Below are 56,399 nucleotides of genomic sequence, written 5' to 3'. Positions count from 1 at the left end.
CGCGCCGCTGCCCGGGTCGCCGGGCGGGTAGGCCCACAGGGGATCGCCGGCGGGGCGGGCGTAGAGGGCGTCGAAGGACTTCTGGGCGCTGTCCCCGCCGTGCTGCTCGGCGTAGAGCCACTCGGCGTAGGTGGCGAAGCCCTCGTTGAGCCAGATGTCCTTCCAGGCGGTGAGCGAGACGGAGTCGCCGAACCACTGGTGGGCGCTCTCGTGGACGAGGGTGCCGAGGCCGGGAGCGGAGTCGTACAGCGGCCGGGTCTGGGTCTCCAGCGCGTAGCCGACGCCGGGGGCGTGGTCGACGACGGCGCCGGCCGCCGGGAACGGGTACGGCCCGAACAGCTTGCTCTCCCAGGCGAGCACGGAGGGCAGCTTCTTCAGCACGGGCGCGGCGGCGCTCGCCTCCCGGGGGTCGACGGCGTTGTACACCTGGACGCCGTCAGGGGTGGTATAGCGCTCGACCCTGAACTTCCCGACGGTGGCGGTGGCCAGGTAGGCGGCCATCGGCCGGGTCTCGCGCCACCGGAAGGTGGTACGGCCGTGGGCTGTGTGCTGTCCGAGCAGCACGCCGCCTGCGACGGCGGTGCGTCCCTCGGGGACGGTGATCGTGAAGTCGTAGGACGACTTGTCCTTGGGGTGGCTGTTCGCCGGGAACCAGGTCATGGCGCCCTGCGGCTCGCCCGCGACGAACGCGCCGTCGTCGGTGGGGATCCAGCCGTCCGGGGAGCCGTCGGGGTCGGTGACCGGCTTCGGGGTGCCGTGGTAGGCGACGGTGACGCGGAACTGCCGGCCCGCCCGCAGGGCGCGGCGCGGGGTGACGACGAGTTCCTGGCCGTCGCGCCGGAAGGCCGCCGCGGCGCGGTCGACGGTGACGCCGGTGACCTTCAGTCCGGAGAGGTCGAGGTCGAAGCGGGTGAGGCGCTGCGTGGCGCGGGCCGTGAGGACGGCCGTGCCGTCGAGACGCCGGGACGCGGTGTCGTAACGCAGCGTCAGGCCGTAGTGGCGGACGTGGTAGCCGCCGTTGCCGCTGAGCGGGAAGTAGGGGTCGCCGGCGCCGGCGGTGCCGGTGGTGCCCGCCGCCGCGGGGCCGGCGGCGCCGATGAGGGCGGCCAGGGCGACGGGGACGGCGGCGAGGACCGCCTCGCGGGGGAGGACGGCGGTTCGGCGGCGTACGGGCTGTCTGCGGGGTGGCGTCACATGCGCTCCTCGGGGGTGGCTGATGATCGGCTGGCCGACAGACTAGGCGCGGTACGGGCCGGGCTCACCCCTCCTTCAGGTCAAGTGTCGCGCCCGGGCGGCCGGCGCCCGCCGCAGTAGGCTCGCGGGAGAGTCCGCGACCCGAAAGGCCCGACCGTGAGCGTGCGCGTACGCCGGATCTACGAACCGCCCGAGCCCGACGACGGTCTGCGGGTGCTGGTCGACCGGCTGTGGCCGCGGGGACTCGCGAAGGACGCGGCGCACGTGGACGAGTGGCCCAAGGGGCTGACCCCGTCGAACGAGCTGCGCACGTGGTACCACGCCGGGGGCTCGTACGAGGAGTTCCGCAGCCGCTACGAGGCGGAGCTCGACGCCCCCGGGGCCGCCGAGCTCCTCGACGGCCTGCGCACGGCCGCCCGCGAAGGGAGCGTGACCCTGCTGACGGCGTCGAAGGCACCGGTACAGAGCCACGCCACCGTGCTGGCGGAGCTGATCAAGGGCTGAGGTCAGCCGGTCTGCCGGGCCGCGTGCCGGCCGGCGGCGCGCCCCGAGAAGAGGCAGCCGCCGAGGAAGGTGCCCTCCAGCGCGTTGTAGCCGTGCACGCCGCCGCCGCCGAAGCCGGCCACCTCGCCCGCCGCGTACAGCCCCTCGATCGGCGTGCCGTCGGCGGCGAGGGCCCGCGAGTCGAGGTCGGTCTGGATGCCGCCGAGGGTCTTGCGGGTCAGCACGTGCAGCCGGACGCCGATGAGCGGGCCCGCCGCAGGGTCGAGGATGCGGTGCGGGCCGGCGACCCGGCCGAGCCGGTCCCCGATGTAGCGGCGGGCGTTGCGGATGCCCTGGACCTGGGAGTCCTTGCTGTAGGGGTTGGCCATCTGCAGGTCGCGGGCCTCGATCTGGCGGCGCACCTCGGCCGCGTCCAGCAGCGGCTTGTCGGTCAGGCCGTTCATCTTCCCGACCAGCTGCTCCAGGCTGCCGGCGGTCACGAAGTCCGCGCCCTTGTCGAGGAAGGCCTGCACCGGCGCGGGCGCGCCCTTGCCGAGCACCCGGTCGCGCAGCACGGCCCTGCGGTCCTTGGCGGTGATGTCCGGGTTCTGCTCGGAGCCGGAGAGGGCGAACTCCTTCTCGACGATCTTCCGGGTGAGGATGAACCACGAGTGGTCGTAGCCGGCGATGTCCTCGGTGGTGCGCAGGTACTTGAGCGTGCTGAGGGTGTCGTAGCCGGGCAGGCAGGGGTCGGGCAGCCGGCGGCCGAGGGCGTCCAGCCAGATGGAGGACGGGCCGGGCAGGACGCGGATGCCGTGGCCGGGCCAGATGGGGTCCCAGTTCTGCAGGCCCTCGGTGTAGTGCCACATCCGGTCCCGGTTGACCAGGCGCACTCCCGCCCCGGCGCTGATGTCGAGCATCCGGCCGTCGACGTAGGCGGGGACGCCGGTGACCATCTCGGCGGGGGGCGTGCCGAGCCGCTCGGGCCAGTAGCGGCGCACGATGTCGTGGTCGGCGCCGATGCCGCCGGTGGTGACGACCACGGCCTGGGCGGTGAGTGCGAAGTCGCCGGTGCGGTCGCGGTTGGAGGCGACACCGCGCGGCGAGGGGTCGTCGGCGAGGACCGTGCCGCGCACCCCGCGCGCCGTGCCGTCCTCGATGACCAGCTCGTCCACCCGGTGGCGGTGGTGGAAGGTGAGCAGCCCGTCCCGGGCGGCCTGGCGGGCGTACCGTACGAAGGGCTCGACCACGCCGGTGCCGGTGCCCCAGGCGACGTGGAAGCGCGGCACGGAGTTGCCGTGCCCGTCCGCCCTCAGGTCGCCGCGCTCGGCCCAGCCGACGGTCGGCAGCAGCTCGATGCCGTGTCCCTGCAGCCAGGAGCGCTTCTCGCCGGCCGCGAACCCGACGTAGGCGCGCGCCCAGCGCACCGCCCAGGAGTCCTCGTCGTCCAGCCGGTCGAACTGCGCGCTGCCCCGCCAGTCGTTCCAGGCCAGGTCGAAGGAGTCCTTGATGCCGAGCCGGCGCTGCTCGGGCGAGTCGACGAGGAAGAGTCCGCCGAAGGACCAGAACGCCTGGCCGCCGAGGTTGGCGGCGTTCTCCTGGTCGACCAGGGCCACCCTGCGGCCCCGGCTGGTGAGTTCGTGCGCCGCGACCAGGCCGGCGAGACCGGCTCCGACGACGATGACGTCCGCGTCCATGGCGTCCGTGTCCTTCCTCAGATCCTCGATGAAGAGCCGCTGCCGTCCGTGAGCAGCGCGGTGAGCAGCTGTTTCAGCCAGACCCGGGCGGCTTCGACGTCCTTGTCCAGCAGCAGTTGGGTGGTGACCCCGTCGTACGCGGCGACCACGGCGTGCGCGGCGCCGTCGGCGTCGCCGAGGACGGCGGGGAGAGCGGTGTCGCCGCGGGCCCGGGAGAGCCGGTCGGCGATGGCCGCGCGGAGCCGGGCGCGGTGGTCGAGGAGCGCGTGGGCGACGGCGGCGTCGCGGGCGGCGTGCACCAGGAAGTCCGTCTTGACCAGCAGCCAGTCCACGTCGAGCAGCAGCACCTCGGTGACCCGGTCCACGGAGGCGCGGACGTCGAGGTCGGGGCCCTCCTGGGCGAAGGCGTCAGCCACCTGGGCGGCGATGAGGTCGGCGCGCTCCTGGTACAGGGCGAAGAACAGCTCGTCCAGGGCGGCGAAGTTGGAGTAGAAGGCGCCCCGGCTGAACCCGGCGGCGTCGCAGACCTCCTCGATGGAGACCCGCCCGAAGCCCTTGGCGGCGAACACCTGGAACGCGGCGTCGAGCAGCCTGGCGCGGGTGCGGACCCGGCGCCGGGTGACGCGTTTCGGCGTGTCTTCCATCGGTGGTGCGCTCCTTCGGAAATTCGATACGCGAATGTATCCGATACACCGGTGTATCGAAAGAGGGTGCGCACACCCGATGCGCACACCCGGCCGCACCCGTGGACCACATCGATCAATAGGAACGTATTTTCGATTCAGGAGTACGCTGGGCCCATGTCCACTCACCTCCAGGGCTCCCTGTTCGACCAGACCGACGAGCTGCGGCTCGGCCCGCTGGACGGCCTGCGCCGGACCGTGCTGGGCGCCGGCGCCTGGATCGACGTCCTGCCCGGCTGGCTGAGCGGGGCCGACGCCCTGTTCGAAAAGCTCGCGGCGGACGTCCCGTGGCGGGCGGAGCGGAGGAAGATGTACGACAACGTGGTGGCCGTACCGCGCCTGCTGGCCTTCTACAGCGCGCACGACCCGCTGCCCGACCCGGTACTGGACGAGGCCCGTGACGCCCTCTCCCGGCACTACGCGGGCGAGCTGGGCGAGCCGTTCACCACCGCCGGGCTGTGCTTCTACCGCGACGGCCGGGACAGCGTGGCCTGGCACGGGGACCGGATCGGGCGGGGGGCCCGCGAGGACACCATGGTCGCGATCCTCTCCGTCGGCGCGCCCCGGGACCTGCTGCTGCGCCCGGCGGGCGGGGGCACGGCGCTGCGGCGCCCGCTGGGACACGGAGACCTCATCGTGATGGGCGGCTCGTGCCAGCGCACCTGGGAGCACTGCGTACCGAAGACCGGCCGGGCGGCCGGGCCCCGCATCAGCATCCAGTTCCGGCCGCACGGTGTGCACTGACGGCCGCGGGCTCCCCCCTGCGCACGACGGTGCCGGATCTGGTTGGCTGTCCCGCGACGATCAGCCGCTCAGGGGCCCGGAGAGATCATGACCGCAGACGTAACCCAAGTCGCCGACGACACCTACCTGGTGCACGGTCACCACACCAACTGGGTCATCCTCAAGGACGGTGACGCCGTCACGCTGATCGACACCGGGTACCCCGGCGACCGGCAGGGACTTCTCGAATCCCTCGCGGCGGTGGGCAGTTCCCCGGACGCGGTGGCCGCCGTACTGATCACGCACGCGCACAACGACCACCTGGGCTCGGCCGAGTACCTGCGCTCGGCCCACGGCATCCCGGTCCATCTGCACCCGGCCGAAGTCCCCCACGCGCGACGGGACTTCCTCCAGCAGGCCACGATCGGTGACGTGGTGCGCAACGCCTGGCGGCCCGGAGTCGTGTCGTGGGCGCGGCACGTCATCCAGGTGGGCGGCACGCAGCACAACCCGGTCGTCGCGCCCGAGCCCTTCCCCGGCGAGGGCCCGCTCGACCTGCCGGGCCGCCCGGTTCCGGTGCACACGCCCGGCCACACGGACGGCCACTGCGTCTACCACCTGCCCGGGGCGGGCGTCGTGATCTCGGGCGACGCCCTGGTCAGCGGGCACGCGACCTCACGGATCAAGGGCCCGCAGATCCTCCTCGACTTCTTCCACCACGAGCGCGCCCGGGTCGTGGCCTCCCTGGACGTGATCGGCGCGCTCGACGGCGACACCCTGCTGCCCGGGCACGGGCCGCTCCACCGGGGTTCGGTGCGGGCGGCGGCCGAGCAGGCACGGGACCGGGCCTCCTAGAACACGCGCGCGGGGCCTTAGGGTTCGTGCCATGGCCTTGCAGATCAGCGCCACGAACCCGGAGCACCCCGCGCTCCTGCTCGCCCTGCCCTGGGACGTGCCCCTGGAGGAGTGGCCCGAGGAGTACCTCGTGCCCCTCCCCCGCGGCATCTCCCGCCATGTCGTGCGGTACGCGCACGCCGGCGACGAGGTGATCGCCGTCAAGGAGCTGGCCGAACGGCCCGCGCTGCGCGAGTACGGGCTGCTGCGCGACCTGGACCGGCTCGGCATCCCCGCCGTCGACCCGCTCGCGGTGATCACCGGCCGCACCGATCCCTCCGGCGCGCCGCTGGAGCCGGTGCTGGTCACCCGGCACCTGCGCGGCTCGATGCCGTACCGGTCGATGTTCGAGACGACCATGCGCCCGGCGACCATGCACCGGCTCATGGACGCCCTCGCCGTGCTGCTGGTCCGGCTGCACCTGGCCGGGTTCGCCTGGGGCGACTGCTCGCTGTCCAACACCCTGTTCCGGCGGGACGCGGGTGCCTACGCCGCCTATCTGGTGGACGCCGAGACCGGCGACCTGCATCCCCGGCTGAGCCCGGGGCAGCGGGAGTACGACCTCGAGCTGGCCCGGGTGAACATCGGCGGGGAGCTGCTGGACCTGGAGGCGTCCGGCGCGCTGCACCCCTCCGTCGATCCCGTGGAGTTCGGGCACGAGATCTGCACCCGCTACGAGGGGCTGTGGCAGGAGCTGACCCGCACCTCGGTGTATCCGGCGGGCAAGTACCACTACATCGAACGCCGGATCCGCCGCCTGAACGAGCTGGGCTTCGACGTCGCCGAGATGCAGATCGAGCACTCCTCGGGCGGCGACACGGTCACCTTCGTGCCCAAGGTCGTCGACGCCGGGCACCACCAGCGCCAGCTGCTGCGGCTGACCGGGCTGGACGCCGAGGAGAACCAGGCGCGGCGGCTGCTGAACGACCTGGAGAGCTGGATGGCCACCCAGGACGACTACGCCCCGGGCGACCCCCTGGCCGCCCGGCCCGAGGTGCTGGCCCACCGCTGGGTGCGGGACGTCTTCCGGCCCACCGTGCGCGCCGTCCCCCTCCGGCTGCGCGGCACCATGGACCCGGCCGAGATCTACCACGAACTCCTCGAACACCGCTGGTACCTGTCCGAGCGCGCACAGCACGACATAGGCCTCGGCACCGCCGTCACGGACTACATCGACAACGTCCTGCCGAAGGCCCGGGCCACCCTGGAGCCCACCACCCCCGACTGACTCACTCGTGCGGGACCACGGCCACCGGGCACTCGGCGTGGTGCAGCACCCCGTGCGCGACCGAGCCGATCCGGGCGCCGACCGCCGTACGGTGCGCCCGGCGTCCGACGACCATCAGCTGGGCGTGCCCCGCCACCGAGAGCAGCACCTGCGCCGCGCTGCCCATCTCGACGTGCTCGGCCACGGACACGTCCGGGAACCGCTCCCGCCACGGCCGCAGGGCCTCGGCCAGCGCCTGCCGCTCGTACGGCTCCAGGCCGCCCGCGTCGTCCAGCAGCTTCAGCGAACCCGGGCTGTAGGCGAAGACCGGCGGCAGGGTCCAGGCGCGCACCGCCCGGACGGTCGCGCCGCGGGCCGCCGCCGTCTCGAACGCGAACCGCAGCGCCTCCGCGCTGTCCTCCGGTTCGCCGTGCTGGCCCACGACCACGTCCCGCCCGGCCGCCTCGGCCGCCGGCCGGTCCTCGGCGCGCACCAGGACCACGGGCCGGGTCGTCTCGGCGATCACCTGCTGGCCGACCGAGCCCAGCAGGAAGCCCATGACGCGCCCGTGGCCGCGCGAGCCGAGCACCAGCATCTCGGCCCGCGCCGCCGCACCGGCCAGCGCCTGCGCGGCCTGGCCCTCGGCGACGTCCACGCTCACCTCCAGCTCCGGATGGAGCGCCGAGACCTTGCGCACGGCCTCCGCCACGCCCTCGGACACCCACCCGTACTGGGTGTCCCGGTCGGCCGTGGCCGGCGACTCGGCGTAGCGCCAGGCGTGCACGACACACAGGGGCAGCCCCCGGCGCACGGCCTCCCGCGCCGCCCAGTCCAGCGCGGCCAGGCTCTCCTCCGTACCGTCCACTCCTGCCGTGATCGGGCGCGTCATGCGTGGGCCTCCTCAGTCGTCGTTCACTCGTGGTGCTGATGCCCACTATCGGGCACCTCGCGCACGGGCACGACGATCTTCCGGGCGGAGAGCGAAGCCCGGCGATCGAACATACGATGGCCTCGAACCGGTGCGGTGCCGGCGGCGCCGCACCGTGGATCCAACCGCTCGGGGTGGGAGAGGTATGGCACAGGCCGCCGACGCAGCGCGGACCGTCATTCTGACCGTGGACGACGACCCGGGGGTCTCCCGCGCCGTGGCCCGCGATCTCAGGCGGCGCTACGGCGAGTCGTACCGGATCGTGCGCGCGGAGTCCGGGGAGTCCGCGCTCGATGCGCTGCGCGAGCTGAAGCTGCGCGGCGACCTGGTGGCGGTGGTCCTGGCCGACTACCGCATGCCGCAGATGAACGGCATCGAGTTCCTGGAGCAGGCGCTCGACGTGTACCCGGGGGCGCGGCGGGTGCTGCTGACCGCCTACGCGGACACCAACGCGGCGATCGACGCGATCAACGTGGTCGACCTCGACCACTATCTGCTCAAGCCCTGGGACCCGCCGGAGGAGAAGCTCTACCCGGTCCTGGACGACCTGCTGCAGGCGTGGCGCAACAGCGCCTACAAGCCCGTGCCCAGCACCAAGGTCGTGGGGCACCGGTGGTCGGCGCGGTCCTCGGACGTACGGGAGTTCCTGGCCCGCAACCAGGTGCCGTACCGCTGGTACTCGGTGGACGAGCCCGAGGGACGGCGGCTGCTGACCGCCGCCGGGCAGGACGGACAGCGGCTGCCGGTGGTGGTCACCCCGGACGGTACGGCGCTGGTCGAGCCCGAGGCGCCGGAGCTGGCCGCGCGGGTGGGCCTGGCGACGACACCGACGGCCGACTTCTACGACCTCGTCGTGATCGGCGGCGGCCCGGCCGGACTCGGCGCCGCCGTGTACGGCGCATCGGAGGGCCTCAGGACCGTGCTGGTGGAGCGGTCGGCGACCGGCGGGCAGGCCGGGCAGAGCTCCCGGATCGAGAACTACCTCGGCTTTCCCGACGGGGTCTCCGGCGCCCAGCTCGCCGACCGGGCACGGCGGCAGGCGGCGAAGTTCGGCGCCGAGATGCTGACGGCGCGCGAGGTGACCGGCCTGGAGGCCAACGGCGCCGCCCGGATCGTACGGTTCGCGGACGGCTCGGCGATCGCCGCGCACAGCGTCATCCTGGCGACCGGGGTGCAGTACCGGCAGCTGGAGGCGCAGGGCTGCGCGGACCTCACCGGCTGCGGGGTGTTCTACGGGTCGGCGCTGACCGAGGCGGCCTCCTGCCAGGGGCAGGACGTGTACATCGTCGGCGGCGCCAACTCGGCGGGCCAGGCGGCGATGTACCTGTCCCGGGGCGCCAAGTCGGTGACGCTGCTGGTGCGCGGGGCGGACCTGTCGGCGTCCATGTCCTACTACCTGATCCAGCAGATCGCCGAGGCGCCGAACATCTCGGTGCGCAGCCACACGGTCGTGGACGCGGCCCACGGGGCGGACCGCCTGGAGCGGCTGACGCTGCGCCACACGGTGAGCGGGGAGACCGAACAGGTCGACGCCCAGTGGGTGTTCGTGTTCATCGGCGCCGCCCCGCTGACCGACTGGCTCGGCGACACGGTGCTGCGCGACGAACGCGGGTTCATCCTGGCCGGCCCCGATCTGACCGCGGACGGGCGGCCGCCGGCCGGCTGGGAGCTGGACCGGCCGCCGTACCACCTGGAGACCAGCGTCCCCGGCGTGTTCGTGGCGGGCGACGCCCGCGCCGATTCCGCCAAGCGTGTCGCGTCCGCCGTCGGAGAGGGAGCCATGGCCGTGATGCTCGTCCACCGGTACCTGGAGCAGTCATGAGCGGGCAGGTCGTGCCGTGCAGCCCGAAGGAGATCGGCTCGCTGTTCCTCTTCGAGAAGCTGAGCCCCGAGCAGCTCGGGCGGCTGTGCTGCGAGGGGCGGGTGGAGCTGTTCCAGCCCGGCCCGGTGTACACCGAGGGTGACCCCGCCACCTGCTTCTTCGTGATGATCGAGGGCTCGGTCGTGCTCTCCCGCCGGGTCGGCGGCGACGACGTGGAGGTCTCCCGGACCTCGCAGCGCGGGGCGTACGCGGGCGCGATGCAGGCGTACCTCGGCGACCGGGTGCGGCAGGTGTACACCAACTCGATGCGGGTGACGGAGCCGACGCGGTTCTTCGTGCTGCCGGCGGACATCTTCGCGGACGTGATGAGCGAGTGGTTCCCGATGGCCGTGCACCTGCTGGAGGGCCTGTTCTTCGGCGTGAAGAGCACCCAGGCCGCCGTCGGGCAGCGGGAACGGCTGCTGGCGCTCGGCTCGTTGTCGGCCGGGCTCACGCACGAGCTGAACAACCCCGCGGCGGCGGCCGTCCGGGCCACCGCGACGCTGCGCGAGCGGGTGGCGAAGATGCGGCACAAGCTCGCCGTGATCGCCGAGGGGCCGTTCACCCGTGACGCGCTGGCGAGCCTGATCGAGATCCAGGAGCGCACCGCCGAGCGGGTCGCCAAGGCGCCGGTGCTCAGTCCGCTGGAGGCCGCCGACCGGGAGGACCTGCTCACCGACTGGCTGGAGGACCACGGCATCGACTACGGCTGGCAGATCTCCCCCACGTTCGTGCAGGCAGGACTCGACGTCGACTGGCTGGAGCAGGTCGCCGCGGCCGTGGGCGAGGAGATCCTGCCGGGCGCGGTCGGGTGGCTCAACTACACCGTCGAGACCGAGCTGCTGATGACCGAGATCGAGGACTCGGCCACCCGTATCTCGCACCTCGTCGACGCGGCCAAGCAGTACTCGCAACTGGACCGGGCGCCCTACCAGGTGGTGGACGTGCACGAACTCCTGGACAGCACCCTGCTGATGCTGTCCGGGAAGATCGGCCCCGGCATCACGATCGTGAAGGAGTACGACCGCGCGCTGCCGCCGGTGCCCGGCTACCCGGCGGAGCTGAACCAGGTGTGGACCAACCTCATCGACAACGCGGTCTCCGCCATCAACGGCGCGGGCGGGCAGGGCACGGTGACGGTGCGGACCGCGATCGACCACGAGCGGGCGCTGGTGGAGTTCCGGGACACCGGTCCCGGCGTGCCCCCGGAGATCAGGGACCGGATCTTCGACCCGTTCTTCACCACCAAGCCGGTCGGCGAGGGCACCGGGCTCGGCCTGGACATCTCCTGGCGGATCGTCGTCAACAAGCACCACGGCACCCTGCGGCTGGAGTCGGCGCCCGGCGACACCCGCTTCCAGGTGCTGCTGCCGCTGACCGCCGAGACGCCCGAGACACCCGAGACGGCCGAGGCACTCGAGTCGGCCCAGGCGCCCGGCTCACCCGAGAAGCAAGCGGAGGACACCGTATGAGCACCGCCGAGGGAATCGACCCGAGCGTCCCGCCCAGTGGCACCGGCTGCGTCGAGTGCGACGAGGCGGGCGGCTGGTGGTTCCATCTGCGCCGCTGCGCCCAGTGCGGGCACATCGGCTGCTGCGACGACTCCCCCGCCAAGCACGCCACCGCCCACTACCGGGCGACCGGGCACCCGGTGATCCGCAGCTTCGAGCCGGGCGAGGGCTGGTTCTGGAACTACGCCACCGACGAGATGTACACCTCCGGCCCCGAACTCGCCGCCCCGGCCGCCCACCCCGCCGACCAGCCCGTCCCGGGCCCGGCGGGACGGGTGCCGGCGAACTGGGCCGAGACCCTGCGCTGAACCGTCCGCGCACGCGGGGGCCGGTGGTGTCGGTGGGGCATGCCAGGATGGGGGCGTGTCGCAGACCGCCTTCACCACACCGCCCTTGATCGGACGTGACGAGGAACTGGCCCGGCTGACGGGCGTGCTGGAGCGTGCCCGCGGCGGTGAGGCGCGGGCGATGCTGCTCGCCGGGGACGCGGGGGTGGGCAAGACGCGGCTGCTGGACGAGGTCGCCGTGCGGGCGGCACGGGCCGGGGCGACGGTGGTCACCGGGCACTGTGTGGACCTCGGCGACGTCGGCCTGCCGTATCTGCCGTTCACCGAGATCCTCGGCGTGCTCGCGGCCGACGAGCGCTTCACGGCCGTCCTGGCCGCGCATCCCGCGGTGGACCGGCTGCTCGGCTCCGGCGCGGACGCCGTGGGCGGCCCCGACGCGCGGCTCAGACTCTTCGAGGACGTCGCCGGGCTGCTCGCCGACCTCGCCGCCGTGGCGCCGCTGCTGGTCGTCCTGGAGGACCTGCACTGGGCCGACCAGTCCTCCCGGGACCTGCTGCGGTTCCTGCTCGGCCGGGGCGTGCCGCACCGGCCGGGACCCGGCGTACCGCACCGGCGGCCGGCGGTCCTCGCCTCCTACCGCGCCGACGACCTGCACCGCCGCCACCCCCTGCGCCCCCTCCTGGCCGAGCTCATACGGCTGCCGGCGGTGGAGCGGCTGGAGCTGCGCCCGCTGCCGGATCCACAGGTCGCCCGGCTGGTGCGGGCGCTGGAGGTGCAGCCGCTGCCGGAGGCCGTCGTGCGCGGCATCGTGGCCCGCGCGGAGGGCAACGCGTTCTACGCGCAGGAGCTGTTCGCCGCGGCCCACGGGGACGCCTCGGGCACGAGCGGAGCCGAGGGCGTCGCCGAGTACGCCGGCGGGGTGCCCAGCGGGCTCGCCGAACTGCTGCTCATCCGGGTCGAGCAGCTGCCGGAGACCGCCCAGCAGGTGCTGCGGACCGCCGCCGTGGCCGGACGCCGGGTGGAGCACGATCTGCTGCGCGACGCGGCCGGACTGCCCGAGGACGGGCTGGAGGCGGCGCTCCGGGAGGCCGTGGGACGGCAGCTGCTCGTCCCCGGGGACGGCGGCACGTACGCCTTCCGGCACGCCCTGACGCGCGAGGCGGTCTACGCCGACCTGCTGCCCGGCGAGCGGTCCCGGCTGCACGGCGCGTACGCCCGGCTGCTCACCGCCCGCGGGCGTGCGCCCGAGACCGCGGCGGAGCGCGCCCATCACGCCCGCGAGAGCCATGACCTGCCCGAGGCGCTCGCGGCCTGTCTGGAGGCCGCCGACCACGCCCGGCGGCTCGGCGCCCCCGCGGAGGAGCTGCGCCATCTGGAGACCGCCCTGGACCTGTGGCCGTCGGTGCCTTCACCGGTGCGGCCCGACTCCGAGGAACTGGACCGGATCACGCTGACCCTGCGCGCCTCGGCGGCGGCCGCGCACGCCGGGGACGGCCACCGCGCGGTGTCGCTGACCCGCGCTGCGCTCGCCGGGATCGGGCCGGACTCCGACTCCGAGCTGGCGGCCCGGGTGCGGTACACGCTCGCCGGGAACCTGCTGACCGTGGACAGCCTGACGGCGGCGTTCCGGCACAGCAGCGAGGCGCTGGCGATGATCCCCGCCGAGCCGCCGTCGCGGACCTGGGTGTGGGCGGCGGCCACGCATGTGATGGCGGCCCGTCAGGTCGGCGAGGACGACACGGCGTTGCGCGTGGCCCGGCAGGCCCTGGCCGTCGCCGAGGAGCTGGGCCTGCGCGCGGCCCGGGCCGATCTGCTGATCTCGCTGGCCGGCCTGGAGGGCGGCGGCCGGCGCAGCCCGGAGGGCCTGGAGCTGCTGCGGCGGGCCAGGGAACTGGCCCGCGCCGCCGAGGACGCGCCGCTGGAGATGCGGGCGGTGTTCAACCTGGCCATGGGCGCCTTCGAGTCGGGCGACCGGCAGGGCTGCCTGCCGGTGCTGGCCGAGGGCCTGGAGCGGGCCCGCCGGGCCGGGCTGCTGTCCTCGGCGTATCCGCTGGGGATGCGCTATCTGCAGCTGCTGGTGCTGTACTCGGTGGGCCGCTGGGAGGAATGCCTCCAGGCGGCGGCGGAGGCTGCCGCCACGCTCCCTCCGGCGGGCACGGGCTGCGCGACCGGTCCCGTGCTGTACGTGGCGCTGGGCCGCGGTGACGACAGTGCGGTGCCGCGCGCCCGGGCCCTGCTGCAGGGCCCCTTCGACTGGATGGGCACGCTCGTCGCCGGGATCGTCCTCACCGACGCCGCCGCGCTGCGGGGGGACCCGGAGCAGGCCCTCGGGCACCTGCGGGCGACGACCGAGGCGCTGTCCGCCGGTACGGCACTGCGGCCGGGCGTGACGGTCCGGCTCGCCGCGCTCTGCCTGGCGGCGATCGCCGACCGGGCGGCCGGCCCGCATCCCGGCGGCGACGGTGACCTCGCGGGCTGGAGGGACACCGCGGCGGAGCTGGTGGAGCTGGCACGGGCCACGGCCCGGCAGAACCACGACGGGCGGGAGCAGGGCCCGGAAGGGCAGGCGTGGCTGGCCCGCGCGGAGGCGGAGTGGGCGACGGTCGTCTCCGGGCCGGATCCGGCGGCGTGGGAGAAGACGGTCGCGGCGTTCTCGGACGACGACGTGTACGAACTGGCGCGGTGCCGGGTGCGGTACGCGCAGGCGCTGCTGGCCGCGGAGCGGCGCCCGGAGGCGGCGGAGCAGGCGGGGCTGGCCCGGGAGACGGCGGCCCGGCTGGGTGCGGCCCCGCTGCTGGAGCGGATCGAGGCACTGACCCGTCGGGGCCGCCTCACGGCCTCCCCCGTCGCCGTGTCGCTCACCGCGCGGGAGCGGGACGTGCTGCGGCTCCTGGCCCGCGGCCGCAGCAACCGGCAGATCGGCGAGGAGCTGTTCATCACCGGCAAGACGGCCAGCGTGCACGTGTCCCACATCCTCGCCAAGCTCGGCGCCGCGAGCCGCACGGAGGCGGTGGCGATCGCCCACCGCACGGGCCTGATCACACCGGAGCCGACCGGCTCGGGGTGAGCGGGACACGGCGAGCGGGACGGGGCGAGCCGGGTCGGGTGGGACGCTGCAGTCGTGGCGGGGCGGGCCCGGGGAGCCGGAGGGGGTGGGACGGGTCAGCGGGGGCAGTTCAGGGTGTTCGGGGCGACGGTGTCCGCAAGGGCACGCATGCCCCGGTCGTTCGGGTGGATGTGGTCGCCGCCGTCGTAGGCCGGTGACAGGCGCTCGGGGTCGTACGGGCTGCGCAGGGTCCGGTCGAAGTCGGTGACGGCGTCGGCGTCCCGGCTGGTGCGCAGGAAGTGGTTGACCTCCTGTCGTACGGATTCCGCGGCCTGGTCCCATTCCGGCCACCCCTTGAACGGCCCGACGGTGGCGGCGACCACGCAGACGCCGGCCGCGTGCGCCCGCCGGATGATCTCCCGGTATCCGGCGATCAGGTCGGCCGCGGTGACGCCGGTGTGGGCCTTGAGGTCGTTCACGCCCTCGAAGAGCAGGATCGTCCGCACACCGGGCTGGGAGAGGACGTCCCGGTCCAGACGGCGCAGGGCGCTCTGTCCGGCGCCGTCCGCGAGGACCTTGTTGCCCGCGATGCCCTCGTCGGCGACGCCCTGGACGGCCGATCCGGAGCCGTTCAGGCGCCGCGCGAGGTAGTCGGGCCAGCGGTGGTCGAGGTCGGGGGTGGACTGCCGGCCGTCGGTGAGGGAGTCGCCGAGCGCGGCCACGGCTCCGGTCCCCGCGCGGGACGGTCGTACGGCGACGGCGTCGAGGTACCACCAGGAGCCGGTCCTCCGCGTCCAGGCCGCGCCGCTGACCTCGGCGGTGTGGTCGCCCTGCGCGGTGTACGACGTCTGCAGCGCCATCCGGTGACCGCTCGCCGGTCCCGCCGCGTCAGGGGTGTGGAGGCTGACGACGAGGTCGGCGCCGGCCGGGATCCCGCCGGGCAGCGGGTCGCTCCAGGCGACGGCGCCCGCCGGGACGGTGACCGTGCGGGCGCCCCCGAAGGTCAGCGGCCGGTCGCTGCCCGGCCGGAGCGCGGGGCCATGGCTGCGCAGCCCGGCACGGACGCTGTCCAGGGTCAGCGGGCGGTCGCCGAAGGCGTTGGTCAGGCGCACCCGCAGGCCGCTGCCGCCGACGCTGGTGTGGACGATCATCCGGTAGCCCCGGCCCGCGGTGCCCTCGCCCATGCGGTCCGCGCTCGCCGCCCAGGTGACGACGTCGGAGGTCCGGGAGACGGAGGGGGCCGGGTGGGCGGCGGCCCGGGCGGGCGCGGAGTGGCAGGCGACGGCCGTCACCAGGGCGGCGGCGACGCGGCAGCCGCGTCCGAGCCGGCTGGTCACGGAGCGGGATCCCGGCGTGTCACGGGCCTCCGGGGCCGTCCGCCGGCCGTCCGGGACGTGCCTGCGTACCCCACTCAGGTCATGGTCCCGCCGATGCCGGGCATCCGCACCCGCGGCGGTCTTCCGCCCTGCCGGCTCGGGCCGCCGCGGACGGCGGCCGGGGTCGTCGGGGGGCATCCACTCTCCTCCAGCCGGCCGGTCGTCGGGCTCGGCGCGGTCGGGTACGGCCGCTCGCGCGGGGTCACCGGCGGCCGGCGCGGTCCTCGGTGTTCCTGTCCCACTGTGCCGCAGGGGTACGGCAGTTGCCGAAGCGGGGCCGGGCCCCGGACATGCGGATGCGCACATGCGGATGCGCACATGCGGATGCGGACGTGCGGATGCGGACGTGCGGATGCCCCGCGCGGGGCGGGGCATCCGGTGGTGCGGGTGTGCTGCCGTCCGTCAGTGGTGGGCGGCGGGCGTGTTGGCGGCGGTGACGTTGACCGCGGCCCACGCCTTGTCGACCGTCTTGTACTCGGTGCTGTTCGCGCCGTACAGGTCCTTGGCCGCCTTCAGCGTCGCGACGCGCGCGTCGTGGAAGGAGGTGGTGGAGACCATGTAACGGGTGAGCGCACGGTAGAAGATGGCGGTGGCCTTGGTGCGGCCGATGCCCTTGACCGTGACGTTGTGATAGGTCGGCGAGTTGTAGGTGACGCTGCCGATCGTCTTCTTGCCACTGCCCTCGGCGAGGAGGTAGTAGGCGTGCGAGGAGACACCGGAACCGGCGTGGACCTCGGTGATCTCGGTCTCCGGCGACCAGTAGTCGATCGTGCCCTCGAGCTTGTCGAGCGACGGGTGGTCCAGGCGGCGCAGGAACTTCTGGGCGAGGCCCAGCTTCTCGCCGATCAGGTAGTCCGGCGTGTCCTTGGTGTTCTTGGCGTAGAACTCGACGTTGGAGCCGAAGATGTCGGCGAGCGACTCGTTGAGCGCGCCGGCCTCGCCGTACTGGTTGCCGTCCGGGTCGACGTAGCTCGGCTGCAGGTTGGCGGTCGCCTCGACCACGCCGTGGGTCAGCTCGTGACCGGTGACGTCGAGGACGACGAGCGGCTTCTTGAACATCTGGCCGTCGCCGTCGCCGTACAGCATGCAGTTGCAGGTCGGGTCCCAGAAGGCGTTGGCGACCTTCTTGCCCCAGTGGACCATGCCCTGGGCGGCCTTGCTGTTGCCCGCGATGCCCTTGCGCCCGAAGGTGCCCTTGTAGAAGTCCAGCGTCTTGGTGATGCCGTACTGGGCGTCCGCGGCGGCGCTGGCACGGCTCGTGGTCGTGCCGTTGCCCCACACGTTGGTCGTGTTGGTGAACTTCGTGCCGGAGCTGAACTTCTCCGTGTACGAGCCCTTGGCGTCACGCGTCTCGGTGCCGTACCGGCTCAGGTCCTTGAGCTGGTAGTGGCCCTTCGAGGTGGCCGTGGTGCTCAGGCCGACGCTGCCCACGAAGAGGGTCTTGCCGGTGCCCTTGGCGGACGTCGGGTAGTGCGTGACGCCCGACAGGCCCGAGCCGAGCAGACCGGAGGACTCGGCGGCGGCGGTGCCGGTGGCCGGGTCGATGGTCTCGCCGCGCCGGCGCAGGGTGTCGATCAGCTTCGGCGACAGGAACTCGTCCGCGTCGGGCGTGTTGCTGCGCACCTTGCCGGTCACGGCGTCGATGACGACGGTGCTGGAGCTGCCCTGGTCGGTCACCGTCACCTGGTAGGCGAGAGCGGCGGAGCCGCCGCGGGCGTCGAGGACGAGCCGGGCGGTGCCCGCGTCGCCCTTGGCCGCCTCGGCGGCCTTGGCGGCGGCCTGACCGGCGGTCAGCTTGGCCTGCGCGGCGTCCGGCTTGACGGCGTGGGCGGCCGCGCTGGTCGCGCCGGTGTAGGCGAGCTTGTGGTCGAGGTGGACGACGAGGTCACCGCCGAGAACCGGCATACCGTCGTGCGTCCGAACGAAGCGGACGTGACGGGCGCCCTCGGGGTCGATCATGACGTCCTGGGCGTGGAGTTCGTCGCCCTTGGAGACGCCGGTCGCCGAGGCGTGGGCGAAGGCCGCGGTGCGCGCCGCCTTCACCACCGCCGTGGCGTCCGTGGCGGAGGCGGCGGACCGCTCCACCCCCGTGGAGGGACCCGCGAAGGCCGTACCGGCCAGGCCCGTGGCAGCGGTCGTCACCGCGATGGCGACGGCCACGCTGCGTATGTGCGGTCTACGCACTGATCAGGGTTCCTTCGTTCGGAGGCGGCCGGGATCACCAACCGCCTCACGGCATGGCGCTGTTGGGCGCCACGGGGGCTGGTCGGGCCCCGAGGGGTAACCCTTACGGATCAGTCATGTGCACGTAAAGACGGAATGATCCATTTCGCGACCTTCTATGGCAATCCTTTACGAATGTGCGCCGAAGAGTGATCGCGAAGTGACCAACTGTGTGTCGACTGTGGAGACGTTGCCCCCATCGCCTAGGTTCCAGGGCCGGAATGTGACCGAAATCGCATCGCACGTCGAACAGATGGGAGTGGATGCCGGATGGTCTCAGCAACGGTGGGGCGGGGTGCGGTCCTCGGGGCGGTCGCGCTGTCGCTCCTCGCGGTCCCGGCCCGGGCCGCGACCACGACGACGACCGCGACCGCGGCGGCTCACACCCCCGCCACGGCGGCGCTCCCGGCGCCCGACACCGCCGGCCTGGCCGCGGTGCTGCGGGCGACGGTGGCTCAGGGGGCACCCGGCGCACTGGCCCGCATCGACGACCGGAACGCGAGCTACCGGGCCACCGACGGCTTCGCCGACCGCACCACCCAGCGGCCCCTCGCCACGGAGGACCGCTTCCGCATCGGCAGTGTCACCAAGACCTTCTCGGCCGTGGTGCTGCTCCAGCTGGCCGACGAGCACCGGCTCTCGCTGGACGCGCCGGTCGATCTCTATCTGCCCGGCCTGCTGCCCGACGACCGGATCACGGTGCGCCAGGTGCTCAGCCACCGCAGCGGCCTGTACGACTACACCAACGACCTGTTCGCCGACAGCGTCTCGGGCTTCGAGGCGGTGCGGAACAAGGTCTTCACCTACCGCGAGCTGGTCGCCCTCTCCCTGCGCAGGCCCCGCACCAACGCGCCCGGCGCCGCGTACGCGTACTCCAACACCAACTTCGTGGTCGCCGGCCTCCTCATCGAGAAGCTCACCGGGCAGTCGGTGCGGACCGCGTACGAGGACCGCATCTTCAAGCCGCTGAACCTGCGCGACACCTTCTACGTCCACCCGGACACCGCCATCCCCGGCCCGCACGCGCACGGCTACCTCACCCCCGACCGGGCCGGCGACCCGCTGGTCGACGCCACCGACCAGACCGTGTCGTGGGCGCAGAGCGCGGGCGCGATCATCTCCAGCGCACGGGACCTGAACACCTTCTACTCCGCCCTGCTGGAGGGCCGGCTGCTGTCCCGGGCGCAACTCGCGGAGATGGAGCGCTTCACCCCGGTCAACGGCACCACGGCGTACGGGCTGGGACTGCGGCGCCGCGACCTGTCCTGCGGGATGTCGGTGTACGGGCACACGGGGGCGGTGCAGGGGTTCTACACCTACGCCTTCGCCACGAAGGACGGGGCGCGCAGCGTCACGGCCGTCGCCAACACGTCCAACAACGGTGCGGTGCTCGACAGGCTGGGGGGTGTGCTGGAGTCCGCCTTCTGCGGGAAGACGGCGAAGAAGTAGCGGGCCGGGCGCCGGGAACCTCCTCGCACCCGTCCGGCGTCGTCCATGGCGTGACGAGCGAGCTGGTTCCCGGCGGCAATGTCGCCCTGCCGGGCGGCGCGGTGCGGCTGCGCGTGTCCGGGCCGTTCGATGTGTCCGCCCTGGTCGCCGGTGCCCACGGCAAGGTCGCGTCCGACGCGGACTTCGTGTTCTACAACCAGCCGGACGCGCCCGGCGTCCGGCTGCGCGGGGACACCCTGACCGTCGATCCCGCCCGGCTGCGCCCCGACGCCTGCCGGGTCACGGTCGCGGTCAGCGCGGCCGCGCCCGGCACCCCGCTCGGCCGGCTGCCCGCTCCCCGGCTCAACGTCGCCGACCACGCCGGGCGCGCGGTGGCCCGGTTCGCGCCCCCGCGTCCCGGCCCGGAGACGGTGCTGCTCCTGGCCGAGCTGTACCTGCGTCCGGGCACCGGCTGGAAGCTGCGGGCGATCGGCCAGGGGTACGCCGACGGGCTGGCCGGACTGGCCCGGGACTTCGGCGTACAGGTCGCCGATGACGGCGGCCGGACGGCACCGACGCCCCACGGCCGCACCACCCACCGCCCCTCGGCCCCCGGCCACACGACCACCCCGCCCACAGCCCCCGACCGCACCACCCACCGGCCCTCATCCCTCGGTCACACGACCACCCCGCCCTCGGCTGCCGGCCACGCGACCACTCCCGCCCCGCCCGCGCGCCGTACGCCCCCGCCGCCCCGGACCTCCGGCCTCACCGGCGCCCCTGCTCCATCCCCCACCCGCACACCCGCCGCCCCCACCGCATCCGGGCCCACCGCCCCCGACAGCTTCCTCACGCTGGTCAACTCCGCTCGTGCGCGCGCGGGCTGTCCTCCCGTCGCCCTCGACCCGCGGCTGCTGTCCGCCGCGCGGGGCCATGCCCGGGCGATGGCCGAGCTGGGCCGGCTGACCGGCGAGGGGCGGGACGGGACGTCCGTGCACCAGCGGATCACGGCCGCCGGATACGCGTACGTCCGCGTCGGCGAGCACCTCGTCTCCGGCCCGCGCGGCCCCGCCGAGTTCGTGGACCACTGCCTGCGGTCCGACCGCGCCCGGGGCACCCTGCTCGACCCCGCGTTCCGCCATGCCGCGCTGGGGCACGCCGACGCGGGCGACCGCTACTGGACCGCGCTGTGGGCCAGTCCGCTCACCGCGGCGGAGTCGTCGCGCACGGCCGCCGAGGTCATCGCGCTCACCAACGCCGAGCGCGGCCGGGCCGGCCTGCGCCCGCTGGCGCCCGACCCGCTGCTCACGGCGGCCGCACAGGCGCACTGCGCGGACATGGTGGCCCGCGACTTCTACGACCACACCTCCCCCGACGGCTCCCGGCCCTGGGACCGGGCCGCCGCGGCGGGCTCCCACAGGCGCACGATCGGCGAGAACATCGCCTGCGGTCAGCGCTCCCCCGCCGAGGTCGTGGACGGCTGGATGCGCAGTCCCGGTCACCGCGCCAACATCCTCAAACGGGAGTTCAGCCACATAGGCATCGGCTTCACGGGCGGCGGCCGGGCGGGCACGTACTGGGCGCAGCTGTTCGGTGGCTGACCGGGCACATTCCGTGATCTTGGCGGAACGACATCTTCCGGGCCACCATGCCCCGCATGAAGGGTGATCTCTTTTCCAGTCAGCACATGGTGCAGCCGGCCGTGGAGCCGGGCATGTCCGTCGAGAACGCCAAGTGCATCAAGTACACGGTGAACAGCGAGATGTACGCCCGCCAGGGCGCGATGGTCGCCTATCGCGGGAACCTGGCGTTCGAGCGCAAGGGGCAGGGCGTCGGCGGGATGCTCAAGCGTGCGGTCACCGGTGAGGGGCTGCCCCTCATGGTGGTGCGCGGGCAGGGCGAGGCCTGGTTCGCGCACGAGGCGCAGAACTGCTTCGTCGTGGACGTCGAGGCCGGCGACCGGTTCACCGTCAACGGCCGCAACGTGCTGTGCTTCGACGCCTCGCTGTCGTACGAGATCAAGACCGTGAAGGGGTCCGGGATCGCCGGCGGCGGCCTGTTCAACAGTGTGTTCAGCGGGCACGGCCGGCTCGGCCTGGTCTGCGAGGGCAACCCGCTGGTCATACCGGTGTCGCCGCAGGCCCCGGTGTACGTCGACACGGACGCGGTGGTCGGCTGGACCGCGCATCTGCAGACCTCGCTGCACCGCTCCCAGTCCATCGGCTCGATGCTGCGCGGCGGTTCCGGCGAGGCCGTCCAGCTGATGCTGCAGGGCGAGGGGTACGTCGTGGTGCGGCCGAGCGAGCTGACCCCGCAGAAGAACCAGCAGCACTGAATCTTCACACGGTGATCCGCGTCGCGCGGGCAACCCGGGTCGCCGTACCCGCGTCTTGATCCACAACAGACCGAGCCCTGGCCCCTCGGGCCAGGGCGTGTTTCCAAGACGCTATACACGTCATGTATACGCCGCATGTATACGCTCCGTGTATAGAAGGGTACGCATGTACGGCAAGGCTTTCGCCCCGGAATACCAGGGCGCCCTGACCACTCTGTCCGTGAACTCCTCGCTGGTCGATGTGCTGGCCGAGGGCACGGAGCGGCTGCGCGAGGCCGAGCGCTCCGGAAGTCCCGCGGAGGCGGCCCGCTGCGGGCTCGCCGTCGCCGAGGCGCACCGCAGGCTCGGCCACGTCCAGGAGGCCGACCGGGCCTGGAAGGCGAGTTACCGCGCCGCCCGGGAGGCCGGCGACACCGCCGCCATGGCCTGGGCGCTGTGGAGCGGCGGCACCCTGGCCCGGCAGCGGGGCGCGTTCCCGCTGGCCTGGCGCCTGCTGGGGCTCGCGGCCGAGTTCGGCGAGCGCGGCGGGGACGTCGTCGTCCGCGGGTACTCGCTGGCGGGCCTCGCGGAGACCGGCCGGATCCAGGGCGACTACGCGGCGGTGGGCCGGCTGCACGAACAGCTGCTCGCCGAGGCCCGCCGGCGCGGGGAGGCCCGGCACACGGTGTGGGCGCTGGAGGGCATCGCGCAGATGCACCGCAACACCGGGGACTACGACAGGGCGTACGCACTGTTCGAGGAGGCCGCGGAGATAGCCGAGCGGGCGGAGGACCGGCGCGGGCACGCCTGGGCGCTGCGCGGGCTCGCCGACATCCTCTCGGTGCGCGACCAGGACACCGACCGGGCCCTGGAGCTGCTGTCCCGGGCGGAGGCCGGCTGCCGCGCGATGGATCTGTCCAGCGCACTCGCCTACAACCACAAGATGCGCGGCAACGTCCTGTACCGCGCGGGCCGTTACGCCGAGGCGCGGGGCCTGTACGAGCTGGCGCTGCGGGAGTTCCGCACGATGAGCGAGCCGCGCGGCGAGGCGCTGTCCCGGCTCGGCCTGGCCAAGTCGCTGGCCCGGCTCGGCCGGGACCGGGCCGAGACGGCGGCCGAACTGGCGGATCTGGCACGGACGTTGGAGCGCAGCGGACTGAAGCACGCGCGGGAGATGGTGGCCCGGGCCCAGGAGGAGTTCGGGCTGCACCCGGAGGCCGTACGATGACCGCGCTCCCGGCGCCGGTGCGGGCGCCACTCTCCGCTCCCGAAGTCCTGGCCCGCTGCCGGGAGTCGGTACGGCCCGCGCTGGAGGAGGCGGTGGGGCGGCTGCACCCGTGGGTGGCCGAGATGGCCGCCTACTCCTTCGGCTGGTGCGAGGTCGGCGGGGCGCCGGCCGCCGCGCCGGGCGGCAAGGGCGTACGGCAGGCACTGGCCGTGCTCGGCGCCGAGGCGGCGGGCGCGGACGGGCGGGCCGGGATCCCGGCCGCCGTCGCGGTGGAGCTGGTGCACGCCTTCTCCCTGCTGCACGACGACATCATGGACGGCGACGCGACCCGGCGCCGCCGCCCGGCCGTGTGGAAGGCGTACGGCACCGGCCCGGCGGTGCTCGCCGGGGACGCCCTGTTCGCGCTGGCGGTGGAGACCCTCGCCGCCGTGCCGCAGGGCCCCGGCGCGGTCCGGCTGCTGTCGGCGGCCCTCGCCGACCTGGTGCGCGGGCAGGCCGACGACCTGCTGTTCGCGACCCGGCCGCGCGGTGGGCCCGGCCGGGTGACGCCGCAGGAGTACCGGGCGATGGCGGAGGGCAAGACCGGGGCGCTGCTCGGCTGCGCCGCCGCGCTGGGTGCCGCGCTCGGCGGGGCGCCCGCGCGTACGGTCGACGCGCTGGACCGGGCCGGGCGCCACCTGGGCGTCGCCTTCCAGCTGGTCGACGACGTGCTGGGCATCTGGGGCGATCCGGCGGTCACCGGCAAGCCGGTGGGCGGCGATCTCCGGGAGGGCAAGAAGACGTTCCCGGTGCTGGTCGCGCTCGGCGACCCGGCGGCCCGAGGGCTGCCCGCGCTGCTCGACTCGCCGGGGCGGTGCGCGGAGGCGGCGGCGCTGATCGAGGCGGCGGGGGGCCGTACGGCGGCGCTCGCCGAGGCCCGGACGCACACGGCCGCCGCACGGGCGCTGCTCGTGGGCGCGCCGCTGGCCGAAGGGGCCGGCGAGGAGCTGCTGCGGGTGCTGGACTTCCTGGTGGACCGCGAGCTGTAGCCTTGATCCGGAACGGCGTTGACCGCCGGAGTCCCGGCGGGTGAAGGTGCGGACGGCGCGGCCTTCGCCCCCCCCCCCCCCCCCCCCGCGCCGGAAGGGTGAGGCACCTTGATCGGCATCACGGACATCGAAGCCGCCGCGGAACGGATCGCCGGACACGTCGTGCGGACGCCGACCGTCCCGAGCCCCGGCCTGAGCACCCTGCTCGGCGTCCCGGTCACCGCGAAGCTCGAACTGCTGCAGCGCACCGGCTCGTTCAAGGCCCGCGGAGCGACGGCGAAGCTGCTGTCGCTGAGCGCGGCCGAGCGGGCGGCGGGCGTGGTCGCGGTCAGCGGCGGCAACCACGGCATCGCCCTCGCGGTGATGGCGGCGGCCCTCGATGTGAAGGCGACGGTGGTGATGCCCCGCACCGCGCCCGCGCGTTCTCGGGCGCTCGCCGAGGAGGCCGGGGCGTCGGTGCGGCTGACCGACGGCATGGACAGCGCGTTCCAGCTGGTGACGCGGCTGAGGGACGAGGGACTGACCCTCGTCCACCCGTTCGACGACCCGGTCGTGATCGCCGGACAGGGCACCGTGGGGCTGGAGCTGGCCGAGGACGCCGGTGACGTCACGGACGTGTTCGTCAGCATCGGAGGCGGCGGGCTGATCGCCGGCATCGCGACGGCCCTGCGCGCCCTGCGTCCCGGGGTGCGGGTGTGGGGCGTGGAGACCGCGGGCGCGGAGGCCATGTCGGGTGCGCTGAAGGCGGGCGGCCCGGTGCCGGTGCCGCTGTCGTCGCTGGTCACCACGCTGAGCGCGCCCTCCGTGTCCCGGCTGACGTACGAGCATGCCGCCGCGCTGGTCGAGGAGGTCCTGGTGGTCCCCGACCGGGACGCCGTACAGGGCTGTCTGGAGCTGGCCGAGCACGCCAAGGTGTGGGCCGAGCCGGCGGCGGGCTGTCTGCTCCCGGCGGCCCGGCGGGTGCTGGCCCGGGTCGGCGACGGCGCCCGCCTCGGACTCGTGGTGTGCGGGGGCAACACGACACCTCGGGAACTGACCGGCTGGGCCGTGGACTTCGGGCTGCTGTGAGGCAGGGCCACACCCGTTCCATTACCGTCGGTTACCCACAGGTCGAACCCCCTCTCCGGGCGGCCATCCCCAACCCGCGGGCCCCTTCGAATAGTTGAACGAAAGGCAGGAACGGCACCCTGGTCACTGTTTCGTTGAACGCTCCCCCGCGCGCCCCGCGTACCTCTGGGAAACACCGGGCAGGGGTCTCAGCGAGGGATGACCATGGTCAAGGCGCACGTCTCCGCACACGAACTGGTCGCCGGGCGGTACCGGCTGCTGGAGGTCTTCGCCCGGGAGACGAACCGTCTGTGGTGGTACGCCGAGGACGTCACGGCGGAGCAGCCCCGGCTGGTCGCGCAGACCGCCCTGCCTGAGCCCTCCTCCGAGGACACCGCGCGCCGGGTCACGGCCCGTGTCGTGCGGACCTCCGAGACCCTGCGGCCGCTGCGCCCCGGGCAGATCGCCACGGTCGTCGACGCCGTGGTCGAGGCCGGCACCCTGTGGACGGTCACCGAGTGGATCGACGGCACGCCCCTGTGCCGGCTCCTCGACCAGGAAGGCGCGTTCAACCCGGTGCGGGCGGCCCGGCTCGGGCTGGAACTGCTCGACGTGCTCGGGGCCGCGCACGACGAGGGCATCACCCATGGCGAGCTGAGTCCCGGCCAGGTCTTCGTACGCGACGGCGGACCGGTCGTCGTCACCGGGTTCGGGCTGGCGGGCGCGACGCTCGTGCCCCGGCTCACGGCACCGTCGTACGCCTCCCCTGAGCAGGCCCGCGACGAGCGCATCGGCCCCGCCGCCGATCTGTGGGCGCTGGGCGCACTGCTGTACACGACGGTCGAGGGCCGGCCGCCGTTCCGGGACCGCGGGCGGCCCGACGCCACCCTGAAGGCCGTGGACCGGCTGCCGCTGCGCACCCCGTTGCGCACGGGCCCGCTCACCCAGGCCGTCCAGGGCCTGCTGCGCAAGAACTCCCGGGAGCGGCTGAGCCGGCCGGTGGTCCGCGAGGCACTGACCCGGGCCCTGCGCGAGGACACCGACGCGGACCGGCAGCCGGCCCCCATGCCCCGGCTGCGCGGGGCGTACGCCGGTGTCCGGCGCGCCGGGCGCGGGCGCGGCCACCGCGTCCTGGCCGCGGGGACCGCGCTGACCGTGGTCACCGTCGCCGCGGCCGTCCTGCTCGCGACCCACGGGCTGAGCACCGGCTCCGCGCGCACACCGGCCCGCCCGGCCGCCTCGGCCACCCCCACCGGCCGGCACACCGGCGGCACCGCCGCCCCCGCCCCCACCGCGAGCGCCACGGCCGCCCTGCCGGCCGGATACCACCGCTACACCGCCCCCGAGGGCTTCTCGGTGGCCCTGCCCGACGGCTGGAAACGGCTCACCACGTCGCGGGTGAGCGGCACCTACCGCATCACCTTCGGCACGGACGGCTCCTCCCCCGCCCTCGCCGTCACCCACAGCGAACACGTCGGCCCGGACCCGGTCGCCGTCTGGCGGGAGGACGTCGAGCCGGCCCTGCAGCGACTGCCCGGCTACCACCGCGTCGGCACCGCCCGGGCCACCACCTACCAGGGGCACCCGGCCGCCGACCTGGAGTGGCTCGCCGGAACCGGTGACGCCCGGGTGCACACCTTCGGTCGCGGGTTCCTGCTGGGCGGCGGGAGCGGCTTCTCCCTGCGCTTCACCACCCCCGCCGGGGACTGGGACGGCCCCGCCGCCCGGCTGGCGCTGCAGACCTTCCTGCGGACCTTCCGGGAGCCGCGGGACTGACCGGGACGGCGTCGGCCGTTTTCGCTCCGCCGGCTCGGGGACTCGCCCCGTATGGTGCAAATCGGATACACGATGATGACCGAGCAGACAGGCCCCCGGGACCTGGTGGACCACCTGGTGCAGGCCGAGGAGACCGGGTTCGACTTCTCGGTGATCTCGGACCACTACTTTCCGTGGCTGCGCGCGCAGGGCCACTCCTCGTACGCGTGGAGCGTGCTGGGCGCCGCCGCCCAGGCCACCTCGCGGATTCCGCTGATGACCTACGTGACCTGCCCGATCGTCCGCTACCACCCGGCGATCGTGGCGCAGAAGGCGGCCACCGTGCAGCTGCTCTCCGAGGGCAGGTTCCGGCTCGGCCTCGGCGCGGGCGAGAACCTCAACGAGCACGTCGTGGGCGGTGGCTGGCCGCCGGTCGACGTGCGCCACGAGATGCTCGAGGAGGCCGTGCAGATCATCCGCGCGCTGTTCGCGGGCGGCCATGTCACCCACCACGGCCCGCACTACGACGTGGAGTCGGCCCGGCTGTGGGACCTGCCGGACCAGCCGCCCCCGATCGGCATCGCCGTCTCCGGCGACCAGTCCTGCAGGCTCGCCGGGCACCACGCCGACCTGGTGATCGCGACCGAGCCGAAGTCCGGCCTGCTGGAGGCCTTCGACCGGCACGGCGGCAGCGGCAAGCCCCGCGTCGGCCAGCTCCCGGTCTGCTACGACCCCGACCGGGACACGGCGATCAAGCGCGCCCACTCCCAGTTCCGCTGGTTCGGGCTCGGCTGGAAGGTGAACGCCGAACTGCCGCACCCGGACTCCTTCGAGGCCGCCACCCAGTTCGTCACCCCGGACGACGTCGCCTCCGCGATCCCGTGCGGCGACGACCCCGACTCCTTCGTGGAGGCCGTGCGGCCCTATGCCGAGGCCGGGTTCGGGGAGGTCGCCCTGGTGCAGATCGGCGGGGACTCGCAGCCGGAGTTCCTGGACTGGTCGGCCAAGACCCTGCTGCCCGCGCTGCGGGAGGCGTTCGGCTGACCCGCGCCGGGGCCCCGCAGCAAGGCCCGGCGATGAGGGCCGATGAACCCATATAGGCTGTCCTGTCCGCACCCGGCCCGGGCGCGGTCCCCCCAGAGCCGTCCTCGCAGGAGAGCCGTCCGTGACCCTGGTCATCGAGCCGTCCGAACCGTCCGCCCCGGCGGTGCAGCCGCTGTCCGACCTCGTGGCGCGCGACGCCCGGGAGTTCGGCGTGTACGCGCGCACCGGCGGCTGGGCCTTCGCGCTGATGGTGGCCCGCAGCGTGCGGCCGGGCGGGCAGTCCGCGGGTGAGACGCCGAAGGTGTCGGCGAAGGAGTTCGCGCAGCTGGCCGAATGCTCCCCGGAGCGGGTCATGCGCTACTACAAGGCCTGGGACCGGGCCGCCGACGACGGACTCGTGCCGCACTTCGAGACCCTGGAGCCGGGGCAGCGGGTGGACCTCCCGGACGCGGACGTGTGGCTGAGCTACTACGTCTCCCGCTCCAGCGCGACCTCCGAGCGCGGCACCGCGATCGCCGAGGCCGCCGAGGCCGAGGGCATCCGCCCCACCAAGGCCCTGGAGGTCGCCGAGAACCCGACCGCGCTGCGCGCCGCGATCCTCGCCGACCCCTCCACGGCCCGGGCGGCCCGCGCCGCCCTGCTGGACCGGCTCGGCCAGGACCCGGACCTGCAGGCGGACCTGGCCCGGGACGTCGTGCGCACCGACGAGCTGAAGAAGGCCGTGGCGAGCGAGAGCCGGGCCGCCGACCGGATCGGCTACGTCCGCCAGATCGCCGAGTCCGGACAGATCAGGACCCCCGCGGGGCAGACGGTCGAAGCCCCCTCCGAGCTGCGCGAGGAGGCCGAGCGGCATCTGTCGCTCATCGACGAGCTGGACGACGGCGAGGACACCGGCGAGTGGGCCACCGAGGCCTACGACACCATGAAGTCGCTCGTCGTCGAGGCGGTCGAGGCCGACCCCTCCTTGCGCGTGCAGGAGCGGCGGACCAAGTTCTACAACAGCCTGCAGAAGGCGACCCGGGCGTTCGAGGAGCTGACCTTCGACGACGCGCAGGACTTCTACGAGGACGACATGGTCCAGCGGCTCGAGGAACTCCAGCAGGCGATCGGCACCTGCCTGGCCGCGCTGCGCGGAGCGGGGAATCAGCCGCACGGGTGAGCATCCCGGGCGATCCCGGGGTACTAGAGGGCCCTACGCCGTTTGCTCCGGGAGGCCCTCGCGTGAACTCGATCGTGCACACGACGCTGGTGGTCCAGCTCCGGGCGGGAGACACCGACCGGTGTCCCGTGCTCGCGCATCTGAGCTACGACGCGGACGACCCGTTCGCCGTCACCGCCGTCTTCGGTCACGACGGCCGGGTGCTGGCCACCTGGCGGCTGGACCGCGAGATGCTGGCCGACGGCCTGGCCGCGCCGGTCGGCATCGGGGACGTGCGGCTGCGTCCGGCGGCCACCGGCATGTGGCACGAGCTGCGCATGGAGTTCCTCGGGGACTTCCGGCCGGACGGCGGCCGGCACCACGCGGTGGTGCTGGCGTGGGCGCCCGCGATCGCGTCGTTCCTGCGCGAGACGCACCGGATCGTCCCGCCGGGCCAAGAGCACGTCCCCGTCGACGAGTTGCTCGCGGAGATCCTCTCCGGGGCTGAGTAGCCGTACTCATGCCCGCTCCCCCGGGCGGGCAGCACGATGGGCCTCCACGACACCCCGAGGCAAGGAGCCCCGCCGTGACCGCAGTGCACCCCGCCCCGCGCCCCGCGCCGCGCCGTCTGCCGCCCGCCGTGTTCGCCGGTGTGACGGCCGTCGGGCTGGCCGCGTCGGCATGGGGTGCCCGCGACCGCACCACCTGGTTCCTGGAGACGGTGTGGGCGCTGGCCGGGCTGCCCCTGGCCGTGCTGACGCGGCGGCGCTTCCCGCTCACGGGACTGCTGTACGGGCTGCTCACCGCACACGCGCTGGTGCTCGCGGTCGGCGGCCACTACACGTACGCGCAGGTCCCCGTGGGCGACTGGGTGCGGGACACGTTCGGCCTGTCCCGCAATCCCTACGACCGCTTCGGGCACCTGATGCAGGGCTTCGTCCCCGCCGTGCTGGTCCGTGAACTGCTCAGCCGGACCTCGCCGCTGCGCGGCAGCCGCTGGCTGGCCCCGCTCACCGTGTGCGCGTGCCTGGCCTTCAGCGCCTGCTTCGAGCTGCTGGAGTGGCTGGCGGCGGAGATCGGCGGCCACGGCGCGGACGCGTTCCTCGCCACCCAGGGCGATGTGTGGGACACCCAGTGGGACATGTTCTGCGCCCTGATCGGCGCCGTGCTCTCCGTGCTGCTGCTCAGCCGGGTCCACGACCGTCGGCTCGCCGCACTGGAGAGGTCACCGGAGAGGTCCTAGTCGTCCGGCGGGGCGGTGTGCCTGCGGCGGGCCCACAGGGGCAGGCCGTACCAGCAGACCAGGTACCAGGCGACGACGGGCGCCGCCAGCCAGGCCGTCGCGCTGCCGTGGGTGGCCACCCGGAGGATCAGCACCAGGGAGGACGTCATCGTCGCGAGCAGCAGCACCAGCCCGACGAACGTCATCCGGGACGCCAGCGCCACCGCCTGCGGCTTGACCCGGCGGCCGGAGACCAGGCGGTGCAGGGACACCGGCCCGATGAGGGCTCCGGTGGCGCAGGCGCCCAGGACGACGGTGACGATGTAGATGACGTGGTCGGCGCGGGGCAGCGTGGCGTACTTCGGCTGGAAGACGACGGTCAGCAGGAAACCGAACAGGATCTGCACGCCCGTCTGGGCCACCCTCACCTCCTGGATGAGTTCGACCCACATCCGGTCGGCCCGCTCCTCCTCGGTCTCGTTCCGCCCCCGGCGCCGTCCGTCCTGCGTCATGCGGTGCGTGTAACCGCCCGCCCGTTCCTTCAAACGGTGTGCGCCCCGACGGCTACCAGCGGTGTTCGACCTGCTCCTTGATCCGGCGGTCGTACAGGTCCCGGATCGCGGTGACCGTCTGCGCGGGCAGCGGCGGCAGCTTGGCGGCCGCCGCGTTGGCCCGGGCCTGTTCCGGGTTGCGCGCCCCGGGGATCACCGTGGTGACGCCGTCCTGTTCGGTGATCCAGCGCAGCGCCAGCTGGGCCGGGGTGTACCCCTCGGGAGCGAGCGCGGCGAACTCGGCGGCCGCCGCCACGCCCGTCTCGTAGTCGACGCCGGAGAAGGTCTCGCCCTGGTCGAAGGCCTCGCCGTGCCGGTTGAAGGTGCGGTGGTCGTTGGCGGCGAACACCGTGTCCTTGGTGTACTTGCCTGACAGCAGCCCGGAGGCGAGCGGCACGCGCGCGATGACGCCGACGCCGGCCTCGCGGGCGGCGGGCAGCACCTCGCGCAGTGGCTTCATGCGGAACGGGTTGAGGATGATCTGCACGCTCGCCACGTGCGGCCGGGCGATCGCGGTCAGCGCCTGCGCGCAGGTCTCCACGCTCACCCCGTACGCCGCGATCCGCTCCTCCTCGACCAGGGTGTCCAGGGCGTCGAACACCGCGTCGGAGGAGTAGACGGGGGTGGGCGGGCAGTGCAGCTGCACCAGGTCGACGCGGTCGACCCCGAGGTTGCGGCGGGAGCGGTCGTTCCAGGCGCGGAAGTTGTCCAGGACGTAGTTCTCCGGGATCTGTTCGACCCGGCGGCCCATCTTCGTGGCCACCAGCACATGCAGATCGGGCCGGCCGCGCAGGAAGGAGGCGATGGTCTCCTCGCTGCGCCCGTCGCCGTACACGTCCGCCGTGTCGAAGAAGGTGACCCCCGCCTCGGCCGCCGCCTCCAGGACGGACAGGGCCTCCTTGTCGTCCACGTCACCCCAGTCGGCGCCCAGCTGCCACGTGCCGAGGCCGACCACCGACGCCCACTGACCCGACCTTCCGATTACGCGTTCGTCCATGGCGCCAGTCTGTCACCGGCACCGCGTCCCGCGGAACGGGCCGCTCCGGTGGGCGGTCCGCGGGTCTCTCACCCACACGGGTGAGAGGGACCGGCGGCGGGGCCACGGGCGCGGAGCGGACCCCTAGCGTGCTCATGTGATCGATCGTTCGATGGACAACTTCCCTTTCCCTGCCGGTCCTTCGGGGCCGGACCGTCGTGCCGTCCTGCGGGCGGCCGCCGCGCTGGCCGCCGTACCGGTGTCGCTCGCCGCCGACCCCGCGGTGGCCGCGGCCGAACTCCCGGGGTTTCCGGAGCAGGTGGCGCTCTACCGTTCGGCGTACCGCAACTGGGTGGGTGAGATCACCGCCGACGGGTTGTGGGCCTGCGCCCCGGCCGGGCCGGAAGAGGTGCTCGCCGTCGTCGACTGGGCCTGGCGCAGCGGCCGGCGGGTGCGGGCGCGGGGCTGCTCGCACGGCTGGTCGCCGCTGACGATCACCGAGGGGACCACGGCGGCCGCCCCGGTCCTGCTGCTCGACACGGCACCTCACCTGACCGGGCTGCGCCTGGAGTCCGCCACGGCGGTCCGGGCCGGCGCCGGGGTCACCCTGGAAGCCCTGCTCACCTTCCTGGAGGGGCACGGCCTGGGTCTCACCACGGCCCCCGCGCCCGGCGATCTGACGCTGGGCGGCGCCCTGGCGATCGACGCTCACGGCACCGCCGTACCGGCGGACGGCGAACGCCCGCCGCCGGGAGCCCTGTACGGCTCGCTGAGCAACCGGGTGCTGGAGCTGACGGCGGTGGTGTGGGACGCCGGCAGCGGGGCGTACGTGTTGCGGACGTTCCGCCGCGAGGACCCGGAGGCCGCGCTGCTGCTGACGCATCTCGGGCGGGCCCTGGTCACCGAGGTGGTGCTGCGGGTGGGGCGGGACACCGGTCTGCGCTGTGTCAGCCGCACCGACATCCCGGCCCGCGAGCTGTTCGCGCGGCCCGGCGCGGGCGGGCGCACGCTGGAGAGCTTCCTGCGCCGCTCGGGCCGTGTCGAGGCGATCTGGTTCGCCTTCACCGAGTACCCGTGGCTGAAGGAGTGGAGCGTCGCCCCGGACCGGCCGCCCGGTGCACGGCACGTCACCTCGCCGTACAACTACCCCTTCTCCGACAGCGTGCCGACGCCGGTGGCCGACCTCGTGGGGCGGATCGTGGCGGGCGCGGCCTGGTATCTGGCGCCGGTGCTCGGCGCGGCGCAGCTCGAGGTGGCCTCCGCCGGGCTCGCGGCCACGGGGTCGGCCGATCTGTGGGGGCCGTCGAAGAACACGCTGCTGTACCTCCGGCCGACCACGCTGCGGGTGACCGCGAACGGGTACGCGGTGCTCACCTCGCGGGCCGGGGTGCAGCGCGTCGTGCACGAGTTCACCGGCCGCTACCGCACCCTGCTGACCGCGTACGCGGCACGGGGCCGCTTCCCGGTCAACGGCTCGGTGGAGATCCGGGTCACCGGGCTGGACGACCCCGCGGCCACCGGCGTCCCCGGCGCGCGGGCCCCCCTGCTGTCGGCGCTGCGGCCGAGCGCGGCCCGCCCCGAGTGGGACACCGCGGTGTGGCTGGACGTGCTGACCCTGCCCGGCACCCCGTACGCGGAGGCGTTCCTGCGCGAGCTGGAGCGGTTCCTGTTCTCCGCCTACGACGGCGCGGACGCCCTGGCCCGCGTGGAGTGGTCCAAGGGCTGGGCGTACACGGACGACGCCGTCTGGAGCGACCCGGAGGTGCTGGGCACGACCGTACCCGGCTCCTTCGGCGCGCAGGCGTGGGCGCAGGCGGTCGCCGGCCTGGACCGCCTTGACCCGCACCGGGTGTTCGGCAACGCCTTTCTGGACCGTCTGCTGCGCTGACCACGCCCGGCGGCGGGCTGCCGCCGGGTCAGACCAGGTTCTTCTCCAGGAGTGCGAGATAGCTCCGCAAACTGTGGTCGCGGATGCCGTCCGAGGCGGACGCCAGGGCGTCCCGGGGCACCCCCTTGGCCCGGTCGGCGAGGGCCGACAGCGTGGGCATGCTCTCGTGCAGCCTGCCGCGGGAGTCGAAGTAGCGTAGCGCCCGGACGTGGGTGAAGGCGGGCTCGGGCGGGAGCTGGGCGACGATGTCGCCGTTGTTGACGAAACGGTACATGCGCCCGCCGAGCCCTTGGTGGAACGCGTCGGCGAGCTGCCGGTCGCAGGTGCGCGGCTGGCCGAAGGTGTAGACGCCGTCGGCCGCCAGGTGCGGGGCCTCCAGGTACAGCCGGGCGCCGGCCAGCATGGCGAGGGCGCCGCCGAGACCGTGGCCGGTGACGTACACGCCCTGCCCGTCGGTGCGCAGCTCGGCGAGGGTCCGTGCGACGGCCGGGTACAGCGGGTCCAGGGCGGCGGCGAAGCCGTGGTGGACGTACCCGTTGCCACCGGGCCCGGGCCGGGGCGGGGTCGTGGCGTCGGACAGCCAGTCCTTGATCCGGCCGGGCTCGCTGCCGCGGAACGCGATGACGATCGTCCGGTCGCCGCTCAGGGTGCAGGCCCGGACGTCCCGCAGCGGGGAGGGCGGGGCGAGGCGGGCCTCGTGGTGCCGTACCCGGTCGAATCCCCACCGGGCGGCCTGCTCCTCGATGACGGCGGGTTCCTGGAGCGCCAGTTCGGCCGTGCGGGCCAGCCAGTACGCGCGCTGGAGGCTGTAACCGGACGAGGTGTGGTCGAAGGCGAGGGGGACAGCCATGGAGGGACTCCTTCGCGGGAGGGCGGGCGGTTCAGTCCCGGCCGGCCGAGGAGCGGGCGTGCAGGGCCCGCGCCGCCCTGGGACCGAGCCACCGCTTGAACCGGCGCAGCACCTCCAGTTGCCCGGCCGCCTTGTCCAGGCCGTAGTACAGCTGCGGCGGGACGTGGGGCAGCAGCGGCGAGTGGCGCTGGCCGAGCAGGGCGAACATGCGGTGCGGGGGCAGGTGGATGTAGCGGGGCAGGTTCTCGTACCACTGGGCGCTGTAGCGGGCCGCGCTCTGCGCACTCAGCAGCTCGGCCCGGCGCCGGCTCTCGTAGGCGGCCAGCGCCGGGGGCAGGGTGGTGTGCTCGTGCAGGGCGTCGGCCAGGCACATGGCGTCCTGAAGGGCGAGGGTGGTGCCGGCGCCGATGGAGTAGTGGGTGGTGTGGGCGGCGTCGCCGAGCAGGACGAGGGAGCCGTGGTGCCAGCTGCGGTTGGTCAGGGTGCGGAAGTTCTGCCAGCCGGCACCGGGGCGGCCGATCAGGCGGTGGCCGTCGAGGGCGGGGGCGAGGAGCTTCTCCAGGAGGGCGAGCCCCTCGCCCTCGTCCGCCCGGTCCAGGCCGAGGCCGCTGAAGGTCTCGGGGGAGCACTCCACGACGCAGGTGCTGTGCTCGCCGCTGTAGCCGTAGCCGTAGGCCCAGATCCAGCCGTGGCCGGTCTCGGCGAAGGCGAAGGTGAAGGCGTCGAACACCTTGGTGGTGCCGAGCCAGATGTAGTGGTTGCGGCCCGCGGTGATCCGGGTGCCGAAGTGTCCGGCGTGGCGGGTGCGCAGGGCGCTGTGCACACCGTCGGCGGCGACGACGAGGTCGGCACCGGCGGGCGGCTCGGTCAGCTCGCTCTCGTGCTCCAGGCGTACGCCGAGGGTGCGGGCCCGGTCGGTGAGCAGGTCGAGCAGCCGGTGGCGGCCGATGCCGAAGCCCTCGTCGCCGTGGTGCCGGGTCGTCAGATCCCCTACGTGGGCCACCCCGTCGGTCCAGCGGACGGAGTGCGCCTCGATCGCGCGCGCCGAGGCGAGGTCGTACGCCCGGAGCCCGTCGAGGAGGCCGCGCCAGTACGTGACGCCCCAACCGTAGGTCGACCCTTCGGGGTTGCGCTCGTGGACGGTGATGTCATGGGACGGGTTCTGCCGCTTGAGCAGGATGGCGAGGTACAGGCCCGCGGGCCCGCCCCCGACGCAGACGACCTTCACACGCACACCCCTGACAGTCACCCGTAGTGGTCGGTCGGCACCGCAGGGTAGCAGTCGCAGGGAGCGTCCGATCGCGTCAGTCTCGCGCGGTGAGCGGCGCCACCCGGACGGGCGGCGGGCGAGAAGGTCCACCGGAAACCGGGGCCGCACGGCAAGGAATTCCCCGTTCCGGAGCGGATCGGCCGCCCGTCGAAGCAAGATCATCTTTGTTCAACCCTGTACGGCATGTGGCCAATTGTCCGGATCGCAGCCAACCGGCTCCGGTCGATTTCCCGCGCTCCCGGACCTCCCGATAGGCATGCCTCGTCACCCCCGATTCCCCCTCAAGGAGGACACGCATGTCCGGCATCACCCGTCGCCGCGCGCTCACCGCGACGGCAGCCCTCGCCGCGACCGCCTCGGCCGTCACCCTCGCCGCGACCGGCGCCCGCGCCGCCGGCGGCCATGACCACTCCATGCCGGAGTCCTTCGACGAGGTCTACAAGGGCCGCCGGATACAGGGCCGTGCGGCGATGAGCGGCGGCGGCCACCATCACGAACACGGCGGCGGCTACGAGGTGTTCGTCGACGGGGTGCAGCTGCACCTGATGCGCAACGCCGACGGCAGCTGGATCAGCGTCGTCAGCCACTACGACCCGGTGCCCACCCCGCGCGCCGCCGCCCGCGCCGCGGTGGACGAGCTGCAGGGCGCCCCGCTGCTGCCGTTCCCCGCCAACTGACCGCCCCCGCAAGGACTTCCGGAGCACCGCACCATGACCGTACGCAAGAACCAGGCCGCCCTGACCGCCGACGAGAAGCGCCGCTTCGTCGCCGCCGTCCTCGAACTCAAGCGCAACGGGCGCTACGACGAGTTCGTCCGCACGCACAACGGCTTCATCATGTCGGACACCGACAGCGGCGAGCGCACCGGCCACCGCTCCCCGTCCTTCCTGCCCTGGCACCGCAGATTCCTGCTCGACTTCGAGCAGGCGCTGCAGTCGGTGGACTCCTCGGTCGCACTGCCGTACTGGGACTGGAGCACCGACCGCACGGTGCGTGCCGCGCTGTGGGCACCGGACTTCCTCGGCGGCACCGGGCGCAGCAGCGACGGCCGGGTGATGGACGGCCCGTTCGCCGCCACCGCCGGCAACTGGCCGATGAACATACGCGTCGACGGCCGCACCTTCCTGCGCCGCTCGCTCGGCACGGCCGTGCGTGAGCTGCCCACGCGCGCGGAGGTCGAGTCGGTGCTGTCCATCCCGACGTACGACGCGGCGCCGTACAACAGCGCCTCGGACGGCTTCCGCAACAACCTGGAGGGGTGGCGCGGGGTCAACCTGCACAACCGGGTCCACGTCTGGGTCGGCGGACAGATGGCCACCGGGGTCTCCCCCAACGACCCGGTGTTCTGGCTGCACCACGCCTTCATCGACAAGCTCTGGGCGGAGTGGCAGCGCCGGCACCCGGAGGCGGGCTATGTGCCGGCCGGCGGCACGCCGGACGTCGTGGACCTCGACGAGACGATGAAGCCGTGGAACGACGTGCGCCCGGCGGACCTGCTGGACCACACGAAGTTCTACACCTTCGACAGCTGAGCGCGCCGGGCGCCGGTCAGGCCTCGGCGGTGCGGCACTCCGGGTGGCCCCAGCCCTGCGCGTTCTTGGCGATGGACTCGCCGGCCGCGTAGGAACGGCCGCACGGGCAGCGGCCGGGGAACTTGGCCTTGATGGTGCGGGCGGAGGCCGCGCCGCCGGTGCGGCGGGGCGTCGCCTTGCGGCGCGGGGCGGCCGCCTTCGGGGTGTCCGGCGAGGGCGGCGGCGCCGGGGAGCCGAGCGCGCTGCCCGCCGCCTCCTGGACGGAGGCGGCCTGGCTGGCCGCGCGGTCGGCGAAGTCGTTGAGCGGGTCGCCGTCGACCTGGTGGGCCGGGACGTAGCGGAAGTCGACGGTGCGGCCGTCGAGGAGGGCGTCGATGCGGACGACCAGCTCCTGATTGGCGACCGGCTTGCCGGCGGCGGTCCGCCAGCCGTTGCGCTTCCAGCCGGGCAGCCAGGTGGTGACGGCCTTCATCGCGTACTGGGAGTCCATCCGGATCTCCAGCGGCACGTCCGCGTCGACGGCGGCCAGCAGCCGCTCCAGCGCGGTCAGCTCCGCGACGTTGTTGGTGGCCCGGCCGAGCGGGCCCGCCTCCCAGCGGGCCGGGGTCCGCTCGTCGCCGTCCGAGACCACCCACGCCCATCCGGCCGGTCCGGGGTTTCCCTTCGAAGCCCCGTCGCACGCGGCCACCACACGTTCACGCATGCGCTCGATCATGCCATGGGTGCGGCGGCCTCCGGTCCGGGGCCGGTCAGACGTCCCTGACCTTGGGCATCTCACCCTCGGTGGTCGTGATGTCGATCACCGAGAAGTTGGCGCCCTGCGGGTCGCTCAGTGCCGCGAACCGGCCGAAGGGGCTGCTCATCGGCCCGAACCGGAGGACGCCGCCGAGCTTGACGGCCCGGGACACGGCCTCGTCGCAGTCGTCCACGGTGAAGTAGACGTTGATGTACGACGGCACCTCGGGCGGGAAGTCGTCGGTCATCCGCATCCGGCCGAGGACGGTGTCCTCGCCGATGTCGAACATCCGGAAGTCGACGGCGTCGTCCTCGATCTCCTTCATGCGGTACGGGAAGACGGCGGAGAGGAAGGTGTCGGCCTTCTCCGGCTCACGTGTGAAGACCTCGGCCCAGCAGTAGGCGCCGGGGGTCGCCGTCGCCTCGAAGCCCTCGTGGACGCCCGCCTGCCAGATCCCGAACACGGCCCCGCTGGGTTCGCGGGCCAGGCACATGGTGCCGAATTCACCGACCTGCATCGGCTCCATCAGCACCTCGCCGCCGTTCTCCCGGATCCGCTCGGCGGTGGCGGCGGCGTCCGGCGAGGCGAAGTACAGGCACCACTGCGACTGGCCCTCCTGGCCGGGCATGGGCGGGACGACGGCGGCCACCGACCTGCCGTCCGCGTAGGCCTGCGTGTAGTTGCCGTACTCCGACGACGACTCGCCGAAGGTCCAGCCGAGCACGTCGCCGTAGAAGCGCTTGGCCCCCTCGACGTCGCCGAACATCGCATCGGCCCAACAGGGCGTCCCCTCGGGTTGCACGGCCATGATCACAGCCCTCCTGGTCTCTGCGGTCTCTGCCGGGCGCGCTGTGCCGCACAGGCGTTCTGTCCCGGACCTCACGCTAGCGATCCCGCCCCCGGGCCGCGCGCCGAGCGGACGAATCCCCCCGAAAGCGTGCCACAGAGGCACGCGACCGGCGCATTCATGATCCGCACGCCGCCTCGCTGCCGCCATCGACGGGTTTGCACCACCTGGGATGAAAGCGCCCCGCTTCACGCCTTTCCCGGTGATCATGCGGCCTGTTTGGCTGTTGTGCGCACCACCACCTGGCACACCACCGATCGTTCCCGTCACCCCTGTTCCTCTCTGCTGGAGGCAAGGTGTCCACACCGGACAGCGCCACTGGTTCCGTCGTCGACGAACCCGTCCCCGACCCCTCGGCCGACGGGCAGCTCACCAGCCTGAGCACCCGGGCGGCACGCCAGCTCGCCACCACCACCAAGTCCGAACCGCAGATGCAGGCCATCACCTCGCGATGGCTGCTGAAGACCCTGCCGTGGGTGGACGTCAAGGGCGGCGCCTACCGGGTGAACCGGCGCCTGACGCTGCGCACCGGACGCGGCCGGGTGCACTTCGAGCACAACGGCGCCGACGACATCCGGGTCGTCCCCGAGACGCTGACGGAGCTGCCGATCCTGCGCGGCTACCCCGACACCGACGTGCTGCGGGAGATCGCCGGCCGGTTCCAGCCGCGGGAGGTGCGCGCCGGGCAGGTGCTGTACGAGGCCGGCCAGCCCGTGACGGAGGCGTACCTGGTCGTCCACGGCCGGTTCACCCGCTACGCGGCCGGCAAGTACGGCGAGGAGGAGATCATCGGGGTCGTCACCGCGGGTGACCAGATGGGCGACGAGGCGGTCGGCCAGTCCGACCCGCTGTGGCTGACCTCGGTGCGCGCCGAGACCGCCGGGGTGGTGCTCGCGCTGCCCTGGGGCGTGGTGGAGGAGCTCACCGGGCGGGTGCCGTCCCTCGCCGCGCATCTCCGGGCGTACGTCGAGCGGCAGCGCCGGCCGATGAACCGCAAGGGCGAGGCCGAGGTGCCGGTGCAGGCCGGTCACGTGGGCGAGCCGACGCTGGCCGGCGGCTTCGTGGACTACGAACTCGCCCCGCGCGAGTACGAGCTGTCCCTCACCCAGACCGTGCTGCGTGTGCACACCCGGGTCGCCGATCTCTACAACGACCCGATGGACCAGACCCAGCAGCAGCTCAGGCTCACGGTCGAGGAGATCCGCGAGCGCCAGGAGTGGGAGCTGGTCAACAACCGGGAGTTCGGGCTCCTGCACAACATCGACTACGGCCAGCGCATCAGCACCTTCACCGGGCCCCCGACCCCGGACGACATGGACGAGCTGCTGTCGATGCGGCGCAGGACGAAGGTGTTCCTGGCCCATCCGAAGGCGATCGCCGCGTTCTTCCGGCAGTGCAACCGGCGGGGACTGGTGCCCGGCACCGCGAGCGTCGACGGCCACGAGGTGCCGGCGTGGCGGAACGTGCCGATCTTCCCGTGCAGCAAGATCCCGATCAGCGACGACCACACCACCAGCATCATCGCGCTGCGCACCGGTGAGGCAGACCAGGGCGTCATCGGCCTCTACCAGACCGGGATCCCCGAGGAGTACCAGCCGGGCCTGAACGTCCGGTTCATGGGCATCGACACGGCCGCGATCATCAACTACCTGGTCACCGCCTACTACTCGCTGGCCATCCTGGTCCCCGACGCGGCGGGGGTCCTGGAGAACGTCCAGCTCGGCCGGACCGCCGACTGACGGCCGGGAGCGCGCCATGAGCACATCGACCCCCTCGTACACGCTGCCCGGACCACCCGACATCGCGGGGAGCCTGCGCAGGCCCCGGCGCACCGGGGCGATCCCCGGACTGCACTACCGGCCCGCCGTGCCCGCCGACCCGGAGAAGGCGGCCGAGATCGACCGCAGGCTGGAGGAGTGGGCCCGTGAGCTGGACCTGTTCCCCGCGGCCTGGAAAGGCGACTTCTCCGGCTTCCAGTTCGGCCGGGCCGTCGTGCTCCAGCACCCCGGCGGCCTCGACCTGGACCGGCTCACCGCCGCCGGCAAGCTGCTGCTCGCCGAGAACATCGTCGACTCCTGCTACTGCGAGGAGGACGAGGGCAGGGGCGGGTCGCGGCGCGGTCTGGGCGGTCCGCTGATCATCGCCCAGTCGGCGCTCGACCCCTACCACGGCGTCCCGGAGCTGGAGGCGGAGTGGCGGCAGGGCATCCAGGCCGACGGCCCCCTGCGCTCGTACCACTTCGCCCTCGCGGACTACGCGACCTTCGCCACGCCCAGCCAGACCACCCGGTTCGTCCACGACGTCGCCCGGCTGCACCTGGGCTACCTCGGCGAGGCCGCCTGGATGGAGACCAGATACGTGCCGCGGGTGTGGGAGTACCTGGTGATGCGGCAGTTCAACAACTTCCGTCCCTGCCTGGCGCTCGTCGACGCCGTGGACGGCTACGAACTGCCCGAGCAGATCTACGCCCGCCCCGAGATCCAGCGGATCACCGCCCTCGCCTGCAACGCCACGACGATCGTCAACGACCTGTACTCCTTCACCAAGGAGCTGGCCAGCGACCCCGACCACCTCAACCTGCCGCAGGTCGTCGCCGCCAATGAGCGGTGCGGGCTGAAGGCCGCCTATCTGAAGTCCGTCGAGATCCACAACCGGGTCATGCAGGCCTTCGAGGAGGAGTCGGCCCTGCTGTCCGCCACCTCGCCGCTCGTGGAGCGCTACGCCCGGGGGCTCGCCGCCTGGGTGTCCGGCAACCACGAGTGGCACTCCACCAACACCCACCGCTACCACCTGCCCGACTACTGGTAACCGCCCCCTTTCGGAACGCCGTCACATGCACCACGAGGAGCAACCGTTGACCACCGCCCCCGTCGCCCGGACCACGCCTGTGCCGGTCCCGGCCCAGTCGACCTACCAGAGCCGGATCGCGGACTACTGGAACGCCGAGGAGAACCCGGTCAACCTCGAACTCGGCAGGATCGACAACCTGTACCACCACCACTACGGCATCGGAGCGGCCGACCGTTCGGTGCTCGACGAGCCCGATCCGGAACTGCGCCGGGAGCGCGTCACCGCCGAACTGCACCGACTGGAGCACGCCCAGGCCGAGCTGCTCGCCTCGCACCTCGGTCCGCTCTCCCCCACCGACCGCGTCTTCGACGCCGGCTGCGGCCGGGGCGGCGGCAGCGTCGTGGCACACCTGCGCCACGGCTGCCACGCCGACGGCGTCACCCTCTCCACCAAGCAGGCCGACTTCGCCAATGAGCAGGCCCGCGCGCGGGGCATCGACGACAAGGTGCGCTACCACCACCGCAACATGCTCGACACCGGCTTCGAGACCGGCGCGTACGCGGCGTCCTGGAACAACGAGTCGACCATGTACGTCGAGCTGGATCTGCTCTTCGCCGAGCACGCCCGGCTGCTGCGCCGCGGCGGCCGCTACGTGGTGATCACCGGCTGCTACAACGACACCTACGGGCAGGCCTCGCGCGAGGTGTCCCTGATCAACGCGCACTACATCTGCGACATCCACCCGCGCTCGGAGTACTTCAAGGCGATGGCGCGCAACCGTCTGGTGCCGGTGCACGTCGAGGACCTGACCGAGGCCACGATCCCGTACTGGGACCTGCGCAGGGAGGCCGACCACCTGGTCACGGGCATCGAGGACACGTTCCTGACCGCCTACCGCAACGGCAGCTTCCAGTACCTGCTGATCGCGGCCGACCGGGTCTGAAGGGAGCCGGGCGAGGGCTGTCCGTGGCCCTCGCCCGTCCACCGCCGGCCGGCCCGGAACCTGCTCAGTCTCCCGCGTACGCCCTCTCCAGCGCGGCGACCTCCAGCTTGCCCATCGCCATCATGGCCTTCATGACCCGGTCCATCCTCGCCGGGTCGTCGTCGTGGATCATCTCGGGCAGCCGGTCGTAGACGACCTGCCAGGAGACGCCGAACCGGTCCTTGAGCCAGCCGCACGGCCCGTGCTCGCCGCCGTTCTCGGTGAGCTTGGCCCAGTAGTGGTCGATCTCCGCCTGGTCGGCGCACAGGATCTGGAAGGAGACGGCCTCGTTGAACGTGAACTGGGGGCCGCCGTTGAGCGCGACGAACTTCTGGCCGTTGGCCGTGAACTCGACGGTCAGCACGGAACCGGTCCGGCCGGGCCCTGCGTCGGTGTAGCGGCTGACGCGGCCGAGGCTGGAGTTCTTGAAGACCGACACGTAGAACTCCGCGGCCTCCTCGGCCCGGCCGTCGAACCACAGGCACGTGGTGAATCCGTCGGTGGTCATGGGTACCTCCTGGGGCGGGGGAAACGCGGTCACCACTGTCGACCGGTCCTCGCCGCGGAACTCATCGGCCGGGCCGCCGAATAATCCCCACGGGTGAACGGCGGCCCCGCCTAGCATCCCGATCATGGCTTCCACATCTGCCGAACGCATCGAGCCCTTCCGGCTGTCGGTCCCGCAGAGCGACCTGGACGACCTCCACGACCGCCTCGACCGCACCCGCTGGCCCGCCGAACTGCCCGGGGCCGGCTGGGAGTACGGCGTCCCGGCCGGCTACCTGCGGGAACTGGCGCGCTACTGGCGGCACACGTACGACTGGCGAGCCGCCGAGGCGCGACTGAACGCGTGGCCGCAGTTCACCACCACCGTCGACGGAGCGAGCGTCCACTTCGCGCATGTGCGCTCCCCCGAGCCGGACGCCACCCCGCTGGTCCTGACCCACGGCTGGCCGGGCTCGATCGTGGAGTTCCTGGACGTGGTCGGACCGCTCACCGACCCGGTGGCGCACGGCGGGGACGCGGCGGACGCCTTCCACGTCGTCGTGCCGGGCATCCCCGGCTTCGGGCTGTCCGGGCCCACCACGGAGCCGGGCTGGGAGGCGGGCCGGGTCGCCGACGCCTGGGCCGAGCTGATGCGGCGGCTCGGTTACGAGCGGTTCGGTGCGCAGGGCGGCGACTGGGGTGCGGCGATCTCCCGCGAGCTGGGCCGGGCCCACCCGGACCGGGTGATCGGCGTCCATCTCAATCTGCTGCCCGGCGCGCACGCGGCCACCGAGCCGACCGCACAGGAGCTGGCCGCGCTGGACCCCGAGGAGCGGGAGCGGACGCTGCGGTCCTGGCGCGGCTGGGCGGACTGGTCGCGCGAGGGCACCGGGTACGCCGTCCTGCAGTCCACCCGTCCGCACACCCTGGCCTACGCCCTGACGGACTCGCCCGTCGGCCAGCTCGCCTGGATCGTCGAGAAGTTCCGGGAGTGGACCGACTCCGAGGAGCTGCCCGAGGAGGCGGTGGACCGGGACCGGCTGCTGACCAACGTGATGCTGTACTGGCTGACCGGGACGGCCGGTTCGTCCGGCCGTATCTACTACGAGCGGGCGCACGCCGCCGGCCGTACCGCCCGGCCCGCCGAGCCGTCGTCGGCGCCGACCGCCCTCGCCCTGTTCCCGGCCGAGCCCCAGATCCCGCTGCGGCACAAGGCGGAGCGGACCGAGAACCTCGTGCGCTGGACCGAGTTCGACCGGGGCGGGCACTTCGCGGCCATGGAGGAACCGGATCTGCTGGTCGGCGACGTCCGGGCGTTCTTCCGGCGGCTTCGGGAGCCGGGCGCGGGCTGACCGCCGGGGGTCAGGCGGCCAGGCAGAGGCCGTTGTGCGGCCGGGCGGCCGTCCGGCGTACGGGGGTCGCCGCCGTCGTCCGCCGGGTCAGCTCGCCGTGCGCCTGCGACAGCAGATCGCCGAGGCCCAGGCCGAGGGCGCGGGCGGCGGCCGCGAGGACCTCCGAGGAGGCCTCCTTGCGGCCGCGCTCGATCTCGGACAGATAGGGCAGCGAGATCCGGGCCGTGTCGGCGACGTCCTTGAGCGTGCGTTCCTGCGCCCGCCGCTCGCGGCGCAGCACGTCGCCGACCAGATCGCGCCACAGGGGTTCCGCGGGCTCGGCCCGCCGCACGTCCGGGCGGGCGGGCGCGGGCCGCAGGGGGATGACTCGGGCTTCGTTGCTCACCTGATCGCTCATTCCGGTCAGCCTAGGAGACGGGTGCGGTGGGACAAGGGGCCGGCGTTGCGCCCTGAGGGAAACCGGAGGCGGGGCAGTTCAGCGGGGTGCGGAGGAGGGAGCGGCGGTTTCCCGCCAGACCGCGTGCGCGCGTGCATGCGGTCCGTGACGAGGGGTACCCGCCCGGTGAGCGGCTTCGTGCGGGCGCATGAAACACCGGATGACGGGTACCCGCAGGAGCGCGCATGACAGCTGGGAACGGACCTGGACCCGCCGCAGAGGGAGAGGCGGCGGACGTCGAACCGTGACTTTCGTGGGAGAGGTAATGAACACCGCCGGGATCCGGTCGGAAGCAGAGGCCGTCGAGAGGTCCGAGCAGGACAGGTCGGGCGAGGGAACCCTGCCCGGCATCGCGGACCCCACGTCCGTCGCGCCGCGTGACGCACGCGCGCTGTCCCGCCAGTTCTTCCGCCGGCTCACCGAGCTGGAGGAGGGCACGCACGAGTACCAGTACGCGCGCAACACCCTCATCGAGATGAACATGTCGCTGGTGCGGTTCGCGGCCGGACGGTTCCGCGGCCGCGGCGACGACATGGAGGACATCGTCCAGACCGGCATGATCGGCCTGATCAAGGCCATCGACCGGTTCGAGCTGGCGCGGGAGGTCGAGTTCACCTCCTTCGCGCTGCCGTACATCGTGGGCGAGATCAAGCGGTTCTTCCGGGACACCACCTGGGCCGTGCACGTGCCGCGGCGGCTGCAGGAGCTCCGGGTGGAGCTGGCCAAGGCACGCGAGGAACTGTCCAGCCGGCTGGACCGGAACCCGACGGTCACCGAGCTGGCCACCCTGATGAACATCTCCGAGGCCGAGGTCGTCGAGGGCCAGCTCGCCTCCAACGGCTACAACTCCTCGTCCCTGGACGCCGCGCTCACCGGCGACGGGCCCGAGGACGGCGAGGCGGTGCTCGCCGACTTCATCGGCGTGGAGGAGGAGGGGCTGCGGCTCGTCGAGGACTTCCACGCGCTGGCCCCGCTCATGGCCGAGCTGAGCGACCGCGACCGGCAGATCATCCATATGAGGTTCGTCGAGGAGGCCACCCAGGCGGAGATCGGGGAACGGCTCGGCTGCTCCCAGATGCACGTCTCCCGGCTGATCAAGCGGATCATCACCCGGCTGCGCCGGGGCATGCTCGGCGAGCTGGGCTGCGCCTGACGGCGCCGGCGGCGGGCCCGCCGGTCAGCGCTTGAGCGCGAAGCGGGCCCGCACGCGCTTGCCCACGGGGACGCGTTCCACCGCGACCTCCAAGGCCAGCGCGTGCACGATCTCCAGGCCGTGCCGGCCCACGCGCTCGGGGTTCTTCGGATAGCGCCGGGGCAGGGCGGGGCTGCTGTCGTACACGGACACCGTGACGGCGCTGTCGGTGCCCTCCAGCTCCAGGATGTACGGGCCGTCGCTGTGCTGGTCGGCGTTGGTGACCAGCTCGCTCACGAGCAGCAGAAGCTCGCCGCCGGCGCGGCTGTCGGCGGGCGCGCACCACTCGGTGCGCAGCTGCTCCAGAAACCGCGCCGCGAAGGTGCGTGCCTCCGCGATGCAGCCGGGCTCGCCGGTGTAGTGCGCCGCGCGTCGCAGCGGCTCCACGGGTACGTCGAAACCAGTCGGTATCACTGCCCCGCCCAGGTACTCGGTCATGCTGTCTCTCTCGGAAAGCCCGGTGCGGCCGGTCGTCAGTTGCACCTGTCCTCGTACCCAGAGCTGGGCCCAGCAGTCCCCCGAAGCGTTCGCCCACCGCGCACAGTGGTGAGAGTCACGAGGTCTGCGGGGACTGCTGGGCCGTTCCGGAGGTGGCGGGAGCGGGCACGGACTCGGGCGAGGCCCCGGGAGGCGGGCCGGACGTCTCCCCTGACGGCGTCCCCGGTTCCTCCGAGGACGGGGAGGACGGCGTGGGCGCAGAAGGAGAGGAGGGAGAGGAGGGAGAGGAGGGAGAGGAGGGCGAGAAGGGGGAAGGGGGCGAAACGGGCGGCGAGGGCGACGAGGGCGGGCTGGTCCTGCCGGAGGGTGCGGAGGGACTCGTCCCGTGGGGAGAGGGCGCCGGCGACGGTGCCGGGCGGGTCCAGGGGTGCGGGTCGGCCGGCGGCCGGGCATGCTGGTCGCGGTGGCCGGTGACGTCGCCGCGGTGGCGGTGGAACCAGTCGCCGTGGTGGGGGTCGTACAGCACGAAGACGTCGACGACCGTCGGCGCGGGCGTCACCACGATCACGTTCGAGGGCCGGAACGACGACCAGCGGGGACCGATCTGCTTCGGCGCGGTCCGCTGGGCCACGGGCGGGGTCAGTGGGCTGCCGGACGCGCAGCGCACCCGGGGCATGCCGTGCCCGTCCACGAGGACGGCGGTGCCCGCCTGCAGGACGGACTGGTAGGCGGTGACGGTTCCGGCGCGGTAGCCGTGATTGGTGACGCGGGTGTCGACCCGCAGCTGGACCGGCGTCAGTGAGCGCAGGAACGCGGGCACCCCGGACGGCCGGACACCGGCCGCGGAGGCGAACGCCCGGGTCTTCGCCGCATCGCCCTGCAGGGCCCTGACCTGCTTCTCCACGTCACAGGCGGGGGTGTCCCGGGTGCCGCTGTACAGCCCGGGGGCGCCGCCCTGCACCCCCTGCAGCTCGTGGGCCGCCCCCGAGGGGACGGCCGAGGCGGTGGGCGGCGGGACGGAGCTCTGTCTCGCGGTCGACCGCGTGAAGGGATCCCGGCCGGCGCTGCCCGCCGACTGCAGGAAGACTTCGCCCTTGGCGGAGCCGCCGCCCGGACGGGTGAAGACGATCGCGAGGACGACGGCGGCGACCACGGCGACGGTGAGCGCCGCCATGCGCGGAACCGACTTCCACCACGGCCCGTGCGGACCCTGCGCACCGGGACCGCCGCCCGGCGGCGGCAGCGGGGGCGGTGGTCCGGAGGGCGGGCGGGACGACCCCGACAGCGGCCCGGGGGGCGGCCCGGTGGGGCGGCCGGAGGACGGAGGTTCGACGCTCACGAGCACTTCTTCCCGTCGCGATCGTCGCGATGCGCGGCTTGGCTCGGTCAAGTCCCGTTCGCTGTACACGAATGCACGTCGATCCCATTGTGTGCCGCAGGGCCGACGGGCCCGCAAGCCGACGCGGACGGCCCTCCCGGCGGGCGGGGCGCCCCCGCGCTGCTTAGCGTGGCAGGCGTGAGCCCTCCACCCGTCTCCGCGCGGCCCGCCGCCCGCCACGGCTGGGCGCAGGCCGTGGCCGCCGTGCTGAGCGGGGTGGCGGTCATGGTGCTGGCGGCGGCGCTGGGGCTGTGGGCGGCCGGAGCCGCGGATCTGCCGGACGGCGCGTTCCCGCGGGTGGTGGCGGCGACCGTGGTCGCGGCCGTCGGCGGCAGCCTGGAGCTGTCCGGGAACGCGGGCGCCCTGGCGGAGAGCCGGGCCGGCCTCACCGTCATCCCGCTGTCGGTGACGCTCGCCGGCGCCCTGCCGATCGGCGCGGGCTTCCTGCGTCCGCTGCGGCACCGGGCGGTGGCCTCGGCCCGGGAACTGGCGGGGTGGGCCGCCCGGATCGCGGTGCTGTGGCTGCTCGTCCTGATCGGTCTGGCCCTCGTCGCCCGGCAGACCTTCGCCGTCGACGTGGGCAACGGCATCCTCAGCGGCCTCGCCGGGTTGTTCGACGTCTCGCCGCGGGTCGGGTTCACCACGGACGTGCCGCTGACCGTGCTGTTCGGGCTGATGTGGCTGGCCGGAGTGCTGATCCTCGCCCTGCTGGTCGCGCGCGGGGCGCCGCTGCCGGGGCGGCTGCTGCGCTGCCAGGAGACGGTGCGGCCGGCGGCGCACGCGATGGTGGTCCTGCTGCTCGCCTATGTCGTCATCGGCCTGGTCACCGCGCTGATCACGGCGGCCGTCCGCGGGAACGCGCCAGCGGTCCTCGCGCTGATCCTGCTGGGGCTGCCCAATCTGGCCTGGCCGGCCCTCACCGTCGGCCTGGGGGCGACCTGGAACGGCCGCGTCGACGGCCCGTTCGGGCTGCCGATGCCGCACGTCCTGGACGCGATCCTGCGCACCCCGGACGTCTCGGAGCTGAACCTGCGCTCGCTCACGGCGTACGACGGCCGCTGGTGGTGGCTGGTGGTCGTGGACGCCGTACTGCTGCTCGCCGTGGCCGTCCGGATGGCGGCCCGTTCACCGGCCCGGGTCCGGCCCTGGCAGCACGCCGTGCAGCTGGCCGTCGCGCTGGCCCTGACGGTGCTGATGATCGGTCTGCTGGCGCGCGTGTCGGCGCACTACGGTCTGTCCCTGCTCGGGATCGGCGACCTCGGCGGCGGGCTGTCCGGCGAGGTGTACCTCATGCCCCGGCTGTGGCAGGCGGTGGGCCTCGGCGCGCTGTGGGGCCTGGTCGCCGGCTTCCTGGGCGGCCTGCTGGCCCGCCCGGTCCTGCGCCGGGGTGACATGAGCGGTGCCGGGAACTCCTCGCCCCTCACCTCCCGCCGTGGAACACCGGCTCGGCCCAGCGCGGAGGGCCCGGGGCCGCCGTCGGAGGGCTGACCCCGCAGAGCGCGCCGGGGACGGTCGGTGCGGGGGCGCGCAAGGCGGTGACGAAGGCGAGGCAGGTGTCGTGGCGGGCGTCGGGGCTCTTGGCGAGGGCCTTGGCGAAGACGGCGTCCACGGCCGCGGGGAGGCCGGGGCGCGCCACGCTCGGCGGGGGCGGTTCGTCGTGCTGGTGGGCCCACAGCAGGGCCAGGTCGTCCTCGCGCCGGAACGGCGGACGGCCGGTGAGGGTCTCGTAGACGACGCAGGCGAGGCCGTACACGTCGCAGCGGCCGTCGACCGGGCGGCCGGTGATCTGCTCGGGGGCCACGTAGTCGAGGGTGCCGACGAACTGGCCGACGCTGGTGAACCCGGTCAGCGACAGCGACTTCTTGGTGAGCCCGAAGTCGGTGAGGTACACGTGCTCGGGGTGGTCGCTGTCGATTCCCTCGGCGACCAGGATGTTGCCGGGCTTGACGTCCCGGTGGACCAGCCCGTGCTCGTGGGCGGCGTCCAGGGCGGAGGCCACCTGTGCGGCGATCCGGACCGCGTCGGGCAGCGGCAGCGCTCCGCGCAGGTCGAGGAGGTGGCGCAGGTCGCTCCCGGAGACGTAGCGCATGGCGATGTAGAGCACTCCGTCCGTCTCGCCGGCGTCGAAGACCGGCACGATGTGCGGATGGTCGATCGCCGCGGCCGTCTGGGACTCCTGGACGAAGCGCCGGCGGAAGGTGTCGTCGCGGGCCAGTTCCGGCGCCAGCAGCTTGAGCGCGACCGTGCGGTCCAGCCGCAGGTCGCGGGCGCGGTAGACGACGGCCATGCCGCCGCGCCCCACCTCGCTCTCGATCAGGTAGTTCGCCACCCGGCGGCCGATCGGATCCGGGGTGCGGCCGGAGAGGAGGCCGGTCCCGCCCGCCATCAGCGTTCGCCCTCGGGTGCGACCAGCCGGGTCGGGGCGTGCCCGGTGTCCTGGGCGCCGGTGACGGTCCGGTCGGTGGCGTAGGTGGTCAGCCGCCGTCCGTCGCCGTACACCCACCGGCCTTCCTCGGGGTCGTACAGCCACATCGACTCGCCGTCGACGACGAGCCCGATCCGCAGGTCCCGGGTGCGGTCCGCGAAGTCCTCGCCGTCCAGCGCGCCGGCGGCCAGCTCCTCCACCGCGGACCGGTAGGCGGCCAGGGCCTTTTCGGCGCGGGCCAGCAGCGGACGGGGATCGGCGGTGCCGTCGGGGCCGTCGGCGGCGGGCGGGTCCTCGGGTACGGCGACCAGCCGGCGGCCGTCGACCCAGGCGGCCCAGCCGTTGGCACAGCGGATCTGCCCCCAGTCGCCGCGCCGTTCCACGAGCTGCACCGGCAGCAACGGGTCGAGGGGCACGGTGGGCCGGGCCGGGTCCGGGGCCTCCCAGGCGGGCATGCCCCGCGGCGGGACCACGTGGGTGGGGCGGAACGCGGGTCTCTTCATGGCGCCGCCTAGGTCCGCATCACGGCCGGCTCCTGCCGGCGCAGCAGCCGGGCGACCGCGAAGCCGTAGCCTGCGGAGAGCACCAGCAGCATGGCCAGGTCCAGCAGCCAGATCCCCGTCGTGTGCCGGAACAGGGGGTCGGCCGTCCGCGGGCCGGGCACGGTGCGGGACAGGCCGACGGTGCCGGCCATGGCGGCGAAGGCCCAGCGGGAGGGCACGAGCCAGGACAGCTGTTCGAGGCCGGGCACCCCGTCCAGCGTGAGCAGGGCTCCGCAGAAGACGACCTGGACGATGGCGAGCAGCACCAGCAGCGGCATCGTCACCTCCTCCTTGCGCACCAGGGCGGAGACGAGCAGCCCGAGCATCATCGCCGTGAACGCCAGCAGCGCCACGGCGAGGGTGAGCTCGGCGAGCGGTGGCATCAGGACGCCGCTGCCGCCGGGGACGTTCAGGTCGACGCCGAGCAGGGCGACCAGGGTGAGGACGACGGCCTGGGCGACCGTGACCGTGCCGAGCACCACCACCTTGGACATCAGATAGGCGGATCTCGGCAGGCCGACGGCGCGCTCGCGCCGGTAGACGGTGCGTTCCTTGACCAGTTCGCGGACCGCGTTGGCGGCGCCGGTGAGCACGGCGCCGACGCACAGGATGAGCAGCGCGTCCAGCGCGGTGTCGCGGGTCAGCCGGCTGCCCGCCAGGGCCCGGGCCATGGCGCCCATCACGAACGGCAGGGCGACCATGACGAAGAGGAAGGTGCGGTCGGAGCTCAGCACGGCGGTGTAGCGGCGGACCAGCGTGGTGAGCTGGGCGCGCGCCCTGCGCGGGCGTGGCGGGGGCACCGGGTCGACGGGGGCCGGGCCGGGGTGGTGGGGCCGGCTGGTGGCCTGGGCTATGTAGTGCCGGTGGAACGGCGACTCGCGGTACTCCCGGGCCCAGTCACGCTCCTGGTCGCGGTCGAAGGCCTCGAAGGCCTCCGGCCAGTGCTCGTGGCCGAAGAAGGCCAGGGCGTCGCCGGGCGGGCCGTAGTAGGCGACCTTGCCGCCGGGGGCCAGGACCAGGAGGCGGTCGCAGACGCCGAGGCTGAGGACGCTGTGCGTCACCACGATCACCGTGCGGCCGTCGTCGGCGAGGCCGCGCAGCATGTGCATCACGGACCGGTCCATGCCGGGGTCCAGTCCGGAGGTCGGCTCGTCCAGGAAGAGCAGCGAGGGTTTGGTGAGCAGTTCCAGGGCCACGCTGACCCGCTTGCGCTGCCCGCCGGAGAGGCTGTGCACGGGCTGGCCGGCGCGCTGCTGCAGTCCCAGTTCCTGGATCACCTCGTCCACCCGGGCGCGTCGTTCGACCGGGGCGGTGTCCTCCGGGAAGCGCAGTTCCGCGGCGTAGATGAGGGCGGCGCGGACGGTGAGCTGCGGGTGCAGGATGTCCTCCTGCGGGACGAGGCCGATGCGCCGGCGCAGCTCGGCGTAGTCGTGGTAGAGGTCGCGGCCGTCGTACAGCACGGTGCCGCGGTCGGCGGGCCGTTGTCCGGTCAGGGCGTTCAGCAGCGTGGACTTGCCGGCGCCGCTCGGCCCGACCACGGCGAGCAGGCACTTCTCCCCCACCGGGAAGGAGACGTGGTCGAGGAGCACCGTGCGGCCACGGTCGACGGCGACGGTGAGGTCCTGGACGTCGAGGGAGACCTCGCCGGTGTCGACGTACTCCTGGAGTTCGTCTCCGGCCAGGCAGAACGCGGAGTGGCCGATGCCGACGATGTCGCCGGGGCCGACGGGGGCACGGGTGACGGGCCGGCCGTTGAGGTACGTGCCGTTGTGGCTGCCGAGGTCGCAGATCTCGTACGTGCCGTCCGCGCGGGCGCGCAGTTCGGCGTGCCGGCGGGAGACGGACAGGTCGTCGACGACGAGGTCGTTGTCGGCGGCCCGGCCGATGCGGACGGTGCGTGCGGGCAGCGGGCGGACGCTGCTGGGCCGGCGGAAGGCGCCGGTCAGCTCGGGCACCAGCACCGCCGCGGGGCGGTCGGGAGCCGGTGGCGGGGCGTCGACCAGCACGGCCCGGGGGCCGTCGGCGGGGCTGCCGAACCGGATCACGCTCCCGGGGCGCACGCCCCATTCCGCGATCCGGCGGCCGTCGGCGTAGGTGCCGTTGGTGCTGTCCCGGTCCGTCAGGGTCCACCGGTCGTCGTCGCAGCGCAGCACCGCGTGGTGCCACGAGACCCGGGCATCGTCGAGGACGATGTCGCTCAACGGATCGCGTCCGACGTGGTAGTCGTGCCCCGGGCTCATCACCGTGGAGCCCGAGTCGGTCTCCAGGACGAGTTCGGGTGCCGTCGGGGCGACCGGCCGCTCCGCCATGGTCAAAATTGTACCGATTCGTTCACATGTGTGCCCGCTCGGCCTGTGCGCTCGTTCGGCCTGTACGCCCGTGCGCGCGTGGGTCTGTGCGCCCGCTCGCTCCTGGCGCGCGGACCGGGGGCCGGCACGCGCCGACACGTGTCAGGCGACGGGCACGACGAGCGCCGGCAGCGTGCGCTGCATGCGGAGGGCGTCGACGGACTCGGCGAGCAGCTCGTACTCGGTGGTGTCGTCGCTGGCCGCGATCCGCACCAGCCGTCCGTCCGCCAGCTTCTCGGCGACCAGCTCCTGCCGGGCGTCGTCGGCGCACCAGGCGCGCAGCAGGGCGGGCACGTCGGCCACCGTCTCCGCCACCGGCGCCAGCGCACCCGAGGGGAAGGCGGGATCCCCCGGGTCCGGGTCGAGCCGCTCGGCGATCCAGGACGCCCGGTCCCGCAGCCACCACAGGGCCAGGGCCAGCGTCGGCGCGCGATAGGTGCCGAGCGGTACGCCGATGCGCCGGCCGTCGCACATGCCGTACGCCGTGACATGGCACAGGAATTCGTCGTGCACGTCTCACTCCCCCGTCGCCTCGCCGGTGTGCCGGGCGGTACCTCGCTCTCCGTGCGGCTCCTGTGCGGTGAAGTGCCCCTGATGTTCGAGTATCGCCACTCCCGAAACACTGTCACCATGACTTTCCGGCCAGTCTGTTGGCATATTCACCGCCCGTTCTGGCCGGAATGTGCTGGGGCGCGGGCCCGCCCGCGCATGACCAGGGAGGTAATCGACCCGCTCCACGGCCTTCCGGCATGGTGGTCACACCGGATCGGCGAACGCCGGGATCCGGGTCCGACCAGCTGAGACAACCTCGATGGAGGCTGATTCACCATGTCCGCGACCACCGACCGTCACGAGACCGCCGCCGCCCGTTACTTCGAGGCCTGGAACGCCACCGAGCCGGAGGCGCTGAAGAAGGCGGTCGCCGCCGCGTGGACCGCGGACGGCGGCTACACCGACCCGCTCGCCGACGTCCGCGGGCACGAGGGCGTCGCGGCCGTGATCGCCGCGGCCCACGAGCAGTTCCCGGGGTTCGTCTTCCGCCCCCTCGGCACGGTGGACGGACACCACGACACCGCCCGCTTCGGCTGGGAGCTGGTCAACGAGGCCGACGGAACGGCGCCGGTGGCCGGGTTCGACGTCGTCACGCTGGACGAGGAGGGCCGGATCCGTCAGGTGCTGGGGTTCCTCGACCGGGTGCCGACGGGCGTCTGAGGCCCGGCGCCCGCGATGAGTTTCGCCGCGCGCGGCGGTCTCTTCCGGTGGGTGCGCAACGCACCCGCACAGAGCACCGCGCGCGGAGGAACGAGATGACCGACACCCCACGGACGAGCGAGCGGGTGGACGTGGAGTTCACCGCCGTCCTGCGCAAGAGCCACCAGCACGGCGGCTGGACCTACGTCGTCTGGCCGCGGTCCGCCGACTTCTTCGGCACCCGGGGAGTGGTCAAGGTCCGCGGGACGATCGACGGCCATCCGTTCCGCAGCTCCTTCATGGCCCTGGGCGACGGCACCCACAAACTGCCGGTGCGGACCGAGATCCGCTGGGCGATCGGCAAGGAGGAGGGCGACACGGTGACCGTGCACCTGCGGCAGCGGCTCCGTTCGTAGCCCTCCTCCGCCGTGCCCGGGGCGGGCCCGTCCTACGGCCGCACGATGGCGTCGATCCGGGCCAGTTCCTCGGCGTCGAAGTCGAGGTTGCGGACGGCGCCGACGCTGTCCTCGACCTGCTGCGGGCTGCTCGCGCCGATCAGCGCGGAGGTGACCCGGCCGCCGCGCAGCACCCAGGCCAGCGCCAGCTGGGCCAGCGTCTGGCCGCGGGACTTGGCGATCTCGTCGAGGGCCCGCAGGCGGGCGACCAGGTCCTCGGTGACCGCGTCCGAGTTCAGGAAGGGGCTGTCGCTCGCCGCCCGGGAACCCTCCGGGATGCCGTCGAGGTAGCGGCCGGTGAGCAGGCCCTGCTCCAGCGGGGAGTAGACGATGGAGCCGATCTCCAGCTCGTCCAGCGTGGTGAGGAGGCCCTGCTCCTCGGGCCGGCGGTCGAGCATCGAGTAGCGCGGCTGGTGGATGAGGAGCGGGGTGCCGAGCTCGGCGAGGATGCGGGCGGCGTCGCGGGTCTGCTCCGGCGAGTAGTTGGAGACGCCGACGTACAGCGCCTTGCCCTGCTGCACCGCCGAGTGCAGCGCGCCCATCGTCTCCTCCAGCGGAGTGTCCGGGTCGGGGCGGTGCGAGTAGAAGATGTCGACGTGGTCGAGGCCCATGCGGGCGAGGCTCTGGTCCAGCGAGGACAGCAGGTACTTGCGCGAGCCCCACTCGCCGTAGGGGCCGGGCCACATCAGGTAGCCGGCCTTGGTGGAGACGACCAGCTCGTCGCGGTACGGCGCGAGGTCCGCCTTCAGGGCCTCGCCGAGGGCCGACTCGGCGGCGCCGGGCGGCGGGCCGTAGTTGTTCGCCAGGTCGAAGTGGGTGATGCCGAGGTCGAAGGCGCGGCGCAGGATGGCCCGCTGGGTCTCGACGGGCCGGTCCGGTCCGAAGTTGTGCCACAGGCCGAGCGACAGCGCGGGGAGCTTCAGGCCGCTGCGGCCGGTGCGCCGGTAGGGCATGTCGGCGTAGCGGTCGGGGTGTGCGGTGTACAACGCGACTCCAGAGGGGTGGGCAGACGATCTACCGCTTCCACTCTTCCCCGGAGCCCGGGCAGTGGTCCAACAGAAGAATCCGATGGAATTGTGCGGTTAGGCTTCTCAATCATGGAACTGCGCCATCTCCAGCACTTCGTCGCGGTCGCCGAGGACCAGCACTTCACCCGGGCCGCGGAACGCCTGATGGTGTCCCAGTCGGGCCTGTCGGCGTCCATCCGGGCGCTGGAGCGGGAGCTGCGGGCACCGCTGTTCGTCCGCACCACCCGGCGGGTGACGCTCACCGAGGCGGGCCGGGCGCTGCTGGCGGAGGCCGAGCGGATCCTGGCTCAGGTGCGTTCGGCCCACGAGGCGGTGGCGGCGGTCCAGGGCGTGCTGCGCGGCACGCTGGCGCTCGGCACCGAGCAGTGCATCGCCGGGGTGCACGTGGC

Annotated in this window: 52 protein-coding genes (2 of these 52 only partly in view); 31 read left to right on the top strand and 21 right to left on the bottom strand. The window is 73.4% G+C overall.

Annotated elements, in window-relative coordinates; all coding sequences use genetic code 11:
• Positions 1-1,194: the 5' portion of a M1 family metallopeptidase gene (locus AB0N17_RS19535; protein ID WP_366012615.1), read on the bottom strand. 234 nt of this gene lie to the left of the window's left edge; the window shows 1,194 of its 1,428 coding nt (coding positions 1-1,194); it begins with the start codon at positions 1,192-1,194; its stop codon lies off the left edge, out of view.
• A 156-nt stretch (positions 1,195-1,350) separates the two neighbouring features.
• On the opposite strand from AB0N17_RS19535, the gene AB0N17_RS19530 reads away from it, so the two are divergent.
• Positions 1,351-1,698: a DUF488 family protein gene (locus AB0N17_RS19530; RefSeq protein ID WP_366012614.1), complete on the top strand. Its 348-nt coding sequence runs from the start codon at positions 1,351-1,353 to the stop codon at positions 1,696-1,698.
• A 2-nt stretch (positions 1,699-1,700) separates the two neighbouring features.
• On the opposite strand, the gene AB0N17_RS19525 is transcribed toward AB0N17_RS19530, so the two are convergent.
• Both AB0N17_RS19525 and AB0N17_RS19520 read right to left on the bottom strand, forming a co-directional pair.
• Complete coding sequence (locus AB0N17_RS19525; RefSeq protein ID WP_366012613.1) at positions 1,701-3,374, bottom strand: FAD-binding dehydrogenase; 1,674 nt, start codon at positions 3,372-3,374, stop codon at positions 1,701-1,703.
• Positions 3,375-3,391: 17 nt separating this feature from the next.
• Complete coding sequence (locus AB0N17_RS19520) at positions 3,392-4,018, bottom strand: helix-turn-helix domain-containing protein (RefSeq protein ID WP_366012612.1); 627 nt, start codon at positions 4,016-4,018, stop codon at positions 3,392-3,394.
• Positions 4,019-4,174: 156 nt separating this feature from the next.
• Here AB0N17_RS19520 and AB0N17_RS19515 point away from each other — a divergent pair, with 156 nt between their 5' ends.
• From AB0N17_RS19515 to AB0N17_RS19505, 3 genes are all read left to right on the top strand, one after another.
• Entirely contained in the window at positions 4,175-4,801 is a 627-nt protein-coding gene (locus AB0N17_RS19515) for an alpha-ketoglutarate-dependent dioxygenase AlkB (protein WP_366012611.1), read from the top strand.
• An 87-nt stretch (positions 4,802-4,888) separates the two neighbouring features.
• Complete coding sequence (locus AB0N17_RS19510) at positions 4,889-5,635, top strand: MBL fold metallo-hydrolase (RefSeq protein ID WP_366012610.1); 747 nt, start codon at positions 4,889-4,891, stop codon at positions 5,633-5,635.
• Between the two features lie 31 nt (positions 5,636-5,666).
• On the top strand, positions 5,667-6,902 hold the full coding sequence (locus tag AB0N17_RS19505; protein ID WP_366012609.1) for a DUF4032 domain-containing protein: 1,236 nt from the start codon (positions 5,667-5,669) through the stop codon (positions 6,900-6,902).
• A 1-nt stretch (position 6,903) separates the two neighbouring features.
• Here the strand turns inward: AB0N17_RS19505 and AB0N17_RS19500 are convergent, their stop codons facing one another.
• Positions 6,904-7,770 carry a universal stress protein gene (locus AB0N17_RS19500; RefSeq protein WP_366012608.1) on the bottom strand — a complete coding sequence of 289 codons (867 nt, stop codon included), beginning with the start codon at positions 7,768-7,770 and terminating at the stop codon, positions 6,904-6,906.
• A 184-nt stretch (positions 7,771-7,954) separates the two neighbouring features.
• Between AB0N17_RS19500 and AB0N17_RS19495 the strand changes: the two genes are divergently transcribed.
• Genes AB0N17_RS19495 through AB0N17_RS19480 form a run of 4 tightly spaced genes read left to right on the top strand, consistent with a single transcriptional unit; the run spans position 7,955 to position 14,535 of the window.
• Positions 7,955-9,631: an FAD-dependent oxidoreductase gene (locus tag AB0N17_RS19495; protein ID WP_366012606.1), complete on the top strand. Its 1,677-nt coding sequence runs from the start codon at positions 7,955-7,957 to the stop codon at positions 9,629-9,631.
• Positions 9,628-11,142 carry an ATP-binding protein gene (locus AB0N17_RS19490; protein ID WP_366012605.1) on the top strand — a complete coding sequence of 505 codons (1,515 nt, stop codon included), beginning with the start codon at positions 9,628-9,630 and terminating at the stop codon, positions 11,140-11,142. Before AB0N17_RS19495 ends, AB0N17_RS19490 begins: the two co-directional genes overlap by 4 nt.
• On the top strand, positions 11,139-11,489 hold the full coding sequence (locus AB0N17_RS19485) for a UBP-type zinc finger domain-containing protein (protein WP_366012603.1): 351 nt from the start codon (positions 11,139-11,141) through the stop codon (positions 11,487-11,489). Before AB0N17_RS19490 ends, AB0N17_RS19485 begins: the two co-directional genes overlap by 4 nt.
• Positions 11,490-11,544: 55 nt before the next feature.
• Positions 11,545-14,535: an AAA family ATPase gene (locus tag AB0N17_RS19480; RefSeq protein ID WP_366012602.1), complete on the top strand. Its 2,991-nt coding sequence runs from the start codon at positions 11,545-11,547 to the stop codon at positions 14,533-14,535.
• A 95-nt stretch (positions 14,536-14,630) separates the two neighbouring features.
• Here AB0N17_RS19480 and AB0N17_RS19475 read toward each other — a convergent pair whose 3' ends face one another.
• Complete coding sequence (locus AB0N17_RS19475) at positions 14,631-15,851, bottom strand: SGNH/GDSL hydrolase family protein (RefSeq protein WP_366012601.1); 1,221 nt, start codon at positions 15,849-15,851, stop codon at positions 14,631-14,633.
• Between the two features lie 441 nt (positions 15,852-16,292).
• On the bottom strand, positions 16,293-18,074 hold the full coding sequence (locus AB0N17_RS19470) for a M4 family metallopeptidase (RefSeq protein ID WP_366012600.1): 1,782 nt from the start codon (positions 18,072-18,074) through the stop codon (positions 16,293-16,295).
• Positions 18,075-18,383: 309 nt separating this feature from the next.
• On the opposite strand from AB0N17_RS19470, the gene AB0N17_RS19465 reads away from it, so the two are divergent.
• The 11 genes from AB0N17_RS19465 (at position 18,384) to AB0N17_RS19415 (ending at position 30,338) form a co-directional block, all read left to right on the top strand.
• The gene (locus AB0N17_RS19465; RefSeq protein ID WP_366012599.1) at positions 18,384-19,562 is read left to right on the top strand and encodes a serine hydrolase domain-containing protein; all 1,179 of its coding nucleotides are present in this window, start codon (positions 18,384-18,386) and stop codon (positions 19,560-19,562) included.
• A gap of 50 nt (positions 19,563-19,612) precedes the next feature.
• Complete coding sequence (locus AB0N17_RS19460) at positions 19,613-21,142, top strand: CAP domain-containing protein (protein WP_366012598.1); 1,530 nt, start codon at positions 19,613-19,615, stop codon at positions 21,140-21,142.
• 56 nt (positions 21,143-21,198) lie between these two features.
• A complete protein-coding gene (locus AB0N17_RS19455; RefSeq protein WP_366012597.1) occupies positions 21,199-21,876 on the top strand; it encodes an AIM24 family protein in 678 nt (225 codons plus the stop codon).
• Between the two features lie 166 nt (positions 21,877-22,042).
• On the top strand, positions 22,043-23,083 hold the full coding sequence (locus AB0N17_RS19450) for a tetratricopeptide repeat protein (protein ID WP_366012596.1): 1,041 nt from the start codon (positions 22,043-22,045) through the stop codon (positions 23,081-23,083).
• Positions 23,080-24,111: a polyprenyl synthetase family protein gene (locus AB0N17_RS19445; protein WP_366012595.1), complete on the top strand. Its 1,032-nt coding sequence runs from the start codon at positions 23,080-23,082 to the stop codon at positions 24,109-24,111. The genes AB0N17_RS19450 and AB0N17_RS19445 overlap by 4 nt, the downstream gene beginning before the upstream one ends.
• 108 nt (positions 24,112-24,219) lie before the next feature.
• Positions 24,220-25,179, top strand: coding sequence for a threonine/serine dehydratase (locus AB0N17_RS19440; protein ID WP_366012594.1), 960 nt, complete (start codon positions 24,220-24,222; stop codon positions 25,177-25,179).
• A gap of 198 nt (positions 25,180-25,377) precedes the next feature.
• A complete protein-coding gene (locus AB0N17_RS19435) occupies positions 25,378-26,934 on the top strand; it encodes a serine/threonine-protein kinase (protein ID WP_366012593.1) in 1,557 nt (518 codons plus the stop codon).
• A gap of 51 nt (positions 26,935-26,985) precedes the next feature.
• Entirely contained in the window at positions 26,986-27,957 is a 972-nt protein-coding gene (locus AB0N17_RS19430; RefSeq protein ID WP_366012591.1) for an LLM class F420-dependent oxidoreductase, read from the top strand.
• 121 nt (positions 27,958-28,078) lie between these two features.
• Positions 28,079-29,116, top strand: a complete 1,038-nt coding sequence (locus tag AB0N17_RS19425; protein ID WP_366012590.1) for a hypothetical protein — start codon at positions 28,079-28,081, stop codon at positions 29,114-29,116.
• A 62-nt stretch (positions 29,117-29,178) separates the two neighbouring features.
• Positions 29,179-29,607, top strand: coding sequence for an SsgA family sporulation/cell division regulator (locus AB0N17_RS19420; protein ID WP_366012589.1), 429 nt, complete (start codon positions 29,179-29,181; stop codon positions 29,605-29,607).
• Between the two features lie 74 nt (positions 29,608-29,681).
• The gene (locus AB0N17_RS19415) at positions 29,682-30,338 is read left to right on the top strand and encodes a DUF2238 domain-containing protein (RefSeq protein ID WP_366012588.1); all 657 of its coding nucleotides are present in this window, start codon (positions 29,682-29,684) and stop codon (positions 30,336-30,338) included.
• On the opposite strand, the gene AB0N17_RS19410 is transcribed toward AB0N17_RS19415, so the two are convergent.
• Together AB0N17_RS19410 and AB0N17_RS19405 are read right to left on the bottom strand one after the other, a co-directional pair.
• On the bottom strand, positions 30,335-30,829 hold the full coding sequence (locus AB0N17_RS19410; RefSeq protein ID WP_366012587.1) for a DUF6328 family protein: 495 nt from the start codon (positions 30,827-30,829) through the stop codon (positions 30,335-30,337). The genes AB0N17_RS19415 and AB0N17_RS19410 overlap by 4 nt on opposite strands.
• Before the next feature lie 52 nt (positions 30,830-30,881).
• Entirely contained in the window at positions 30,882-31,865 is a 984-nt protein-coding gene (locus AB0N17_RS19405) for an aldo/keto reductase (RefSeq protein ID WP_366012586.1), read from the bottom strand.
• Between the two features lie 151 nt (positions 31,866-32,016).
• Here AB0N17_RS19405 and AB0N17_RS19400 point away from each other — a divergent pair, with 151 nt between their 5' ends.
• Entirely contained in the window at positions 32,017-33,732 is a 1,716-nt protein-coding gene (locus AB0N17_RS19400) for a cholesterol oxidase substrate-binding domain-containing protein (RefSeq protein WP_366012630.1), read from the top strand.
• A gap of 28 nt (positions 33,733-33,760) precedes the next feature.
• Here the strand turns inward: AB0N17_RS19400 and AB0N17_RS19395 are convergent, their stop codons facing one another.
• A complete protein-coding gene (locus AB0N17_RS19395) occupies positions 33,761-34,582 on the bottom strand; it encodes a lipase family protein (protein ID WP_366012585.1) in 822 nt (273 codons plus the stop codon).
• A 31-nt stretch (positions 34,583-34,613) separates the two neighbouring features.
• Positions 34,614-35,816 carry an FAD-dependent monooxygenase gene (locus tag AB0N17_RS19390; protein ID WP_366012583.1) on the bottom strand — a complete coding sequence of 401 codons (1,203 nt, stop codon included), beginning with the start codon at positions 35,814-35,816 and terminating at the stop codon, positions 34,614-34,616.
• Between the two features lie 332 nt (positions 35,817-36,148).
• On the opposite strand from AB0N17_RS19390, the gene AB0N17_RS19385 reads away from it, so the two are divergent.
• Together AB0N17_RS19385 and AB0N17_RS19380 are read left to right on the top strand one after the other, a co-directional pair.
• Positions 36,149-36,529: a tyrosinase cofactor gene (locus AB0N17_RS19385; RefSeq protein ID WP_366012582.1), complete on the top strand. Its 381-nt coding sequence runs from the start codon at positions 36,149-36,151 to the stop codon at positions 36,527-36,529.
• A 33-nt stretch (positions 36,530-36,562) separates the two neighbouring features.
• On the top strand, positions 36,563-37,384 hold the full coding sequence (locus AB0N17_RS19380; RefSeq protein ID WP_366012581.1) for a tyrosinase family protein: 822 nt from the start codon (positions 36,563-36,565) through the stop codon (positions 37,382-37,384).
• A 16-nt stretch (positions 37,385-37,400) separates the two neighbouring features.
• Here the strand turns inward: AB0N17_RS19380 and AB0N17_RS19375 are convergent, their stop codons facing one another.
• Entirely contained in the window at positions 37,401-38,099 is a 699-nt protein-coding gene (locus AB0N17_RS19375; RefSeq protein WP_366012580.1) for a ribonuclease H, read from the bottom strand.
• A 34-nt stretch (positions 38,100-38,133) separates the two neighbouring features.
• Positions 38,134-38,928 carry a VOC family protein gene (locus AB0N17_RS19370; RefSeq protein WP_366012579.1) on the bottom strand — a complete coding sequence of 265 codons (795 nt, stop codon included), beginning with the start codon at positions 38,926-38,928 and terminating at the stop codon, positions 38,134-38,136.
• Positions 38,929-39,263: 335 nt separating this feature from the next.
• Between AB0N17_RS19370 and AB0N17_RS19365 the strand changes: the two genes are divergently transcribed.
• Genes AB0N17_RS19365 through AB0N17_RS19355 form a run of 3 tightly spaced genes read left to right on the top strand, consistent with a single transcriptional unit; the run spans position 39,264 to position 42,700 of the window.
• The gene (locus AB0N17_RS19365) at positions 39,264-40,706 is read left to right on the top strand and encodes a family 2B encapsulin nanocompartment shell protein (protein WP_366012578.1); all 1,443 of its coding nucleotides are present in this window, start codon (positions 39,264-39,266) and stop codon (positions 40,704-40,706) included.
• 16 nt (positions 40,707-40,722) lie between these two features.
• Positions 40,723-41,775 (top strand): family 2 encapsulin nanocompartment cargo protein terpene cyclase, encoded by a 1,053-nt coding sequence (locus AB0N17_RS19360; protein ID WP_366012577.1) that lies wholly within the window; start codon positions 40,723-40,725, stop codon positions 41,773-41,775.
• A 46-nt stretch (positions 41,776-41,821) separates the two neighbouring features.
• A complete protein-coding gene (locus AB0N17_RS19355) occupies positions 41,822-42,700 on the top strand; it encodes a geranyl diphosphate 2-C-methyltransferase (protein WP_366012576.1) in 879 nt (292 codons plus the stop codon).
• A 64-nt stretch (positions 42,701-42,764) separates the two neighbouring features.
• Here AB0N17_RS19355 and AB0N17_RS19350 read toward each other — a convergent pair whose 3' ends face one another.
• Complete coding sequence (locus tag AB0N17_RS19350) at positions 42,765-43,247, bottom strand: VOC family protein (RefSeq protein ID WP_366012575.1); 483 nt, start codon at positions 43,245-43,247, stop codon at positions 42,765-42,767.
• 124 nt (positions 43,248-43,371) lie between these two features.
• Here AB0N17_RS19350 and AB0N17_RS19345 point away from each other — a divergent pair, with 124 nt between their 5' ends.
• Positions 43,372-44,577: an epoxide hydrolase gene (locus AB0N17_RS19345; protein WP_366012574.1), complete on the top strand. Its 1,206-nt coding sequence runs from the start codon at positions 43,372-43,374 to the stop codon at positions 44,575-44,577.
• 10 nt (positions 44,578-44,587) lie between these two features.
• Here AB0N17_RS19345 and AB0N17_RS19340 read toward each other — a convergent pair whose 3' ends face one another.
• Positions 44,588-44,974, bottom strand: a complete 387-nt coding sequence (locus tag AB0N17_RS19340) for a helix-turn-helix transcriptional regulator (protein WP_366012573.1) — start codon at positions 44,972-44,974, stop codon at positions 44,588-44,590.
• Positions 44,975-45,278: 304 nt separating this feature from the next.
• On the opposite strand from AB0N17_RS19340, the gene AB0N17_RS19335 reads away from it, so the two are divergent.
• Positions 45,279-46,166 carry an RNA polymerase sigma factor SigF gene (locus tag AB0N17_RS19335; RefSeq protein ID WP_366012629.1) on the top strand — a complete coding sequence of 296 codons (888 nt, stop codon included), beginning with the start codon at positions 45,279-45,281 and terminating at the stop codon, positions 46,164-46,166.
• Between the two features lie 24 nt (positions 46,167-46,190).
• Here AB0N17_RS19335 and AB0N17_RS19330 read toward each other — a convergent pair whose 3' ends face one another.
• Both AB0N17_RS19330 and AB0N17_RS19325 read right to left on the bottom strand, forming a co-directional pair.
• On the bottom strand, positions 46,191-46,643 hold the full coding sequence (locus AB0N17_RS19330; RefSeq protein WP_366012572.1) for an ATP-binding protein: 453 nt from the start codon (positions 46,641-46,643) through the stop codon (positions 46,191-46,193).
• 115 nt (positions 46,644-46,758) lie between these two features.
• Positions 46,759-47,982, bottom strand: a complete 1,224-nt coding sequence (locus AB0N17_RS19325; protein WP_366012571.1) for a DUF6777 domain-containing protein — start codon at positions 47,980-47,982, stop codon at positions 46,759-46,761.
• 168 nt (positions 47,983-48,150) lie between these two features.
• On the opposite strand from AB0N17_RS19325, the gene AB0N17_RS19320 reads away from it, so the two are divergent.
• Positions 48,151-49,509, top strand: coding sequence for a streptophobe family protein (locus AB0N17_RS19320; protein ID WP_366012570.1), 1,359 nt, complete (start codon positions 48,151-48,153; stop codon positions 49,507-49,509).
• On the opposite strand, the gene AB0N17_RS19315 is transcribed toward AB0N17_RS19320, so the two are convergent.
• From AB0N17_RS19315 to AB0N17_RS19300, 4 genes are all read right to left on the bottom strand, one after another.
• The gene (locus tag AB0N17_RS19315) at positions 49,442-50,407 is read right to left on the bottom strand and encodes a serine/threonine-protein kinase (protein ID WP_366012569.1); all 966 of its coding nucleotides are present in this window, start codon (positions 50,405-50,407) and stop codon (positions 49,442-49,444) included. The genes AB0N17_RS19320 and AB0N17_RS19315 overlap by 68 nt on opposite strands.
• Positions 50,407-50,949, bottom strand: coding sequence for a hypothetical protein (locus AB0N17_RS19310; protein ID WP_366012568.1), 543 nt, complete (start codon positions 50,947-50,949; stop codon positions 50,407-50,409). Before AB0N17_RS19310 ends, AB0N17_RS19315 begins: the two co-directional genes overlap by 1 nt.
• 8 nt (positions 50,950-50,957) lie before the next feature.
• A complete protein-coding gene (locus tag AB0N17_RS19305) occupies positions 50,958-53,297 on the bottom strand; it encodes an FHA domain-containing protein (RefSeq protein ID WP_366012567.1) in 2,340 nt (779 codons plus the stop codon).
• Positions 53,298-53,438: 141 nt separating this feature from the next.
• The gene (locus tag AB0N17_RS19300; protein WP_366012566.1) at positions 53,439-53,849 is read right to left on the bottom strand and encodes a hypothetical protein; all 411 of its coding nucleotides are present in this window, start codon (positions 53,847-53,849) and stop codon (positions 53,439-53,441) included.
• Positions 53,850-54,164: 315 nt separating this feature from the next.
• Between AB0N17_RS19300 and AB0N17_RS19295 the strand changes: the two genes are divergently transcribed.
• On the top strand, positions 54,165-54,548 hold the full coding sequence (locus AB0N17_RS19295) for a nuclear transport factor 2 family protein (RefSeq protein WP_366012565.1): 384 nt from the start codon (positions 54,165-54,167) through the stop codon (positions 54,546-54,548).
• A gap of 95 nt (positions 54,549-54,643) precedes the next feature.
• Positions 54,644-54,943, top strand: a complete 300-nt coding sequence (locus tag AB0N17_RS19290) for a DUF1905 domain-containing protein (RefSeq protein WP_366012564.1) — start codon at positions 54,644-54,646, stop codon at positions 54,941-54,943.
• Positions 54,944-54,975: 32 nt separating this feature from the next.
• Here AB0N17_RS19290 and mgrA read toward each other — a convergent pair whose 3' ends face one another.
• Positions 54,976-55,968 carry an L-glyceraldehyde 3-phosphate reductase gene (mgrA, locus tag AB0N17_RS19285; protein ID WP_366012563.1) on the bottom strand — a complete coding sequence of 331 codons (993 nt, stop codon included), beginning with the start codon at positions 55,966-55,968 and terminating at the stop codon, positions 54,976-54,978.
• Positions 55,969-56,079: 111 nt separating this feature from the next.
• Here mgrA and AB0N17_RS19280 point away from each other — a divergent pair, with 111 nt between their 5' ends.
• Positions 56,080-56,399, top strand: partial view of a LysR substrate-binding domain-containing protein gene (locus AB0N17_RS19280; RefSeq protein ID WP_366012562.1) — the 5' portion only. 595 nt of this gene lie beyond the right edge of the window; 320 of the gene's 915 nt are visible here — the first part of the coding sequence; its start codon is at positions 56,080-56,082; its stop codon lies beyond the right edge, outside the window.

Source organism: Streptomyces sp. NPDC051133 (assembly GCF_040682635.1).
Taxonomy (GTDB): domain Bacteria; phylum Actinomycetota; class Actinomycetes; order Streptomycetales; family Streptomycetaceae; genus Streptomyces.
The sequence above is the reverse complement of the archived record's forward strand: the minus strand, read 5'-3'. Positions and strand labels throughout refer to the sequence as shown.

Bases quoted from the DNA above. Each gene is read 5' to 3' on its own strand.
- AB0N17_RS19455 (WP_366012597.1), top strand. From the start codon at position 21,199: ATGAAGGGTGATCTCTTTTCCAGTCAGCACATGGTGCAGCCGGCCGTG.
- AB0N17_RS19295 (WP_366012565.1), top strand. From the start codon at position 54,165: ATGTCCGCGACCACCGACCGTCACGAGACCGCCGCCGCCCGTTACTTC.
- AB0N17_RS19350 (WP_366012575.1), bottom strand. From the start codon at position 43,247: ATGACCACCGACGGATTCACCACGTGCCTGTGGTTCGACGGCCGGGCC.
- AB0N17_RS19410 (WP_366012587.1), bottom strand. From the start codon at position 30,829: ATGACGCAGGACGGACGGCGCCGGGGGCGGAACGAGACCGAGGAGGAG.
- AB0N17_RS19360 (WP_366012577.1), top strand. From the start codon at position 40,723: ATGAGCACATCGACCCCCTCGTACACGCTGCCCGGACCACCCGACATC.
- AB0N17_RS19490 (WP_366012605.1), top strand. From the start codon at position 9,628: ATGAGCGGGCAGGTCGTGCCGTGCAGCCCGAAGGAGATCGGCTCGCTG.
- AB0N17_RS19520 (WP_366012612.1), bottom strand. From the start codon at position 4,018: ATGGAAGACACGCCGAAACGCGTCACCCGGCGCCGGGTCCGCACCCGC.
- AB0N17_RS19510 (WP_366012610.1), top strand. From the start codon at position 4,889: ATGACCGCAGACGTAACCCAAGTCGCCGACGACACCTACCTGGTGCAC.
- AB0N17_RS19330 (WP_366012572.1), bottom strand. From the start codon at position 46,643: ATGACCGAGTACCTGGGCGGGGCAGTGATACCGACTGGTTTCGACGTA.
- AB0N17_RS19405 (WP_366012586.1), bottom strand. From the start codon at position 31,865: ATGGACGAACGCGTAATCGGAAGGTCGGGTCAGTGGGCGTCGGTGGTC.
- AB0N17_RS19445 (WP_366012595.1), top strand. From the start codon at position 23,080: ATGACCGCGCTCCCGGCGCCGGTGCGGGCGCCACTCTCCGCTCCCGAA.
- AB0N17_RS19505 (WP_366012609.1), top strand. From the start codon at position 5,667: ATGGCCTTGCAGATCAGCGCCACGAACCCGGAGCACCCCGCGCTCCTG.
- AB0N17_RS19385 (WP_366012582.1), top strand. From the start codon at position 36,149: ATGTCCGGCATCACCCGTCGCCGCGCGCTCACCGCGACGGCAGCCCTC.
- AB0N17_RS19485 (WP_366012603.1), top strand. From the start codon at position 11,139: ATGAGCACCGCCGAGGGAATCGACCCGAGCGTCCCGCCCAGTGGCACC.
- AB0N17_RS19340 (WP_366012573.1), bottom strand. From the start codon at position 44,974: ATGAGCGATCAGGTGAGCAACGAAGCCCGAGTCATCCCCCTGCGGCCC.
- AB0N17_RS19370 (WP_366012579.1), bottom strand. From the start codon at position 38,928: ATGGCCGTGCAACCCGAGGGGACGCCCTGTTGGGCCGATGCGATGTTC.
- AB0N17_RS19435 (WP_366012593.1), top strand. From the start codon at position 25,378: ATGACCATGGTCAAGGCGCACGTCTCCGCACACGAACTGGTCGCCGGG.
- AB0N17_RS19525 (WP_366012613.1), bottom strand. From the start codon at position 3,374: ATGGACGCGGACGTCATCGTCGTCGGAGCCGGTCTCGCCGGCCTGGTC.
- AB0N17_RS19310 (WP_366012568.1), bottom strand. From the start codon at position 50,949: ATGAAGAGACCCGCGTTCCGCCCCACCCACGTGGTCCCGCCGCGGGGC.
- AB0N17_RS19450 (WP_366012596.1), top strand. From the start codon at position 22,043: ATGTACGGCAAGGCTTTCGCCCCGGAATACCAGGGCGCCCTGACCACT.
- AB0N17_RS19335 (WP_366012629.1), top strand. From the start codon at position 45,279: ATGAACACCGCCGGGATCCGGTCGGAAGCAGAGGCCGTCGAGAGGTCC.
- AB0N17_RS19515 (WP_366012611.1), top strand. From the start codon at position 4,175: ATGTCCACTCACCTCCAGGGCTCCCTGTTCGACCAGACCGACGAGCTG.
- AB0N17_RS19465 (WP_366012599.1), top strand. From the start codon at position 18,384: ATGGTCTCAGCAACGGTGGGGCGGGGTGCGGTCCTCGGGGCGGTCGCG.
- AB0N17_RS19395 (WP_366012585.1), bottom strand. From the start codon at position 34,582: ATGGCTGTCCCCCTCGCCTTCGACCACACCTCGTCCGGTTACAGCCTC.
- AB0N17_RS19380 (WP_366012581.1), top strand. From the start codon at position 36,563: ATGACCGTACGCAAGAACCAGGCCGCCCTGACCGCCGACGAGAAGCGC.
- AB0N17_RS19315 (WP_366012569.1), bottom strand. From the start codon at position 50,407: ATGGCGGGCGGGACCGGCCTCCTCTCCGGCCGCACCCCGGATCCGATC.
- AB0N17_RS19500 (WP_366012608.1), bottom strand. From the start codon at position 7,770: ATGACGCGCCCGATCACGGCAGGAGTGGACGGTACGGAGGAGAGCCTG.
- AB0N17_RS19495 (WP_366012606.1), top strand. From the start codon at position 7,955: ATGGCACAGGCCGCCGACGCAGCGCGGACCGTCATTCTGACCGTGGAC.
- AB0N17_RS19345 (WP_366012574.1), top strand. From the start codon at position 43,372: ATGGCTTCCACATCTGCCGAACGCATCGAGCCCTTCCGGCTGTCGGTC.
- AB0N17_RS19400 (WP_366012630.1), top strand. From the start codon at position 32,017: ATGGACAACTTCCCTTTCCCTGCCGGTCCTTCGGGGCCGGACCGTCGT.
- AB0N17_RS19305 (WP_366012567.1), bottom strand. From the start codon at position 53,297: ATGGCGGAGCGGCCGGTCGCCCCGACGGCACCCGAACTCGTCCTGGAG.
- AB0N17_RS19375 (WP_366012580.1), bottom strand. From the start codon at position 38,099: ATGATCGAGCGCATGCGTGAACGTGTGGTGGCCGCGTGCGACGGGGCT.
- AB0N17_RS19430 (WP_366012591.1), top strand. From the start codon at position 26,986: ATGGTGCAAATCGGATACACGATGATGACCGAGCAGACAGGCCCCCGG.
- AB0N17_RS19290 (WP_366012564.1), top strand. From the start codon at position 54,644: ATGACCGACACCCCACGGACGAGCGAGCGGGTGGACGTGGAGTTCACC.